Origin of the sequence: Halovibrio salipaludis (assembly GCF_002286965.1) — a bacterium.
Classification (GTDB): domain Bacteria; phylum Pseudomonadota; class Gammaproteobacteria; order Pseudomonadales; family Oleiphilaceae; genus Halospina; species Halospina salipaludis.
Genome location: NZ_NSKD01000009.1, coordinates 1 through 56,005 on the forward strand (window position 1 = coordinate 1; position 56,005 = coordinate 56,005).

At 59.3% G+C, this 56,005-nt stretch carries 54 protein-coding genes, 1 tRNA gene, 1 other RNA gene and 2 pseudogenes (1 of these 58 cut by a window edge); 30 read left to right on the forward strand and 28 right to left on the reverse strand.

Features of this window, described 5'->3' with window-relative positions:
• The coding region (gene tnpA / locus CK501_RS17280) for an IS66 family insertion sequence element accessory protein TnpA (RefSeq protein WP_408607578.1) at window positions 1-161 on the reverse strand (161 nt) is incomplete at its 3' end.
• A 179-nt stretch (window positions 162-340) separates the two neighbouring features.
• On the opposite strand from tnpA, the gene CK501_RS14540 reads away from it, so the two are divergent.
• A complete protein-coding gene (locus tag CK501_RS14540) occupies window positions 341-631 on the forward strand; it encodes a hypothetical protein (RefSeq protein WP_095618474.1) in 291 nt (96 codons plus the stop codon).
• A gap of 239 nt (window positions 632-870) precedes the next feature.
• On the opposite strand, the gene CK501_RS14545 is transcribed toward CK501_RS14540, so the two are convergent.
• The 7 genes from CK501_RS14545 to CK501_RS14575 form a co-directional block, all read right to left on the reverse strand.
• On the reverse strand, window positions 871-1,230 hold the full coding sequence (locus CK501_RS14545; RefSeq protein ID WP_095618475.1) for a hypothetical protein: 360 nt from the start codon (window positions 1,228-1,230) through the stop codon (window positions 871-873).
• 442 nt (window positions 1,231-1,672) lie between these two features.
• Window positions 1,673-2,503, reverse strand: coding sequence for a hypothetical protein (locus tag CK501_RS14550; protein WP_095618476.1), 831 nt, complete (start codon window positions 2,501-2,503; stop codon window positions 1,673-1,675).
• A 238-nt stretch (window positions 2,504-2,741) separates the two neighbouring features.
• Complete coding sequence (locus tag CK501_RS14555) at window positions 2,742-5,927, reverse strand: type I restriction endonuclease subunit R (RefSeq protein WP_095618477.1); 3,186 nt, start codon at window positions 5,925-5,927, stop codon at window positions 2,742-2,744.
• A 33-nt stretch (window positions 5,928-5,960) separates the two neighbouring features.
• A complete protein-coding gene (locus tag CK501_RS14560; protein WP_095618478.1) occupies window positions 5,961-6,851 on the reverse strand; it encodes an Abi family protein in 891 nt (296 codons plus the stop codon).
• A gap of 199 nt (window positions 6,852-7,050) precedes the next feature.
• The gene (locus tag CK501_RS14565) at window positions 7,051-7,791 is read right to left on the reverse strand and encodes a GIY-YIG nuclease family protein (RefSeq protein ID WP_233128920.1); all 741 of its coding nucleotides are present in this window, start codon (window positions 7,789-7,791) and stop codon (window positions 7,051-7,053) included.
• A 188-nt stretch (window positions 7,792-7,979) separates the two neighbouring features.
• The gene (locus tag CK501_RS14570; protein WP_095618480.1) at window positions 7,980-9,377 is read right to left on the reverse strand and encodes a restriction endonuclease subunit S; all 1,398 of its coding nucleotides are present in this window, start codon (window positions 9,375-9,377) and stop codon (window positions 7,980-7,982) included.
• The gene (locus tag CK501_RS14575) at window positions 9,374-11,350 is read right to left on the reverse strand and encodes a type I restriction-modification system subunit M (RefSeq protein ID WP_095618481.1); all 1,977 of its coding nucleotides are present in this window, start codon (window positions 11,348-11,350) and stop codon (window positions 9,374-9,376) included. Before CK501_RS14575 ends, CK501_RS14570 begins: the two co-directional genes overlap by 4 nt.
• Before the next feature lie 248 nt (window positions 11,351-11,598).
• On the opposite strand from CK501_RS14575, the gene CK501_RS14580 reads away from it, so the two are divergent.
• Both CK501_RS14580 and CK501_RS14585 read left to right on the forward strand, forming a co-directional pair.
• On the forward strand, window positions 11,599-12,351 hold the full coding sequence (locus CK501_RS14580) for a hypothetical protein (RefSeq protein ID WP_095618482.1): 753 nt from the start codon (window positions 11,599-11,601) through the stop codon (window positions 12,349-12,351).
• A gap of 112 nt (window positions 12,352-12,463) precedes the next feature.
• The gene (locus tag CK501_RS14585; RefSeq protein ID WP_095618483.1) at window positions 12,464-13,003 is read left to right on the forward strand and encodes a heavy metal-binding domain-containing protein; all 540 of its coding nucleotides are present in this window, start codon (window positions 12,464-12,466) and stop codon (window positions 13,001-13,003) included.
• A gap of 4 nt (window positions 13,004-13,007) precedes the next feature.
• On the opposite strand, the pseudogene CK501_RS14590 reads toward CK501_RS14585, so the two are convergent.
• Window positions 13,008-13,148 (reverse strand): annotated as a pseudogene (locus tag CK501_RS14590) (transposase); the annotation flags it as partial.
• 46 nt (window positions 13,149-13,194) lie between these two features.
• Window positions 13,195-14,103, reverse strand: a complete 909-nt coding sequence (locus tag CK501_RS14595) for a LysR family transcriptional regulator (protein WP_095618484.1) — start codon at window positions 14,101-14,103, stop codon at window positions 13,195-13,197.
• Window positions 14,104-14,290: 187 nt separating this feature from the next.
• Here CK501_RS14595 and CK501_RS14600 point away from each other — a divergent pair, with 187 nt between their 5' ends.
• On the forward strand, window positions 14,291-14,602 hold the full coding sequence (locus tag CK501_RS14600; protein WP_095618485.1) for a hypothetical protein: 312 nt from the start codon (window positions 14,291-14,293) through the stop codon (window positions 14,600-14,602).
• Window positions 14,603-14,834: 232 nt separating this feature from the next.
• Here the strand turns inward: CK501_RS14600 and darG are convergent, their stop codons facing one another.
• From darG to CK501_RS14615, 3 genes are all read right to left on the reverse strand, one after another.
• Window positions 14,835-15,899, reverse strand: coding sequence for a type II toxin-antitoxin system antitoxin DNA ADP-ribosyl glycohydrolase DarG (gene darG / locus CK501_RS14605; RefSeq protein WP_095618486.1), 1,065 nt, complete (start codon window positions 15,897-15,899; stop codon window positions 14,835-14,837).
• Entirely contained in the window at window positions 15,899-16,546 is a 648-nt protein-coding gene (gene darT / locus CK501_RS14610; RefSeq protein WP_095618487.1) for a type II toxin-antitoxin system toxin DNA ADP-ribosyl transferase DarT, read from the reverse strand. The genes darG and darT overlap by 1 nt, the downstream gene beginning before the upstream one ends.
• A 124-nt stretch (window positions 16,547-16,670) precedes the next feature.
• Window positions 16,671-17,951 carry a ComEA family DNA-binding protein gene (locus CK501_RS14615; RefSeq protein ID WP_095618488.1) on the reverse strand — a complete coding sequence of 427 codons (1,281 nt, stop codon included), beginning with the start codon at window positions 17,949-17,951 and terminating at the stop codon, window positions 16,671-16,673.
• A gap of 360 nt (window positions 17,952-18,311) precedes the next feature.
• On the opposite strand from CK501_RS14615, the gene CK501_RS16745 reads away from it, so the two are divergent.
• Both CK501_RS16745 and CK501_RS14620 read left to right on the forward strand, forming a co-directional pair.
• Window positions 18,312-18,608 carry a hypothetical protein gene (locus CK501_RS16745; RefSeq protein WP_143421449.1) on the forward strand — a complete coding sequence of 99 codons (297 nt, stop codon included), beginning with the start codon at window positions 18,312-18,314 and terminating at the stop codon, window positions 18,606-18,608.
• Window positions 18,553-19,257 carry a DMT family transporter gene (locus tag CK501_RS14620; RefSeq protein WP_095618489.1) on the forward strand — a complete coding sequence of 235 codons (705 nt, stop codon included), beginning with the start codon at window positions 18,553-18,555 and terminating at the stop codon, window positions 19,255-19,257. Before CK501_RS16745 ends, CK501_RS14620 begins: the two co-directional genes overlap by 56 nt.
• A gap of 39 nt (window positions 19,258-19,296) precedes the next feature.
• Here the strand turns inward: CK501_RS14620 and CK501_RS14625 are convergent, their stop codons facing one another.
• From CK501_RS14625 to CK501_RS14635, 3 genes are read right to left on the reverse strand one after another with little or no spacing between them, the layout of a single operon-like run.
• Window positions 19,297-20,640 carry a sensor histidine kinase gene (locus CK501_RS14625; protein ID WP_233128921.1) on the reverse strand — a complete coding sequence of 448 codons (1,344 nt, stop codon included), beginning with the start codon at window positions 20,638-20,640 and terminating at the stop codon, window positions 19,297-19,299.
• Window positions 20,637-21,308, reverse strand: a complete 672-nt coding sequence (locus CK501_RS14630; protein WP_095618490.1) for a response regulator — start codon at window positions 21,306-21,308, stop codon at window positions 20,637-20,639. The genes CK501_RS14625 and CK501_RS14630 overlap by 4 nt, the downstream gene beginning before the upstream one ends.
• Window positions 21,305-21,667 carry a PepSY domain-containing protein gene (locus CK501_RS14635; RefSeq protein ID WP_095618491.1) on the reverse strand — a complete coding sequence of 121 codons (363 nt, stop codon included), beginning with the start codon at window positions 21,665-21,667 and terminating at the stop codon, window positions 21,305-21,307. The genes CK501_RS14630 and CK501_RS14635 overlap by 4 nt, the downstream gene beginning before the upstream one ends.
• Before the next feature lie 134 nt (window positions 21,668-21,801).
• Here CK501_RS14635 and CK501_RS14640 point away from each other — a divergent pair, with 134 nt between their 5' ends.
• From CK501_RS14640 to CK501_RS14650, 3 genes are all read left to right on the forward strand, one after another.
• Window positions 21,802-22,272, forward strand: a complete 471-nt coding sequence (locus tag CK501_RS14640; RefSeq protein WP_143421450.1) for a hypothetical protein — start codon at window positions 21,802-21,804, stop codon at window positions 22,270-22,272.
• A 110-nt stretch (window positions 22,273-22,382) separates the two neighbouring features.
• A complete protein-coding gene (locus CK501_RS14645; RefSeq protein ID WP_158223131.1) occupies window positions 22,383-22,910 on the forward strand; it encodes a cytochrome b in 528 nt (175 codons plus the stop codon).
• 117 nt (window positions 22,911-23,027) lie between these two features.
• Entirely contained in the window at window positions 23,028-23,504 is a 477-nt protein-coding gene (locus CK501_RS14650; RefSeq protein WP_095618494.1) for a nucleoside deaminase, read from the forward strand.
• A gap of 14 nt (window positions 23,505-23,518) precedes the next feature.
• Here the strand turns inward: CK501_RS14650 and CK501_RS14655 are convergent, their stop codons facing one another.
• The 5 genes from CK501_RS14655 to CK501_RS14675 form a co-directional block, all read right to left on the reverse strand.
• Complete coding sequence (locus tag CK501_RS14655; protein ID WP_095618495.1) at window positions 23,519-24,724, reverse strand: CynX/NimT family MFS transporter; 1,206 nt, start codon at window positions 24,722-24,724, stop codon at window positions 23,519-23,521.
• 204 nt (window positions 24,725-24,928) lie between these two features.
• A complete protein-coding gene (locus CK501_RS14660) occupies window positions 24,929-25,534 on the reverse strand; it encodes an inovirus Gp2 family protein (protein ID WP_158223132.1) in 606 nt (201 codons plus the stop codon).
• Window positions 25,535-25,915: 381 nt separating this feature from the next.
• Window positions 25,916-26,680: a protein rep gene (locus CK501_RS14665; protein WP_095618497.1), complete on the reverse strand. Its 765-nt coding sequence runs from the start codon at window positions 26,678-26,680 to the stop codon at window positions 25,916-25,918.
• Between the two features lie 165 nt (window positions 26,681-26,845).
• Window positions 26,846-27,067, reverse strand: a complete 222-nt coding sequence (locus tag CK501_RS14670) for a helix-turn-helix transcriptional regulator (protein ID WP_095618498.1) — start codon at window positions 27,065-27,067, stop codon at window positions 26,846-26,848.
• Between the two features lie 24 nt (window positions 27,068-27,091).
• Window positions 27,092-28,357 carry a helix-turn-helix domain-containing protein gene (locus tag CK501_RS14675; protein ID WP_095618499.1) on the reverse strand — a complete coding sequence of 422 codons (1,266 nt, stop codon included), beginning with the start codon at window positions 28,355-28,357 and terminating at the stop codon, window positions 27,092-27,094.
• Window positions 28,358-28,613: 256 nt separating this feature from the next.
• On the opposite strand from CK501_RS14675, the gene CK501_RS14680 reads away from it, so the two are divergent.
• The gene (locus tag CK501_RS14680; protein ID WP_095618500.1) at window positions 28,614-29,243 is read left to right on the forward strand and encodes a hypothetical protein; all 630 of its coding nucleotides are present in this window, start codon (window positions 28,614-28,616) and stop codon (window positions 29,241-29,243) included.
• A 64-nt stretch (window positions 29,244-29,307) separates the two neighbouring features.
• On the opposite strand, the gene CK501_RS14685 is transcribed toward CK501_RS14680, so the two are convergent.
• From CK501_RS14685 to smpB, 4 genes and pseudogenes are all read right to left on the reverse strand, one after another.
• Complete coding sequence (locus CK501_RS14685) at window positions 29,308-30,510, reverse strand: tyrosine-type recombinase/integrase (RefSeq protein ID WP_095618501.1); 1,203 nt, start codon at window positions 30,508-30,510, stop codon at window positions 29,308-29,310.
• A 176-nt stretch (window positions 30,511-30,686) separates the two neighbouring features.
• Window positions 30,687-31,049, reverse strand: a transfer-messenger RNA (tmRNA) gene (gene ssrA / locus CK501_RS14690).
• A gap of 117 nt (window positions 31,050-31,166) precedes the next feature.
• Window positions 31,167-32,486: pseudogene (locus tag CK501_RS14695) on the reverse strand (wax ester/triacylglycerol synthase family O-acyltransferase); the annotation flags it as partial.
• 85 nt (window positions 32,487-32,571) lie between these two features.
• A complete protein-coding gene (gene smpB / locus CK501_RS14700; protein ID WP_095618502.1) occupies window positions 32,572-33,054 on the reverse strand; it encodes an SsrA-binding protein SmpB in 483 nt (160 codons plus the stop codon).
• 151 nt (window positions 33,055-33,205) lie between these two features.
• Between smpB and CK501_RS14705 the strand changes: the two genes are divergently transcribed.
• From CK501_RS14705 to CK501_RS14715, 3 genes are read left to right on the forward strand one after another with little or no spacing between them, the layout of a single operon-like run.
• A complete protein-coding gene (locus CK501_RS14705) occupies window positions 33,206-34,657 on the forward strand; it encodes a sodium-dependent transporter (protein WP_095618503.1) in 1,452 nt (483 codons plus the stop codon).
• The gene (locus tag CK501_RS14710; RefSeq protein WP_095618504.1) at window positions 34,654-35,100 is read left to right on the forward strand and encodes a type II toxin-antitoxin system RatA family toxin; all 447 of its coding nucleotides are present in this window, start codon (window positions 34,654-34,656) and stop codon (window positions 35,098-35,100) included. The genes CK501_RS14705 and CK501_RS14710 overlap by 4 nt, the downstream gene beginning before the upstream one ends.
• The gene (locus CK501_RS14715; RefSeq protein WP_198949550.1) at window positions 35,097-35,378 is read left to right on the forward strand and encodes an RnfH family protein; all 282 of its coding nucleotides are present in this window, start codon (window positions 35,097-35,099) and stop codon (window positions 35,376-35,378) included. Before CK501_RS14710 ends, CK501_RS14715 begins: the two co-directional genes overlap by 4 nt.
• A 7-nt stretch (window positions 35,379-35,385) precedes the next feature.
• On the opposite strand, the gene CK501_RS14720 is transcribed toward CK501_RS14715, so the two are convergent.
• A complete protein-coding gene (locus tag CK501_RS14720; RefSeq protein ID WP_095618505.1) occupies window positions 35,386-35,730 on the reverse strand; it encodes an outer membrane protein assembly factor BamE in 345 nt (114 codons plus the stop codon).
• Window positions 35,731-35,840: 110 nt separating this feature from the next.
• Here CK501_RS14720 and fur point away from each other — a divergent pair, with 110 nt between their 5' ends.
• Complete coding sequence (gene fur / locus CK501_RS14725; RefSeq protein WP_095618506.1) at window positions 35,841-36,266, forward strand: ferric iron uptake transcriptional regulator; 426 nt, start codon at window positions 35,841-35,843, stop codon at window positions 36,264-36,266.
• 80 nt (window positions 36,267-36,346) lie between these two features.
• Here fur and recN read toward each other — a convergent pair whose 3' ends face one another.
• Complete coding sequence (gene recN, locus CK501_RS14730; protein ID WP_095618507.1) at window positions 36,347-38,029, reverse strand: DNA repair protein RecN; 1,683 nt, start codon at window positions 38,027-38,029, stop codon at window positions 36,347-36,349.
• A gap of 199 nt (window positions 38,030-38,228) precedes the next feature.
• Between recN and grpE the strand changes: the two genes are divergently transcribed.
• The 7 genes from grpE (at window position 38,229) to greA (ending at window position 48,082) form a co-directional block, all read left to right on the forward strand.
• Window positions 38,229-38,852, forward strand: coding sequence for a nucleotide exchange factor GrpE (grpE, locus tag CK501_RS14735; RefSeq protein WP_095618508.1), 624 nt, complete (start codon window positions 38,229-38,231; stop codon window positions 38,850-38,852).
• 86 nt (window positions 38,853-38,938) lie between these two features.
• Window positions 38,939-40,861: a molecular chaperone DnaK gene (dnaK, locus tag CK501_RS14740; protein ID WP_095618509.1), complete on the forward strand. Its 1,923-nt coding sequence runs from the start codon at window positions 38,939-38,941 to the stop codon at window positions 40,859-40,861.
• A 100-nt stretch (window positions 40,862-40,961) separates the two neighbouring features.
• On the forward strand, window positions 40,962-42,092 hold the full coding sequence (gene dnaJ / locus CK501_RS14745) for a molecular chaperone DnaJ (RefSeq protein WP_095618510.1): 1,131 nt from the start codon (window positions 40,962-40,964) through the stop codon (window positions 42,090-42,092).
• Between the two features lie 36 nt (window positions 42,093-42,128).
• Window positions 42,129-42,932 (forward strand): 4-hydroxy-tetrahydrodipicolinate reductase, encoded by an 804-nt coding sequence (dapB, locus tag CK501_RS14750; RefSeq protein ID WP_095618511.1) that lies wholly within the window; start codon window positions 42,129-42,131, stop codon window positions 42,930-42,932.
• Window positions 42,933-43,190: 258 nt separating this feature from the next.
• Window positions 43,191-44,336: a glutamine-hydrolyzing carbamoyl-phosphate synthase small subunit gene (gene carA / locus CK501_RS14755; protein ID WP_095618553.1), complete on the forward strand. Its 1,146-nt coding sequence runs from the start codon at window positions 43,191-43,193 to the stop codon at window positions 44,334-44,336.
• Between the two features lie 48 nt (window positions 44,337-44,384).
• Window positions 44,385-47,600 (forward strand): carbamoyl-phosphate synthase large subunit, encoded by a 3,216-nt coding sequence (gene carB, locus CK501_RS14760; RefSeq protein ID WP_095618512.1) that lies wholly within the window; start codon window positions 44,385-44,387, stop codon window positions 47,598-47,600.
• Window positions 47,600-48,082, forward strand: coding sequence for a transcription elongation factor GreA (gene greA / locus CK501_RS14765; protein WP_095618513.1), 483 nt, complete (start codon window positions 47,600-47,602; stop codon window positions 48,080-48,082). The genes carB and greA overlap by 1 nt, the downstream gene beginning before the upstream one ends.
• Here greA and yhbY read toward each other — a convergent pair.
• Window positions 48,079-48,384 (reverse strand): ribosome assembly RNA-binding protein YhbY, encoded by a 306-nt coding sequence (gene yhbY, locus CK501_RS14770; protein ID WP_095618514.1) that lies wholly within the window; start codon window positions 48,382-48,384, stop codon window positions 48,079-48,081. The genes greA and yhbY overlap by 4 nt on opposite strands.
• Window positions 48,385-48,468: 84 nt before the next feature.
• On the opposite strand from yhbY, the gene rlmE reads away from it, so the two are divergent.
• The 9 genes from rlmE to nusA all read left to right on the forward strand — a co-directional run.
• Window positions 48,469-49,092: a 23S rRNA (uridine(2552)-2'-O)-methyltransferase RlmE gene (gene rlmE, locus CK501_RS14775; protein ID WP_095618515.1), complete on the forward strand. Its 624-nt coding sequence runs from the start codon at window positions 48,469-48,471 to the stop codon at window positions 49,090-49,092.
• Window positions 49,093-49,202: 110 nt separating this feature from the next.
• Window positions 49,203-51,143 (forward strand): ATP-dependent zinc metalloprotease FtsH, encoded by a 1,941-nt coding sequence (gene ftsH, locus CK501_RS14780; protein ID WP_198949551.1) that lies wholly within the window; start codon window positions 49,203-49,205, stop codon window positions 51,141-51,143.
• A 71-nt stretch (window positions 51,144-51,214) separates the two neighbouring features.
• Complete coding sequence (folP, locus tag CK501_RS14785; protein ID WP_095618517.1) at window positions 51,215-52,045, forward strand: dihydropteroate synthase; 831 nt, start codon at window positions 51,215-51,217, stop codon at window positions 52,043-52,045.
• A gap of 22 nt (window positions 52,046-52,067) precedes the next feature.
• On the forward strand, window positions 52,068-53,411 hold the full coding sequence (glmM, locus tag CK501_RS14790; protein ID WP_095618518.1) for a phosphoglucosamine mutase: 1,344 nt from the start codon (window positions 52,068-52,070) through the stop codon (window positions 53,409-53,411).
• A 63-nt stretch (window positions 53,412-53,474) separates the two neighbouring features.
• Complete coding sequence (tpiA, locus tag CK501_RS14795; protein WP_095618519.1) at window positions 53,475-54,233, forward strand: triose-phosphate isomerase; 759 nt, start codon at window positions 53,475-53,477, stop codon at window positions 54,231-54,233.
• 11 nt (window positions 54,234-54,244) lie between these two features.
• Window positions 54,245-54,679: a preprotein translocase subunit SecG gene (secG, locus tag CK501_RS14800; RefSeq protein WP_095618520.1), complete on the forward strand. Its 435-nt coding sequence runs from the start codon at window positions 54,245-54,247 to the stop codon at window positions 54,677-54,679.
• A gap of 61 nt (window positions 54,680-54,740) precedes the next feature.
• A tRNA-Leu gene (locus tag CK501_RS14805) sits at window positions 54,741-54,825 on the forward strand.
• 349 nt (window positions 54,826-55,174) lie between these two features.
• Complete coding sequence (gene rimP / locus CK501_RS14810) at window positions 55,175-55,633, forward strand: ribosome maturation factor RimP (protein ID WP_095618521.1); 459 nt, start codon at window positions 55,175-55,177, stop codon at window positions 55,631-55,633.
• 39 nt (window positions 55,634-55,672) lie between these two features.
• Window positions 55,673-56,005 carry the 5' portion of a transcription termination factor NusA gene (gene nusA, locus CK501_RS14815; protein ID WP_095618522.1) on the forward strand. It continues 1,164 nt past the right edge of the window, so 333 of the gene's 1,497 nt are visible here — the first part of the coding sequence; its start codon is at window positions 55,673-55,675; the stop codon falls past the right edge of the window.

The following is a 56,005-nucleotide window of genomic DNA, read 5'->3' on the forward strand; positions in this document are numbered from 1 at the left end:
GCGGACTCGCCAGCCTGCGCATCAGACAGGCGCTTGCGCCAGTTGCAGAAGCTGGCATAGCCGATGCTCTGCTGCTTGCAGAACTGCATGGCTGACAAGCCGCTGTCTCGCTGTTGATCGACCAGGGCCTGCCATTGTTCGGGAGTGCGGCGTTTGCTCATGGGAGTAGTAACCTCGTATTGGAGAATTTGAGGCTACTGTAGGGCGCTATTCGCTGGAGTGGCAGGGTGTCTTAGAATGAACGCTTACGCTGGAACTGCGCCTGCGAGGGAAGAGCACTACGCAGAGCCACCGGGCGCCGATTTACTATGTGGATCTGACGGTGCGGGAAGGCCAATCCGTGCAGGAGGCGATCCAAGAGGCCAAGGAAGGCGAGCAGGCCATGCAGCAAGCCGGTTACGACCAGGCGGCGCTGGATGAAGCCGGAAGGCGAGGCTTTGAGAATGCCGAGTTCGAGCACTCAGAGGACGAAACGCCTGCGGTGATGGAGGAGTTCTACCCCGAAGCCACTGAAGACGTGGATCTGCAGCGATCACAGAAAGACTCAGATACCCAAGCTCACGGCATAAAGGAACGCCTGGCGACCTCATCACAGGTGTACCAAGTGCCGAGCCAATGCAAGAAAGCTTGACGTCCAGGCCCCTCCCATCGGGAGGGGCTATATTTTTTGCCAAGGGTGCTTAGCAAGGGATGGGGTGACATCAAAGCTCCCCCAGATTCCGCATAAACGCGCTTTGATATCCGGCGACTCTGAATTTGTTCTACAGCCTCAACTGGGGAGCTCAGCGGCAGGCTGAAGCGTAGCTTTTGCCTGTTGCTCGACGGCCTTGTTGGGGGGCGCCGTATTCGTCTTGCATCGCCCACCCGCGCCTAAGGTGAAAAGACGAACCAACCAGCAACCAGACCACTTAGTACACCGACTATCATGCCCGATACGACTTGGGCCCATGCTTGTTGCAATAAGCCCCACCACCATTCGGATCTGGCTGCCGCCTTCGCCTCGCGCCTGCGAATTTCTTCCATGCGTGTTCGGTAAACTTGGCGCATGACCGCTCTTGCCGATTCTGTGTATCGAGCGCTAGGCTTATCAAGGAACAGTTCTAGTTCGTCGAGCGGAGCAGCCTCAGCGACCTCGCGGAAGTACCTCTCTTCTTCTTCCTGAGTATCGGCCTCGTTATTGCAGGCAAGCAATAAGCGCTCTTGCCAACCTTTCTCTTCAGCGCCTTTCATAGATGATCTTGTCACTCCTAACGCGGCCAGCACGCGAGGCTTCGTAGTGGAGGCAAAGCCGCGACGAAAAGCCCTCGCCGTTAAAATCTATTGCGACCTAACTGGTACTAATGTCATATGCCGCAACAAGTTTGTCTATCTGGACTGAAGCCGTACGACGGTCTGCGGCCACAGCGCACACAATATTAGAATGATTTAGCCTAGGAACTTCATCTCCTGTAAGAAGCTCCACGTCCAAGATATTTGCGAGGACGCTTGCGCTTGATGTTGCTCGTCCCAAAAGTCACGGGAACTTCTTTCCTCGATCGGTAATCGGGTGCTCATTACTCCCTCTCTGGGCTAACGGCAGGTATAACCGGGTTCTTAAAGCGCAATTCTTTCGTCACCGTGCTTTAAGACCCCGATTATGCCCTTGTTAAAGCATTCTATTTTATCGGCAAAATCAGCTACCTTTTTGGCCCGCTCTTAGCCTGGATAACTTCTCTTTAATTGAATCGACAACGATTCGCTTTTCCGCTGGAACTTTTTCGAGTTGCACCGACAGGTTGCTCACGTCAGTGCTCTCAGGCGGCTGGTTGCGCTTTTGCTCAGCTAACGTATCGATGTCCTTTTCAAGAACGTCCAGGGCTTGGTCCAGATACCAATCGTGGTTCGCCTTGAACGAAATCTCGAGCATCCTGGTTGCGGAGGTTAGCGCATTTGCCATTACATCCTTTTCGACCCATCGTTCGTGGTCAGTCCATTCCAACGTGAACTCAACATCCACCAACCGCAGGTTCGAATTTTGCTCAACCCTCGAGATCTTTGCTTCAAGTTTCTTTATGGAGTCAGCTATTGTCTCGTCTACTTTTTGTTTCACTGCACCATTAAGTCTCTGCTCAACTTCAGATACCTCTTTATTTAGCCTGTTGGCCTCGCCCTCAAAATGAGTCTTAACTCGCTGATCTACTTGTTCCTTGTGGCGTTCCATCTCCTCGTTCATCGCGGCTTTGTCGCGCTCATATATCTTTTTGTTCGAGAACCAGTTATACCCCAGCAATAGCACCGCGACGATAGCCAGGATACTCAACGCCCATTGGACAGTAGACAGCACGCGTCCCTGATGCTCACGCACAACGTCAATTCTCTCTTGCAGCAGCATATTTTGTTGTTTTAGCTGCTCAATCCGACTCTTCTGCTCTACCTTCTCGTCAACCGCCTCGGCCCAAACGCTAGAGGCAAAAAGAAGCACTCCAAGACAAACAACGAACACCAAAAGCTGCCTATATCGCAAGTTGTGACTCCTTCTTTAACGTTTGCAGAACGCGCGCCCGTTGGATGGCTCCCCCAATATTCTCCGTTCCAAAACTGCCTTCGGTCTTGGTACCTGATTTCACAGATCCCACCAAAAACAACTGGAACTATAGAGTTGAGCGCCTGCGGTGGGCCGTGTGTAATCGTTTGAGTTCCTGCTTTGCGCATTCAATGCCATTGTATAAATCGTCGGGCTTGCAGGTGAGCGGCAACAGCGCTTACCTACTCTGCCCCTCAACTGCGCTCGGCTTCTGGTGCTTATCCAACAACAACCGCAACACCAGATGCGCCAGCTTCACCTCATTCTCCGGCGTTTCCATCGCCCTTTCCGCCATGCTCTGATGCTCGTTCATGTCATCCAGCACCAGGTCCTGGAGCTTCTGCGGGAAGGAGCCGTGCATGATCTGGTTTGGGTCGTTGTTCAGCACCTGGTTCATCACCGACTCTTCGCGCTCCAGGCGACCTGCAAGTCCCCGGGCGTAATGGAGCTGGTCCTTCTCGCTGATGTCGCTGCCGAAGATCTCGTTCAGTGACTCGATGATCTCCGAGAGGCGCTTGGTCTCAGGATCGTGGGCCTTGCCGGAGCCCACGGAGCTGACCGGCGTCAGGTTGTACTCGCCCTGTTCGTCTCCGAGCTCCAGCCGATTCTCAGCCTGTTTGGTCAGCCGGTAATGGGTAAGCTCCAGCTCGGAAACGTCGATATCTTCTTCCAAACGCTCGATGCGCAGCATCGGGTGGAGGGCCTTGGCGAAGACACAGAGCTGCTCCAAGTCCCGGTCATCGTAGAACACGATCTGGGAGAGGAACTCGTAGGCGCGCACGAAGCTCTGCAGGTCCTTACGGAATGTATCGAGGGCGTCGCGTTGCTCCCCGGCCTGTTTGAGGTCGTGCTCGGCGCGTTTCTGGGCTCTCTCGTCGCCTTTTCGCTCGGCTTCCCGGGCCTGCCTACGGGCTTCCTGCATCTGTTTCTGGGCGTCGTCGTAGCGGGCCTTGAAGCGATCCTTAGCAGGCTGGCAGGCATTGGTCAGTCGGGCTGACTTCGCCTTGGGATCGAAGAATGCCTTGGCGAATGCCTCCACTTCGCTCCAGGTGTAGATGTCGGACTCGTTGAGCTTGTCGAAGAGGTCGTAGACCACCTGGGCGTCGGAGACGTTGGCCAGCTCGGTCTGCTGGTAATAGGGCTCGAAGGCCTCCTGGATGTCCGAGGCGTCGTTGATGAAATCCAGGATGAAGGTCTCCTTGCCCGGGAAGACGCGGTTCAGGCGGGACAGGGTCTGCACGCACTCCACGCCCTGCAGCTTCTTGTCCACGTACATCGCGCAGAGCTTGGGCTGGTCGAAGCCGGTCTGGAACTTGTTGGCCACCAGCATCACATTGTAATCGTCCGTGTCGAACGCCTCGGCGTGGTCGCGGCCGTGCAGGTCCGGGTTGAGCAGCTTGCTGGTCTCGGTCACCGGCTCGGGAATCACGTCATCGGCAGGCACCTCGCCGGAGAACGCCACCAGTGGAAAGACATCCCGGTAGCCGTGTTCCTGAACGTACTTGCGCATGGCCAGCATGTAGCGCACCGCTTCCTGGCGGCTGGCCGTCACCACCATGGCCTTGGCCTGGCCGTCGAGCAGGTGGCGCACATTGGCGCGGAAGTGCTCGACGATGACTTCCACCTTCTGGTTGATGTTGTACGGGTGCAGCCGCACCCAGCGCGCCAGTGTGGCCGAGGCCTTGCGGGACTCCACTTCTTCTTCGTCCCCGTGGGGGTGCGCCAGCTTCCAGGCGACGTTGTAGGTCACGTAGTTCTTCAGCACATCCAGGATGAAGCCTTCCTCGATGGCCTGGCGCATGGAGTACAGATGGAACGGCTCCGGGAGGTTGTCCTCGCTGGCCGGTTCGTTGCGATTGGAGCGGCGCCCGAACAGCTCCAGCGTCTTGGCCTTGGGCGTGGCGGTGAAGGCGTAATAGCTCAGCTGCGTGGGCGGCTTGCGTGAGGACACGGCCGCATCCAGCAGTTCCTCGGCGCTGACCTCGCCTTCGTCGTCGTCATCGCCACCACCCAACAGGGCCTTCAGTTTGGTGGCGGAGGTGCCGGTCTGGGAGGAGTGGGCCTCATCGGCGATCACTGCATAGCGGCCCTGGGCAAGCGCTTTATCCTTCTCCAGCGCATCGTAGAGCGCCGGGAAGGTCTGGATGGTAACCACGACGATGCGCGTGCCCTTGCGCAGCGCATCGGCCAGCTGCTCGGACTTGCTCTGGGTGGTTTTCTCATCCCGGGTGATGGCCCGGACCATGCCCTCGGTGCGCTCGAACTGGCGGATGGTGTTCTGGAGCTGGCTGTCGAGCACCGTGCGGTCGGTGATGACGATGACCGAGTTGAACAGCTTGGCATCATGCTCGTCATAGAGCCCGGCCAGCTGGTGCGCCGTCCAGGCAATGGAGTTGGACTTGCCGGAGCCGGCGCTGTGCTGGATCAGGTAGCGCTCGCCGGCGCCTTCCTGGCGGGTCGTCTCGATGAGCCGGTTGACCACTTCCCACTGGTGATAGCGCGGGAAGATGAGCGCCTCTTTTGTCTGAATGTTGCCGTGGAAGTCTTCGGCTTCCTTTTGCTCCAGGTGCAGGAAGCGCTGCAGGATGCGCAGCCAGGCATCCGGGGCGAAGACGTCGTTCCAGAGGTAACCGGTCGCATATTCGTTGGGATCGGCCGGCGTCGGGTTGCCCGCCGCGCCTTCCGGAGTGCCCTTATCGAACGGCAGAAAGCCCGTGTCCTTGCCGGCCAGGCGGGTCGTCATGGCCACGCGGTCCTGGCTGACGGCGAAGTGCACCAGCGCGCCGGTCTTGAATGCCAGCAGTGGTTCCACCTGCTTGTTGGTGGGCGCCTTCAGGGGTCGGTCCTGCTGGTACTGGCGCTTGGCCCGCTCCACGGACTGTTTGAACTCGCTCTTGAGCTCCAGCGTGGCCGTGGGGATGCCGTTAACGAACAGCACCAGATCCAGCCGGGGGTTGTAGTTCTCCCCGGCATGGGGCGAGTAGGACACTTCCGGCACCACCCGCAGCCGGTTGGCGTGGTAGCGCTGCTCGGACTCCGGGTTCATGCCGTGATCGGGCTTGAACGCGCAGGCCTCGATGTAGTGGCCAGGCAGGCGCACCGGATTGCGCAGGACGAAGAGCGTGCCTTTCTTGCGCCGCTCCCGGTCCACCGCCACGCACAACTGGCGCTCCGGATCCCCGGGATAGGCCTTGGCGAACTTCTGCCAGCGATCCGGGTAAGCCTCCTTGAAGAAATCCACCAGATCCTCGGTGTAGAGCGCCAGCTCCCGGTCATAGCCGTCCGCAGTACCGCTCAGCCACCCCTGGGCGGTCATCTCGTTGATGATGTCCTTCTGGAACTGGTGTTCCCTTTCGTCCGCCATTACGTCCTCATTGCGGTTTTGCGTGAATCAAGCTTAGCAGTTCCAAAGTGGGCGGTTTCGCCAATCCGGAGGAAAGCCCATGGCTTCAGGATCGATAGCGTGTGACTCCAGGAGCCCGAAGAAACGGGAGTGCCAGTGGTGCCCCGGATTAATCGTATTCATCAGAAACAACAGCATAGTCAGTGTGTTGTATAGACGACGATCGCCATCATGGCGAACGGACTCAAGTAACGCTTCCGGCCCTTTTGTGGGCGTGGTGGGAATCACTGTGAACTCCCGGTTCCACAAACGCGCATGATGGGCACAGGTATTTCGTACTGTGGTCAGGTGGTGCATCAATGAAACGAGAATCCGCTCGTCGATACCGTACCGTCTGGCGACCGCATTTCGGTCAGCCCGGTGTCGCGTGTTGGTGAACCACTGGGATATCTGCCCAAAAGTCATCACTTCGACCAGCGCCCATATCGGTGGCAAAGGCTCCTCGTACTCCTGCTGCAGATGCCGGATAAAGGTTTCCTGGCTGTGGCGGACCGCCTTCTCCAGCTGCTGACGGTGCCTGGCGTAATGCCAACGTGCCTTGAACAGCTCCGGATTCAGGTGGCAGTGAGGGCCATAGGTATGCGCCATATAATAGGCCCAGCCCGCGCGTACCGAGACCTCAATGCGCTCCAGTGCATCCAGCACAAGAAGGCGCAACTCCCGGTCGAAAATATAGAGATTGAGCACTTGCTCGAATGTCGTACCGGATTGGAATTCGTGGCTTTCGTGGTCCGACTCAAACGGCAACCAATAGGCGCCAAGCCGGTAATAGTTCAGATGCGAGAGATAGTGAAGCGCACGACTGCGGTCATCAATGACCAGGCCACGTTGCTGAAGCAGATCAAGCTGGGCGTCGTGGGAGAGCGGGGGCTTGGAGAAGCGCATGAGTCACGCTGCCCCGAAACAAGTAACCTCCCGGGGTGCGCATCGTCGAGAGGCGTGGGAGGTATTGTTACCACTAATTATAGTGGCTGCACCGGCGTTGTCCAGTCCTGGTTTGAACTGACCGGAGTGCGATCCCTGAATGAAAGTGTCCGTAATGCTCTCGCCAAACAGCTGGTACTGGCGCTCTTCTGCCATCGTGTCATTCACCTCCGTGTTTTATATCGTCGCTTTGCTGGCTGATGATCTCGTCCTGCCAGTCACTGTAGCTTTTCTTTGTCCCTTCTACGTACCAGCTTGTGCGGCCATTCGCGTTGCGTCCGGAAACAACGGCTGCTGCGGCGCTCGGGCTGGAAAAGCCGTGATCCTTCGTGAAACGCCGCTTTCCATTACCATCCGCCACCAGCACCTCATCCTGGACCAGTTGCTGGAACAGGTCGCTGTAGCCCTTATGCTCCGAAACCCAACTCTCTCGAGCCAGTGACCCTTCCAGTACGACAAACTCCCCGTCGATCTCCCGTGCCTGTGCTTTGATGCTGTATTTCGGAATTCGCATCTCAAAGACCGGTGAGTCCGGGGATGCCGGAGTTTGTTTCGCTGCGCCGGATTCGGTTGGCGCCTTGAGGAAATCAAAGCCAAGGACAGGCAGCACAGTACGGATCTGCTCAGCGAAGAAGGCCATGTCCGACTGATCCGCCTCCGGCAGAACGCCATACTCATGAGCCGTGTTGTTAACCAGCCCGCAGCGCCCCGCCAGCTTGGCCTGGGCCATGAGCTGACTTTCCAGGTACTTCACGTGGGCCTTGGTCAGGTTCTGGTCCTTGCTGGTTACTAGACAAACCTTCTCCCAGAAATCCTTACCCCCTTTGGTGCCCTCGCGGTTGTGCTGCTTCAGCCGTGCGGCTACATCGTCGCTCTCCCCAATGTAGACCAGAGGCCGCATGCTGTTCTCCGGATCCGGCCCCACAAGGAAATAGATGCCGGTTCGAGCACACTCTGGGCGCTCTAGAATTTCAGGTAGCTTGCTGCGCGGGCCAGTCAGCACGTGGCCAGTCCAGTTCATAATCTCAGCGGTAAGGAGGCCGTTGGGAGCGCCATCGACCAGGAACAGGCGGATGCTCCTACCCTGAGTCATACTGGTACTCCTTGCTTAACTGAAGAATCAGGGAAAGTCTCGGAACTTGGTGGCTGCCAGTCACGGACGTCGATCTTCCCTGTGACGGCAGCGGAAATTAAGGCTGAGCGGCGTTCTTGCAAAAGCCCAATTGCTGACTCGGCCTGCGAGAGCAGCTTCTGATGTCCCTGTTCTTCATGAGTGAGGAAGTCCATTGTTTCAGCCTGCTCCAACAGTGGGGGAACAGGAATATAGATATCCTTCACGTATCCGCAGTTCAGGTGGGGATGTAATGCTCCTGTTTTAATGGACATTAATGAGTTATAGCCATAATCAGAAAGCAAGACCCAAGCCAACCAAGAACCGGAAAGGCTCTGTTTGATCGTCGATGTAACAATCAGAGCATGACAGTTTGCTTCGGGGAAATCGTCTGGAACGACTGCAATTTGGCCGATATCTCCTGTTTGAACGATAAGCACATCGTCTGGCTTCAAAATGGATTTAGCGTGCTCATCACTCCACCATTTGGGGACGTAGTATTCTGGTGAGAAAATAATTTGGTTGTTCTTAATGTGGAGCGACTGCAGATAAGGAATACCTTCTTCTACGAAAAGATCTCGTGTCGGCCCCACATACCCATTCGTGATCTTGTCAGTTACCGTAGAAAGCTTCCTGACCTCCCAGTGCTCGGGCACCTCCCCAAGCCACTCCACCCCGGAATCCTTCATCGCCACATCCGGATCCAGCCCCTTGGTCACGGCATGGGAAATCACCGCCTGGCGCTTTTCCTTGAGCAGCTCGATCAGGCGTTGTTGTTCGGCGATCAGGGCGTCGATGCGGGCGGTTTGGTGGTCGAGGAAGCGGGCGATTTGGGTTTGTTCCGATTTCGGAGGAAAACAGAAACGTTCCTGAAGGTACGCCTCTACATCAAGATTCTGAATGCCTGTGGTTTGTTTTATCGACGGGTAGTTCACTCGCTGTTGGTATAAGCTATTGAAAGCGTAGCAGAGAAAGTTTGCATCAAATCCCGGGAGCGGACTCATTCTTCCAACGAAGTTTGAAGTCACTGCGTCAAAACCGAGATCGAATAAAACGACGCAGCCTACTAGTGTCTTGTCGCCACCTCCTGATTTCTCAATCAACAAATCTCCTGAACGGACGAGACGATTTTTCTTATCCCGCTCCGGAACACTTCTTAGGGTCAGTTTCTCCGTTCCAACTCTGAGGGTTTCTCTATCAAAGTCTGCAACCCTTAGAACAACGACATCACTGTTCCCGTCAGGTTCGTCGCCCCACACGCCGTTTATGCAGCCGTCAACGGCGCGCTTGAGCGAGAAAATCTCCCAGTGCGATGGCACGTTTCCTAACCACCTCACCTCAGATTTTTGATACTCCGGATAACTCGGATAGCTCATACCGCCATCTCCTCAATCATCCGCTTGATCGTGTCCGTGCATTCCTTGAGGTCCGCGTCGATTTCCTCCAGTGGCCTGGGTGGCTCGAACACGTAGAAGTGGCGGTTGAAGGGGATTTCGTAGCCGACGATGCCGACTTCGCCGTCCTTCTCATCCGTCTTGGACTCATCGATCCAGGCGTCCGGCACATGGGGCAGGACCTCGCGCTCGAAGTAGTCGTAGACGGACTCGCCGAGCGGGACGTTCTCGTTGTCCCGCAGGTCCGGGTCGGCTTCGAGGTTGCCTTTCTTATCCCGGCAGTAGTCGGCCTCCGGGTCGTGCTCACCCAGCGCCTTCCAGATGTTCTTGAGTTGGGCGGCGCTGGGATAGAAAGTGGCCTTGGTGCATTCGCCCTTGAGGGCTTCCAGGAAGTCTTCGCGGTTGCGGTAGAGGGGGTCGCCCAGGCTTTCGCAGGCGCTGATCAGGTTGGCCTGGTCGTCCTCGGCGAGCTTCTCGAAGAACTTCTCGCCCTTCATCCGCTCGATGCGCTCCGGTGAGGCCTGGAAGTTGAGTTGCAGCGGGCGCTCCACGGTGATGCGGCGGTAGCCAAAGGCCTCGGTCGGGAAGATCTTGCTCTCGTCCGTCTCCTCGAACCGACCGTACAGACGCACGATCTCGTCCTGCTCGGACTCGGGGATGTAGTTGCGCTTGCTGCCCAGCGATTTGCGCATCTTGGCGTAACGGTCCGCCGCGTTGATGAGCTGGACCTTGTTGCGCCGCTGTTCGGGCTTGTCGTTGGACAGCACCCAGACGTAGGTGTTGATGCCGGTATTGAAGAACGAGTCCGACGGCAGCGCGACAATGGCCTCCACCAGGTCGTGCTCCAGCATGTAACGGCGGATCTCGGATTCACCGCTGCCGGCGCCACCGGTGAACAGCGGCGAGCCGTTCAGGATGATGCCGATGCGCGAGCCGCCCTTCTCGGCCGGGCGCATCTTGGCGACCAGGTGCATGAGAAACAGCAGCGAGCCGTCCGAGACCCTTGGTAAGCCGGGGCCGAAACGCCCGTCATAGCCTCGCTCCTTGTGTTCCTTCTGGACTTTGTCCTGCACCTTCTTCCAGTCCACGCCGAAGGGTGGATTGCTGAGCATGACGTCGAACGTATTGCCGCGCAGCTGATCGTCCGAGAGGGTGTTGCCCAGCTTGATGTTCTCGACCTTCTCGCCCTTGATGAGCATGTCGCCCACGCAGATGGCGTAGGACTCGGGATTGAGCTCCTGGCCGCTGACGGAGACATCCACCTGCTCGCTGATGGACTTCACGTAGGATTCCGCCTCGGACAGGAACCCGCCAGTTCCGCAGGTCGGGTCGTAGATAGTCAGGATCTTGCCCGGCTGGAGGTGGTCTTCCTCACCGGTCATCACCAGGGAGGTGGCCAGGTGCACGATGTCACGCGGGGTGAAGTGTTCCCCGGCCGTTTCATTGGAACTTTCCGCGAACTTGCGGATCAGCTCCTCGAACACACTGCCCATGCCGAAGTTGGAGATGCGCTTCGGGCTCAAATCCACCGCCGCGAATTCCTGGACGACCTGATACAGCAGGTTGCTGCTTTCCAGCTGTTGGACGAAGTCCTCGAAGTTGAAATGCTCGAAGATCGCCCGTGCCTGGGCGCTGAATGAGTGCACGTAGCTCATCAGGTCTTCGCCGGTCTGCGTGTCTGACAGCGACGCGAGACTCAGTGGAGAGCTGTTGTAGAACGGCTGGTCAGCGGCGCGGTAAAGCAGGCGGTCCCGGGCGGTTTCGGGTTTATCCGCATGCTGTTTGGTGGCATCCAGCACCGCGTTCTTTGTCGGCTCCAGCACGCATTCCATCCGGCGCAACAGGGTGAACGGCAGGATGACGCGGCCGTACTGGGACTGCTTGAGATCGCCGCGTAGTAGATCGGCGATGGACCAGATGAAGGACGCAATTTCGGAATGGTTTTCCGTGTTCATTCGGGCTCCGTGCAAAGGGGCGTTGGATCGGTGCGATTGACGCGATTCTGGGCGGCGCCTGCGACAGGTGGTGTCAGAGGCATAGAGGCCGTTTGGGGATAAGGGTGCAGTGAAAGCGTAGGGGCGTCAATTTTGAGAAAGTTGGTTGAGCCCCTTAATGTAGTTGAGATAGTGCTTGCTCAAGATCAATAGGATCTGGTCAACAAGCGCGGCCATTTGGGAACGCCAAACCATTTACAGGGGTAACAGTGCTTTCCTCGCTCATTTTCGACAACGGCCCCTATTTGGCGGCCCGTATTCGCCAGTCTGTGCTTCCATCGTTACGTACGTTCTCAGAGATCGTTACCCGGGACGTGCTTTCAGGCTTTGAGGGGTTGGAGTGCCGAGCAGATGCTGTGTCGGAAGCGGAGTACGCCAGGCTCGGATCTTGCTCAGGTTCGGCTGATGACGAAAACCTTGGGCAAGCTGCTGAGGCTGCGTACGAGGCAGGCATCGACTTCTATCTCATGATGTCTGAGTTTCGACAGGGAACGGTCAACCTGTTGGCCGTTGGCTTGTTCCACTTGTTTGAGCAGCAACTTCAGCACATCTCTAAGGACGGCCTATTTCGTGGGTTGCCTCCCCTTGCTGATTCGAAACTAGCGAAGGCGGAGGAGTGGTTCCGCACGAACCTAGGAATCGAACTTAACTCGTTCGCAGGATGGGATCTGATAGAAGGAGAGTTGCGCCTAGTCGTAAACACTGTCAAGCATGGCGATGGATCTTCCGCTTCGAGGCTCCGCAAGATCAACCCGAAACTGTTTGAAGATCCGAGTGCCAGCAACTTTGATGATTTTGAGTGGTTGAAACGGCCGGAGTTTTCACACATCGAGATGCCTTTAACCGGGAATAGCATCTATGTTTCTGAGGAGCAGCTTCAGACCTACGCGCTGGCCACCCAGCAGGTTTTTGAAGAATTCGCGCAGTACTTGGCCTCTACAAGCAGGGCAAACTATCGGTAGATGCTGTGGATTGCCAAATTGGTTTTCCCAGCGAGCTCTGTTTGCAGCACAAACCAGACCTGCTTAACTTCCTTTACTAATAAACTGCGAAGCGGAGACACCGGAGCAGCTAATGGCAGATTACCGAGTCCACTTACAGGAAGATGGCGAAGATTACTCCGTCGATATTGATGCCAATGGCGTCGAGGCAGCGAAGAAGCGCGCGCGGGTAGGTCGCCCTTACGCTGATGTTACGCAGGTTGAGGATTTATCATCCGGAGCTGTGGAAAAATACGAACTCACACCTCAATCCATTGGGCCTGTCGAAGCACGCCTTACAGACGCTGAGTCAAAGGTCACCCTGACCACTGAAAGTGTTACGGATCTTCCAATAACCGAACGAATCGACGTGATCGCAGCGGAATGTGCCTTCGCAGTTGATATCGCGACTGGCTGGAAAACGGTTGGCGTCGGTTTCTTTGGAGGTCGTAGCGAGGCTATGAAAAAACCGCTAAAAGAGGCGAAGGCTTATGCACTAAAGGAACTACGACAAGAGGCGGTGTCTGTTGGCGCCGATGCGGTTGTCGGTATTGATTTGGATTACAGCAAACTACCTGAAGGGCCATTATTTCTCTTGGTCGCTTCAGGCACAGCTGTCAAATTGGACCGCTGAGCCAGCCCCGCAAATTTTTGCGCCACGCGTAGAACGTGGCGTCCAAAATGCGCATCTTGCGACAGACCTCCGGGATCGGAGTGCCGAGTTCGGCCTGCTTCAGGGCGCAGGCAATCTGCTGATCGGTAAAACGGTAACGCTTCATGGCATGATCTCCTCGTCACGATTTTATCGTGCCGGATTTTCCAGCTTTAAGCGGTACTAAATTGTGGGGTAGGGTCAGCCTCCAGTACATGCTCAGCCAATGCTGCGCTGGCATTACTGCGGCCTGGATGATTCACCAGCGCCACCTGGTAACCACCAAGTGGCGGCAGTGCATCGTTGGTAAGGCGTTTTAGCGGTGGCCGAATCAGGCTTTTCGGGAAGGCTGTAATCGCAAGATCCGCCAAAATGGCGGCTTCCTGCCCGGAACAATAGTCGCAGGAGTAGGCGATTCGGTAATCAACGCTAGCATCATCCAGGGCGTTCAGCGTGATCCTGCGCCATTCACACCCATGTTGGGCCAGGGTTACCGGCAGGGGCCTTTGTTCCACAGCAATCCCATCCTCATGACCGACCCATACCAGTGTTTCACTATGAATCACTTCCCTGTGCAAATCCTGTCGTGACTCACTTCCCATCACCAGGGCCAGATCCAGTTCGCCGTCATCCAGCTTTGCGAACAGATCAATGCTGTGTCCCACCACGACATCCACCTGAACGGCCGGATGCGATCGGGCGAATCGGGATAACACATTGGGCAGGATACGCCCCACCACGTCATCAGTTATCCCAAATCCCACGCGCCCTTCCAGCGTAGGGGCCAGAAACTGGGTAACGGCTTCGGCATTCAGCTTGAGCAGCCGCCGCCCGTAGCCCAGGAGCACTTCTCCCTCGGCGGTAAGGCGCACATGGCGAGCCTCGCGTACAAACAGGGTCTGGCCTAGCGTCTCTTCCAGACGTTTGATCTGCATGCTCAGTGCGGAAGGCGTTCGAAAGAGCTGTTGGGCCGCCCGGGTAAAACTACCGCTCTCCGCAATCGTCACAAAGGTGCGCAGCACCTCGCTATCCAGCAGCGGTAACGCGGCACGGCTGGATGCATTGGTAGGCGGTTGGCTCATAACGCCCCACTTTTCAGAAAAACTTAACGCGGAGTTTAAAACTTTTTGTTTGAGTTACCCAAGGTGAATGGCCAAGCTATGAAAACAGAGGTCGCGACTCTCGTAATTATCCAAGACTAACCGCATCTGCTTGGCAGGTGCCTGGTCCCTGCTGGCTGACCAGCAGTAATGAGAGTGGAGGAACGCGATGAATGAGATGACCCTGCCCCAGCATTTCCGCCAAGCCTGGACAAAAGCGAGCGGACTGGCGCCACCGCCCAAGCCGCGCCAGAACGGGTTCTACATGCCAGCAATGCCATCGATGGAGCTGATCAGAGCACTGGATATGGGGTGGTGGCGGTGTCGTCGTCGTTTGCTTTTCCGCCGCCACATGCTTCCATTGCTGGGCTATGGTGAGCAGATGGTACGGGAGACGGGCTATAGCCGCGACGATATTCTCTGGGCCAACCGGCTCCCATTGAAGGTCGATGCCATTCATGCATTGGAAACTCTGGCCTGACCAGGGGTACATCAGCAGATCGTCGGGCGCAGGAGTTGATGGAGTGACCGCTTGTTTTCCAACCAATACCTTGCGCCCATCCCGGCATTAATCCGACACATGGATTGGCAAGCCCCCAAAAAAGTAGACGCATGGTGGCATCGTTCTCACCCGGGCTGGTGCGTCAGTCCATTGTTTTTTGAATGCGTTTTATTCTTTGGTTGAGGTGAAATAACGAGTGTCTGGTGCAGAGTCAGAATTGCTGCAGGCGGGTAATCGCGTGCTGAAGCATTGCATCGCTGAATAGGCTGGCTTTTCGGGTTGCTGCCTGTTCGCCCGCAGGCCATTTTTTCAAACCTGCTTTAATGCTCTTCAGGTTCGGCTCGCAGCCCTCACGCGCGATGAGCCAATCCACCGTGGCGAGCACTTCCATACCTAGGGGAGACTGGAATCCGTCGATCAGGCTGGAGACTTTATCCAGAGCTGGCGTATAGGCCTGTGCCTCTCCAGACTTGAGGTAGACGGCTACTTTCTCTTTACGCGATTGATCGAACCAGATGACATCTTCTGGCTTGGCATCCCCCAATCGTTTTTCGCACTGCAGGTAGCTTCCATCAAGTGAATCCAGCAGATGGCGTAGCCGGTCCGCATACGGCCCGTACCGATTGGCTTCAAAGCGAAGGTCCATGGGATCTTTCAGCCCTGTCTTGTTGATCGCCCGCTCCATGAACCAGGCCAGTTTCTGGATTTCGAGCAAAGAGCATTCAATACCAAGCACCCAGTAACGGCGAACAAGTTCTGCGATCAGCGCTCGTGGTGGGGTGAGCTTCTCAACCCCGGTTCGACGGGTGACGTTTTGGTACTGTGCTGTCGGCTCATAAACGACAATGCGTACCTCAGTGAGATCGCCTAGAGTCTCTTCAATCATCGGCTTCACCGTGGACCAGTCGAGTCCACCATTGCCGCTCCCCAGAGGTGGGATGGCAATAGACTTGATGTCGTGTTCCAGGATGACCCGTTTCAGATCATGGAGGCCGTCAGCTATCCACTCCGGTTTCGAGGGGGACCGCCAATGCTGCTTCGTGGGAAAGTTGATAACCCACCGAGGTCCTACGAGGTCTGAGCGCTCCGTAACGAACATCTTACCCGGCTGTACCGTTTGGGACTTGCAGGCTTGGGCATAGGCTTTGAAGTTTTCCGGGAAGGCTTCCTTGAACATCAAAGCGATCCCTTTGCCCATGACGCCCACCGTGTTGACGGTGTTCACCAAGGCATCCACATCGGCTTCCAGTAAATTGCCTTCTGTGTACTCGATCATCAGAAAAACCAACTCGGTTTGCTGTATACGCTCAGGTCAAGCTGTCGCTCGTCGGCCAGTGCCTGGATCTCAGCTTTTACGGTTTCATTGTAGGTCACTATGCCCTTGAGAGCATCCACCGGTAGGTGTTGATGGATGAGAGCTTCTGCCTGGTAAAGCTCCGACTTCTCGGGATCTTCAGGATCTTTCTGGAAGTCCCGAGCCTGGAGAAGGTCCCATCGGACCATGGTGGCAAGGTCTGCGATGTCATCACTGAACTCTGCGTTGATCAGGTAGGCATGACGATCACTGAACAGGTACTGGACGCCCGCTTCCTCGACTTTTGGGAGTGAGCTAACCAGTATCACAATGTCGGACTTAGGCCGTTTCTGGACATTTCGCCCCGTCACAATATTGAGCAGCATTGGCGAGTACGGGGTGAAATAAAATGGGATATAGTCGGCAAGCACCCCGCCTGGCGCCATTGGGACCTGGTGCGTGGCGCGTCCCTGAATGAGGTCTTCGCTGCCAATGGTGATGAAATCGTCATCCTGGATTTTACTGGACGGGCAATGCAGCCCATGGTCCAGCAACCACGGTAAGTTTCGGCGATGGGTAATCCGGAAAATCAGAGCCTTTTCGGGTTTCAGGTCCTTTTCAAAGCCCATTGGTCCCTCGGGGGTGTTGTTGTCTCGGTATTCAGTTTACCCGTTGCGATTCCAGCGGGCACTCCATCCGTAGCAGCACAGTGTAGGACTGCACGCCCACATCGGGTATCTCTCTGAGACAGTTTCAGTCCAGCGTCACCCCATAATCGCGGATATCGTCTAGACGTGTCGCTCCAATTCCGTTGATAGCGGTCAGTTGGTTCAGATCTGTGATCGGCCTCATGGTGATGAGCTCGCGTGCACGCTCTGGCCCCAGGTGCGGGACGTTCTGCAGTTCCTGCTCGGTAGCGGTATTCAAGGCGACGTAGGCGCCATGAGCTGCTGGCGCCGGTCCTCTATTGCCCCCCGCTGATTCGGGCTGGCTTTGTGTAGCATTCGTTGCAGAGGCCACCTCTTCCGGCTCCTGAAATCGGATCCCTGCGAAATCCGCGTAGATCTCGATCAACGCTTCCTGACGTTGCGTGCGGTCGCCATCTTCCAGTGCGAGCTCATCCGCCTGCAGAATCGTTTCAGAGACGGTGTGCTCGGGGGCTTTCTCCGTCATTCGCTGGGCCAGGGCGGCCATCACCATAGGAGGCGCCTCCGCCCGCTGTTCAGCGTCATTGTCCTGCAGCCTTTGGACGCGAGCAGCCACTGCAACAAGGTCTTCTGTTGCGCTGGCCAGCACGGGCCAGGTCTCAGAATTCGAGGCCACGCGTTCCTGCATTGCCTGCGCTACCTCATCTGGATCACGCTCGCGCCCCCACGCCACCAGAACCAGAGCGGTTCCAGCGATCAGTGCCTCCTGGGTCCAGGCAGAGATGGGCGGTTCCAGCCCCTCCATGCCTTGTGAAACCCGACGAGCTAGACGCCAATTGCGAAAGCGCCGTTTCGTAACCGCCACCGCGTAGGGTGTCGCCAATGCGAGCCTATAGACGATCCCGCCCAACAATACGCCAAGGCGAAACAACACCACCAGCGCCTGAATCAGCACCTGCACGGCCATCGCAAGGCCCACGAATAGCATATAGATCATCTGCAGGAAGGCCGCGTTCTGTCCACGCACCTGGACACCGGCTACCTTAGCCGATGAGCGGTTGGGCTTGATCCAGTTGAAAGAACCCAGTGCGTTGCGAGTAGAGACCGTTGCGCCGGTCTTGGAGACGTTGAGTTTCGTGGGCCCCTCGCGGTAGCGGCCCCGCAACACAAAGCGCCCGTTCTGCAGGGCGACCTGGGTATTGATCATGGGTGTTCCGGAAACACGGAATCCGGTGCTCGTGTTGGCAGTGACGTTCACGCCAGCCGCCTCTGCCTGGGCCCGGAGCGCAACACCACCGGTGCGGCTCGCACGCAGGTGGCGCCCACGGTGCTCGACCCGGCGCTGGCGCCCGTAGTCATCTTTTTTGCCCAGATTGAAAAGTCCCATCGACCCGGCTCCTGCCTTCAACCGCTTGTAATCACCGTAGCGCGCTGGCGCCGCACGGAGGAATTCTATGTCCGTTTACTCTTAGACCTTCTTCCGCTTGAGGCTAAGTGGTGTTACCACGAAACGCCCGGTCTCGAAAAACCACCCTCGCTTTGAGTCTGGTGACGCGTTTTGCTATTTTCCTCGCGTTTTATAATGCTCGAATCAGATCCTGGTTGTATCGGGCAAGACCATGTCTGTTTCGGTAAGATAGTGACCTTTACCTGAGTTGCTGACCGCGATCGTCCAGCCGGGATTGATGCGTCACCGTCATCAACAAAAACGTAAGGCCTTCCTCTTGATGAATGCGCGAGGTTCTTCATGACCCAACCAGACGTGGCACAGTGGCGGGGCTTGGTGTGGATGACCATCGCGGTTTTGACCATCCCTGCCTCAGACGCTATTGCCAAGCTTGTTGGTCAAAGCCTTTCCATCGGCCAAATCACCACTACTCGGTTTGTGATTCAATGCCTTCTGCTGCTTCCGTTGTGGCTATGGTGGCGTCATCAAGGCATCTGGCTGCAAGGGCTCAAGGCCAGAGACTGGTGGCTGGGGAGCCTGGTTGCCGCCTCCATTTTGTTTCTCTTCTGGGGCACTGAGCTACCTGCCGCTTGCTAACAATATTGCCATTTTCTTTGTCGAACCGTTGATTCTGGTCCTGTTCTCGAAATGGTTCTTAAAAGAGACAGTGTCCAGACGACGCTGGATTGCGGTCACTGTTGGATTAGTTGGCGCGATGATCGTGATTCGCCCCAATATCGAGGCGTACGGCTGGGCCACTATTCTGCCTTTGTTGGCTGCCACGGCGTACGCCGCTTACCTGACATCAACCCGGGCACTGCGCGAGCGTGCTGACCCAACGCATGGGGCAGAGGCTGCTACCAGCCTACAAAAATCGGTTCGACTCCAGCTGATGATCAGTGTTGCTGCATCTGTGCTTATGGTCATTCTGCTGGGAGCGGGGCAGATGATGTCTCTGGCTCTAACCGAATTTCAATGGCCCACACTGGAGCAATGGCAACTGCTCGTTCTGCTGGGGGTGCTGGCCGCCTTCGCCCATGTGCTCATTGCCCTGGCGTTTTCACATGCAAGCGCCAGTGTCCTGGCTCCCGTCCAATACCTTGAAATAATGGGCGCTGTGTTTTTTGGGTGGTGGCTTTTCAGCGAATGGCCAGACGCCTTAACCTTTGTTGGTGCTGCCATCATTATCGGATCCGGCATCTACATTGCCCTTGAAAAGCCCGAACCTGACGTGATTCAAGACTGAAACAGCGAAAGCCATGCTGGGCTTTGGGTCTCGGGTGACCTAATCATGCGAATGCGGACGGTCAGGCAACCGCAATCTCGCTTCAATACCCCCATCCTCAGCCTGTTCCAGATGCAGATCGCCACCATATAAAGCCGCAAGATCACGGGCGATGGCAAGACCCAGCCCTGAACCGGCACTGGATTCGTCGAGTTTGACACCCCGCTCCATTACCGCCGCCCGTGCATCCGCGCTCATTCCTGGACCGTCATCCATCACCCTGAAGAGGATACCGTCAGTGCTTTGTTCCACGACGAGCTTGAAACGCTGGGTGGCCCACTTGGCGGCGTTATCCACCAGGTTTCCGACCATTTCCTGCAGATCCTGGGGATCGGTTCTGACGCTGATGGTCTCCGGAATGATGAAGTCGCATTCAAGCTGGCGGCGTTGGGCAAGACGTTCAAAACCCTGAATGAGGGGCTGAAGGGTTTCAGCAAGATTGCGGGGTGTTCCCAATGCTGAGGGCCCCGCAGCAGCGGCGCGGGAAAGGTGATGGCGGATGGCCGCATCCATGCGCTGGATTTCGCTCTGGAGCGTGACCCGCTGATCATCGCGGAGCCGACCCGCCAGTGTGCCTATAACGGCAATGGGGGTTTTAAGGGCATGCGCCAGGTTGTCCGCCGTCTGGCGACTGCGCTTGATCAGGGATTGATCGCGCTCCAGCACCCGATTCATCGCATTGGCCAGGCCGGTCAGCTCCGCCGGAAGATCAGTGTTCAGTCTGTCACGGTCACCGTTTTCGACATGGGCCAGATCAGACTGGATGCTGCGTAATGGGGCCAGCCCCCAGTGCAGCTGCATGGCCAGGCCCGCCAGGAGGATGAGCGCGAGCACCGCGAGAGAGATCCAAAGGAGCTGGTTGAACTGATCCATCTCTGCCTGGATTGAGTGCAGTGGTGCCGCCACCAGGACATGAATGGGTTGATCCATGCCGGGCAGTGTCACTTGGCGTTGGACGACCCGCAGCCGGTCACCATTGGGACCAATGGCGTCATGGCGCACCAGGCTATCGCTGTCGGCGAGGGAGAGCCGCTCATCCCAGAGTGACCGGGATGCAAGCGTCTGCTCGGGCCCTTCGATCTGCCAGTACCAGCCTGAAAATATGCGGCTGAATCGCGGCTCGCCCGGCACGTCGGGAGGTGGCAGCGAGCCTTTGACACGATCGTATTCAAGGCTGGCAAGAACCACGTTGAGCAGCGACTCCAGCCGCTCGTCGAACGCCGTGTGTATGGACTGCTGGAAGTTGTAGGACAGCAGCAACCCGGAGACGGGCAGCACGAGCAGGATCATCAGGCAGGCGCCGGCGAGCATCCGGATATGGATAGTGGCGCGGCGTTGGGTCACTGCGTATCCCCGGGATCCGTCAGGCGGTAACCACGCCCGCGCAGCGTCTCGATGATGGTTGCCCCGAGCTTTCGCCTGAGGCGGCTGATCTGGACATCGATGACGTTGGAGTCGGGTTCATGGTCGCTTTCATAGGTGTACTCCGCGAGCTCCTGGCGACTCACGATACGCGGGAAGGCGTGCATCAGTCTTTCCATCAGCCGGTACTCCTGCGCGGTCAATGATACTGGCATGCCGCAGTGAGTGAGCTGACCAAGCTGGGTGTCCAGGGTCAGGTTGCCTACCTGGATCTGTGGATGCGCATGATTGTGGCTGCGTCGCACGAGCGCACGTAGCCTGAAAAGCACCTCGGCGGTCTCGAACGGTTTGGTGACATAGTCGTCGGCACCGGCTGAAAAGCCGGCGGCCTTGTCAGACCAGCGCTCCCGGGCTGTGAGTATCAGCACAGGGACATCCATCCCCCGGTGGCGCCAGCTCTCAAGCCAGGTCACCGCATTACCGTCGGGAAGACCAAGGTCGAGGATGATCACATCGTAGGACTGGGTCATGACCTGAAAGTCGGCATCCGAACCGGTTTCAGTGCACTCCACAATGATCCCCGTCTCTTCCAGGGCGCTGGAGAGCTCCCGGGACAGGGCCTGGTCGTCTTCCACCAGAAGCAGCTTCATGGATCGCGCCTCATCTGATTGATCCCTGTACCTTCTATGCCGATTATTTCTCCGGTGGCTGCATCCAGCAGGAATTCCACCACCTGACCATCCGGCCCGAGAAGCTCGATTTCATAGACCCGGGCGCCTGCCTCATCCTCCAGCTCAACTTCAATAACCTCGCCTTTGTACTCGCGGCGTAGCGTTTCAATGATCTCGCTCAGCGGTAACAGTTCGCCCGCCTCAACCTGTTCATGCAATTCACGCCATTCATCATCATCCGCCAGTGACACGAGCGGAAGAGTGCATGCAAAGGTGAGCAGGCACAGGATTGCGGGTTTGAGCGCTTTGGGAGCGGAGAGAAACGTTGGATTCAGCATAACGCGATTATAGCGAAAGCCAGCATGAACAGAGTATGAATGAATCGCTCACCGTTGGGTCACGCAGCCACTGGTAGCTTGGATCATGAATCGACAGCGATTCGCCCACATAGAACGATTCTGGAGGAAGTTCCATGAAAACAGTAGCAGGTATCACGCTTTTGTCCGCGTTGGCGCTCGCGCCGATGGCTCAGGCCGCCGGTTCGATGGAGGACGTGAATCGGATTGTCACGGCTGCGTCCGATCATGGGGTCAGCCATTTCAATGAGCTGGAAACCGAGGATGGCCGCATGACCGAAGTGGAGGGCTGGCTGGATGATGAGTGGCACGTGGAAGTGGCCATTGATGGCTCTGGCGACATCGGTCGAGAGGAGCGTCAGAAACGAATCGACGGCGCCTGGGGTATGACGACGGATCAGGTGCGTCAGTATGCGGAGGCAGCTTTTGGCGAAGGACTGACCCGTATTGAAGAGATCAGTGTGGATACCAGCGGTCAAGTTGAAGTGGAGGGCTATGGTAAGCGCAGTAATGGTGAAGAGGGCGAGGCGTTGAGTGTTCACTTCCGCCTTGGCGATACGACACCGTCCGATGTTCGTCGCGATTGATTCGGACAGCTATGGGCTCAGATCTTCTGAGCCCATAGCGCGAGCCCAGGGCCCCTGATGAATGCTGCCCCCCTGGATATAAACTGTTAGACCAGTAATAAGGAATGACAATGCCAAACCAACATCGCTACTCCGCACTATCAACGATCAATCACTGGGTCACAGCGCTTCTGGTCGTCGTCATGCTGGCGCTAGGCTATGCAGCAGCGGCGGCGCCCTCAGAAGCAGTCGAAGGCTATGTGATGGGGATTCACGTGTCGCTGGGCTTCTTTGTGTTTCTGTTCGTGGCCTGGCGAGTGATCGTCAGGTGGTATGAGGGATTCCCTGAGAGTACTGGCCAGACTGCCCTGGAGCGCTGGAGTGCGTATCTCATGCACAGGGCAATACTGGTTCTGCTCGCATTGCTGGTGATTACGGGCCCAATGTATCTGTTTACGGAAGATGAATGCATGAATGTGTTCAACTGGTTTTCTGTTTGCGTGCCACTTGAGAGCCTGTCCGTCATTCACGAGCCCATGGAATGGCTTCATGTTTACATTGGCCTATACCTGCTCCCGGCTCTGCTTGTACTGCATCTTGTTGGTGCAATCCATCACTATGCCGTTGGCGGGAAACAGGAAGACCCTTCGAATCTGTGAGTGACTGCAGTCGGGCAGTATTGGACGGAGTTGACCTGCTCTGCATCGGCTTTTGGGTTACAGTGTCCAAGGTGGTTTCGCAGCAATGAATGAATCGAATCGCAATGAGGTGTATCGATGGTGACCGAGACTGATAGAGCGCACCTGCGTCGGTGCATAACGCTCGCCCGGGAGGCTTTGGAGGCAGGCGACGCACCGTTTGGCTCGGTGCTGGTGGATGGTAATGGCGCCGTAAGAGCGGAAGACCGCAACCGCGTTGTGAGCCATGACAGCACCTACCATCCAGAGTTCGCTCTGGCCCGCTGGGCCGCCCTCAACATGACAGAGCAGGAGCGCGCAGACGCCACCGTGTATACCTCGGGTGAACATTGTCCCATGTGCTCGGCTGCTCATGCCTGGGCCGGCTTGGGGCGTATTGTTTATGCCAGTTCTGGCCAGCAGCTGAGCGACTGGCTGGTTGAGCTCGGTGCAGCCGCACCGCCTGTGCGTCTACTGGCGGTTCAGGAGATTGCTCCGCACGTGACCGTTCAAGGTCCGGTCCCTGAGTTCGCTGAGCAGGTGCGTGAACTCCATATCCAAAATCAGGCTGGATAGGCCTGGCCTGCCCATCACGCGCTGGCGTTTGCTGCGGCGTGAGAGCCAACCAGACGATCACGCCCAGCCGCGATGCCAGCCGCGAGTGCACCAAGTCCCGTCAGGGCAAGGAACACTCCGGCGATCCGCCAGTCATCAAACCATTCATTCAGCACGCCAAGGACCAGTGGGCCAAATGCTGCCATGGTGTAGCCGACCCCCTGTGCCATCCCCGACAGTCGGGCTGACGTTTCCGGATCACCCGCGCGAATGGCCAGCAGCGTCAGTGCCATACTGAAGGTAGCCCCCTGACCCAGTCCCAGGATGACGACCCAGAGCCAGATCTGGGGTAGCGGGCCGACAATGCATCCAAGGATGCCACTGATCGTGAAAACGATGGCGAGTGCGATGATAAGGCGTTGATCACGCATTTTGCTGCTTGCCCAGGGTGCCAGAATAGCGGTACTGATCTGGAGCATGATCGACAGTGATAAAGCAAAGCCAGCGTTAACGGGCGTCAGCCCCCGGCTCTGCAGGATTGTGGGTAGCCAGCCAAAAACAGCGAACGCCAGGACTGCCTGCAGTCCCATGTAGAGCGTGACCTGCCAGGCCAGCGGGTCCCGGAACAGTGAGTGGCCTGGCGTGGGCCGCGCCTTTCGAATGGGTTCAGGATTTAACTGGCTTGCCCAGACCATTGAGGCGATCCCCGCAGGGACTGCCCACACCATCAACGACGACCGCCAGTCTCCATCAAACGCCATTCGAAGGGGCTCTGTCACGCCGGCTGCGGATGAGGCGCCGAAGAACACCACGGCGGTGTAGAGCCCGGTCAGAAGGCTGGCGTGCTGAGGAAAGTCGCGTTTGACGATGCCTGGCAAAAGGACGCCCATTATTCCAATGCAGCTCCCCACAATGCTGGTCCCAATCAACAAGGCGGCAAAATCCAGATACGGACGTGCAAGCAGTGCAAATGCCAGCAGGACAACAGCCGCCAGCACGGCTCGCTCGATGCCCAAGCGACGGGATAATGCCGGAGCCAGTGGTGCCGCGATGCCCAGAAACAGCACGGGCAGGGTAGTGAGTATCCCCTGGTCGAGCGCTGACAGGCCCAGACCGCGCCCGATCTGGTTCAGAACCGATGCGACACTGGTGAGCCCGGGTCTGAGATTAAGCGCCACCAGCATAATGCCCAGAAACGTTAGAACGTTGGAGCGCGTCGTTGATTGAGATGAGTCGTGCATGCGGATTACAACGCAGGGGGAAATGATTAGCCTGCTATGCTATCGGTCAGTGACTCCGGAGCAACTTCGTGTTTCCCGTGACAGAGTTGGAATCATAGGCTAGGAGTGGCCACTATTCCGGGGGAAGTCCAAGCCGTTTTAAAACCGTCCGTGGAAACGGGGTAGAACCCATCCGAAGCTTCTGTTTCAAGGTCGAGGAGGCAGTCAAACAAGGGTAACGCTACTTCCTCCAAAGGCGTGCGCACTTCCGTGGTACTGCTTGGTCTTCATCTTGGTGAAGTAGCTGAGCCGGTAGAACAGGTTGGTGAAGTCCCGGCCATCTGAGTGGCGGTGGAGATGATAGACCGGATTCTTGGGAGCCTCTGCTAATCCCTGTCCTTGCTCAGGCGTTATTCCAAGTGCTGAATTCCACGCGGAGGTGATCCGCTTATGCATGTTCTCCTGATCAGACCAGAGGCGACCAATGCCGAAGTAGGCGTCCTTGTTAACCAACAGGACGCAATGCCAGTGAGGTCGGTTTCCTGGCTGGTCGTATTCTCTCGCCCAGATATAGCCGACAGTGGTGTCGTGGGCCATGCCTAACTGCTTCCGAGCCCTTGCCCGGTCATGCTCTATGCGGTCCTTGAGTCGCTCCCAGAACGCTGTCATGAGTCGGTTGTCGTCACCTTCTGCCTGCATCCCTTGAGGCAGTCTCAGGTCGAAACGCATGGCTGCGACTCGCGGATGGCGTAGGAGTGAGGTCTGGATGACCTTCTCGATCCGATCCAGGTAGTTTTCGATCAGCGGTCCTTTTTGCTGCTGGACAGGCATCCCATGGAACTCCGGACCTTCGTGGAGTACCAAGTTGCGATTCTCTGGATGACGCCTTGGTGGCCATGCATTGTTCATTGCTTGAATCCTTTTGCTGTCTTTGTCTTGATCATGAGTGGTCTTAATGACCTGAATGGGCAATTGGTTACCTGGGTCAGTTACTAATGACGAAGACGATTGATAGAACTAATAAAACTAAAACCGAAACAGGAACCTGCCGGAGTTCGGGGGCACGTTACCTGGGAAGGCCAGGAATTCCCGGGCAGCCGTGAGAAGCAGTTATCCCTATAAAATATGATGATGAGCTGGGATAAACGGTAGGATCACGACCAACCCTGCGCGCGGGGCTGCCCGGTTAATCCCGGCAGTGTTCTGGTGCGTTCATCGCCCTGAGAGGTGGGACAGTTGCCGGAGCACTCCAAAGCGTTCGATCCACCTGAACGAGTCCATCTGGGGCATGGCGGTCAGGAACCATCCAGGGGACGTAGGGGGTGTGCGTGGCCTCAATGCGCGAATCGTCGCTTGCTGAACCTGAGCGCGGACATCCTGCTCGATCGGTTCTACGTTTTCCGGATGCACCTCGGCGATGAAGTCCTCCCTAAAGCAATCCCGCCACAGGTTGTTCCAGAGATCCTCCCGGAAGCCGGCTGGATCCTTAGAAACATCTGGCTGAAGTAGCAGAACGCACTCGAATCGAGGGTGAGCGACCTTGGTGTCGCTGAAGCCCTGGTCCACCCGTAAGACACGTAGAGCACCCTGGACACGACGTTTCCAGAACCGCCTACGGGTCATGCGCCGGAAAGCGACCTTCATGGCCTCCAGACATTCGCTGAGCTCGGTCACCTGGCAGTCACGCACAGAGAAAGTAACGACAACCCACTGGCTGTCGCCTTGCCAAGGCTCCTCCCGGAACATGCAGTCCATCTGGTGCCCGTGGTCATAGGCCTTCTGGTGCTGACAGATGGGGCAGTGGGGGTGATGGCAACCTTGCTGGCTGGTGTCTCTGGTCCGAAGCGCACAGTTGTGGATCTGCGCAGCGTCCTTTCGGGTCCAGGGATCCTGAAAGAGGTGTTCAGCGAGTTGCAGCGCGGCGGCTTTAACGTTCTGGGGCGTGGATACATCCCTCGTTTCTTGAATGACAGTCATCGTGATAACTCCCACGGCAATAGTTGGGCGCAGGTGTGACGGACATGCGGATGCAGCTGCCTGTGGTAGGGCCACGGCAGGGTGTGCGGGAATGTCCGCGATCGTGTGTCGTCACACGGCGTTAATCGGGTCTCCGGAACGGAGACGAGCTAGAAAGGCTGTGAATTAGCCGGTTGAGTGGAGTGGGGTTGCTGGGGTGCTGATGGTGGCGTCTCGCTCTTCGATGCGGGCGAGGACCCAGTCTTCAACTTCCTGTTCCACCCAGCCAACCGAACGCCCGCCCAGTGGCACGGGCTGGGGAAAGGTGCCTGCCTCGACGTACTTATAGACGGTGGAGCGCGCCAGGCCGGTAAGCGCCATGACTTCGCGCAATCTGATGATCCGCATGAGGGTCTCCTATGGTTAGTCCGCTCATGGGATCGGGGGGAGCTGTTGTCGATGATGGTAACGGTTGGTGTGTGTAACCCTCTCAAGTCTGAGTGTTGGTCGCTTTAAGTGGCCGGATGGCAGTATTCGATAATGGGAATCAGGTGAGTCACGCTTTGTTCGTTCAAGTTCGCTGCGCTTTTTCAGGCATGTGTCCGCCAAATGATGTGCGAGCTCTTCGAGATCAGCACAGAGGCGGTAGAACATCCGGGTGTGCGTCGAGTCTACTTTGGCTGCCGAGTAGGCTGGTCCAAGGAGTGTCTCGATAAACTCATTGGCTGCAACATCTTGCTGCTCGCGCCAGAGGCCTTTCGGCATGATGGATAGGGGATTTCCAATAAGCTTTGCGGCGTGACGTTCTATGGCCGCCTGGAGGTAGCGTTTTGACGGCTCATGATTTAATGCATCGCCTGCGTTTTCTTCCCAAGACTCCGGGCTGATCGCAGAAACTTTACGCGGTATAGGGTCTTCCTTGGCTGCTTTTTCTGCGGAGCTCAATCTGTCGTCAGGACCGGGCGCGCCACGCCTTTTAAGGATCTGATCAATCTCGGGTTGTTCAATTGCTCTACCTTTTATCGGAAGTGGGTGACTTTCCATTCCTGCGCCGGTAAGCACAGGGTGTTCCAGATTCAGGTAGTGAATGGAATTTGCTTGCCCAAGGAAACTGCCTGCTAACAGGCCAGGGATGTTTTCTGCTATGACCCCCGCTGTCTTCAGTTGTCGGAGACGCCTCGATATCTGGGCCTTAGGTATGCCTGTCAGCTTGCTCAAGTCGGAATGACTACTCTGAGCGACCACCCCGGTGTCGTCCGACTCGGCAAGCAAGGCGAGAGTAAGCATTAAAAGTGAGTTCTTTAACGGGAAGCTGTTGGGCTCCATCAGCCTGGATTCGATCAAATTGAAGCAAATCGCATTCAGGCAGCTTTTGCGTGTTCGTAAAAGCGTTTCCCCATCATCCCAACTACGGGGAACCACAGCTCTGAATTTTCTCGGCCTACCAACTCTCCCCTGATCAAAAACGGCCTCGACGATCCCTGACTCTTCAAGCTTCCTGAAGCAGCTGAAGGCTAATTCTTTACTGAACCCCAGCCTCTTCGCGAGCTGAGGTGCGGAATCTGTGAGTACATTCCAGCGGGAGATCTCCAGTCTCGGCTCCAACATGCCCACAACCAATATGAGTAGCAGTTTTTCGTCAGCTTTAAGAAATGGAATTCTCGAATGAATTACTGAGATTCTTGGGTTTATGATCATTGCTCTACTCTTAAAATCCAGAATAAACGAAAAACATATTTTGCACTACTGCTAAAAAACGGACTAAACGATAGTATAAACGTGGTAAGTTCATTTTTACTTGGTGTTTTACACGAAATTAAAGTGTTATCGCGTTGTCATGATTTTGTTTTTAATGTGTATGAGCTACGTTTAAATGACGTGATAATTTCGTTATTGGCTCGCTATTAAGGTGTGGTATGCATCTAGTAGTGTGCGTCGTATTTGTGGAGGGAAGATGAATCCGCAGGGCTATGGTTACCCTTATGGGAATGGCGTTCCGGTAAACCGGTTGATTGGAGATTCAAATCCTGCTGACCGCTTTAAGGTGAACGAGTGGCTTGAGGGAGCTGACAAGGCGCAGTGTCAGTGGGCAATTAACTATCTTTGGGGAAAGGTGAGCGACAGGACGCCCGATGCGCATTTCCTGGATTGGTCAGAGCAGCAGTATCCGGCTCTCGTGGAGTGGCTTCTCTGTGGTGAGGGAAACCAATTTGACGGCATTTGGTTTCCGTTCACAGTGAATTTAATACGGCGTGATGGTGCGACGCTGTTTGCTAAAGCCAGGAATGCTTGGAATCAGAAGGTCAACCGTGAACGTAAGGCTGCGGAGGCCGCTTCCACGGTGGTCCTAGATCCCAAGACGAAACAGAAGCTACACAAGCTGGCATCAGAGCATGGGGTTAGTGAGGAGGAGTACCTCTCGATATTGGTGGATCTGGTTTCAGAGCGGCGTAATGCGAACAAAAACATCGCGCAGCAGCGGAAGAAGATTAAGCGCGCAGTTATTGGTTCGGATATTGGATTCTCGGATGTGGTCGAGGAGGATAAAAAAGAGGGGATACAGGGTTATACGGGTGCCCTCTAGTAGGTCGCACATCGAGGTTAACCCTGTGTTTCTTGGGTGGCAGTAGTGAGTCTGTGCCGACAGGTCAGAGGGTGAGTTCGCGTAATTCGTCCAGATAATCCGCCCACCTCTGCATCATCTCGCGTCTCTCGTCGAGAAACTCGGTCCGGTTATACGCTCGCCCATGCATGTCGGCTACCCGGTGACCGAGTTGCATCTCTATCAAGTGCACGGGGTAGTTGAGTTCTTCCTGTAGTAGGGTTCGGGCCATAGCCCGGAAGCCGTGTGCTGTAAAACGGCCGGCGTAGCCCATTCGGTCCAGCGCCTTCTTGATGGCGACGTTACTCATAGGGCGTTTGGCATCTCTGGCGTTAGGGAATACATAGGCGCTGCGGTGTTGTGTGATCGGCTGAATGCCCTCCAATATCGCCAGAGCCTGTCTGGAGAGTGGGACGATCAGAGGGAGTCCGTTCTTCGTTTTGGGGATCTCCCATTGCCTGCGCTCAAAGTTGATGTGATCCCATTGCATTTTGCGGGTGTCGCCCGGGCGGGTGAAGACTAGCGGCGATAGCTTTAGAGCACTGCTGGCGGCAACTTGACCTTGGTATGCCCTGATGTCTTGGAGGAGCTCTGCCACCTCGGTGGGTGTGGTGAGTGACGGTTGATGCTTTACCTTGGAGGCAGGGAGGTAGCCAGTCAGGTCGCGCGTTACATCGAACTGGGCTTTGTGGGTCGCGACCGCATAACGGAAGACCAGGCTGATAACGTTTTTGACGCGGTGGGCGGTCTCCAGGTGGCCGCGCTTTGCGATCTTATCCAGTACTTCACGGACGTGGGGTGGCTGGATGTCGTTAATCGGGCGTTTGGCAAGGTCGGGGAACGTGTAAAGCTCCAGCCGACGCCAGTTGCGCACGGCGTGGGACTCTGAAACTTCCAGGGCGTGTTTCTGGTCGTACCATTCCTTCGCGACAGTGCTGAAGGTGTTCTCGCTGTCCTCCTTTCGCTGGTCAGTTTGGAGTTGACGATCAGCGGCGGGGTCCGTCCCTTGGGCAAGCAGTCTTTTCGCGGTGTCACGAGCTTGCCGGGCGTCGGCGAGACTGGTGTGTGGGTAACTGCCCAATGACAGGGTGCGCTCGTTACCCGCAAAACGGTACCGCAACCACCAGTACTTGGCGTCGCCTTTGACGACGAGGGTCAATCCGCCGCCATCAGCGAGTTTCCGTATCTTCCCGTCACACTTGGCGTTTTTAACCTGGCTGGCGGTGAGCTTGTTGAGCTGGCGAGACATGGGCGATCCATTTGTGGGTAACAGCGAGGTGCGAATGCCGCGTTACCCACAATGTTACCCACACCTGAGCGTGGACCTCAATGGATCCCGATGAATGCTCTAGACATAAAAAAGCCCCGTTTCCGGGGCTTTGGGGCGTTTCAGTAGACTTCGGTGGATCTCCTGAAACTGTTGGTTGGTGGAGACGGCGGGAGTTGAACCCGCGTCCGCCGGTACTCCGCCCTTGGCTCTACATGCTTAGGTTCCTTCTATTCTTTTAACCCCAAGCGACCCGAAGGTCAGGGTGCAAGGGGCGAGCTTACTAGAGTTTAACCGTTACGCTGCAAGCGTCACGCAACGGCGATCCTATCTGATATGACTGCCTGTGATACGCGGGGGACAGGCACCCCGGTCAGGCAGGCACTAGCGGTTTTTACGCCGCGAGTGCGTAGTTGTCGTCGTTTGCGACTATTTTAAAGCAGCTTTGATTTTTCGAGACTCGCTGCCGTCTCGGCATGCACCTCGGGTTTTGTCACCGGCGTCGAATCCGGATCGTCCCCGTACCTTTCAGTATAGGGGCGGCCCAGTTTGGACTCAAGGGGAATCCTGTTTTCCAGCGCCAGATCGCGGAGCTGGTGGAAGGAATCCGCGAAGGCCGTCGCAAGGCGTTCCGGCGAATCCATCAGCTGGCGGTCGCTGATCACGCCGAACTGCACCTGCCCGGCGTAGCTGAAGATGCTCAGGCCGATGCCCACATCGCCGGTCTGGGGAACCCAGAACATGGGGGTACGCAGGCGGCAGCCGCACAGGTGCAGTGGCTGGTCCGGGCCGGGCACGTTGGTCAGCACGGCGGAGGCGCGGCGGCTGAGAAGTTCCAGGGCCCGGCGCTCCATCAGGTCCGGGCCACGCCCGAGTATGTCCAGAAGCCCGTAGGAGACCTGGGCTTGGTAGGAGCGTTTGATGTCGTCCATGTGGCGCTGGACCGTCTCGAAGCGTTCCCATGGGCACAGGGTCTGTACCGGCAGTGGCACAAGCACCAGACCGAACTGGTTGCCGAGGCGGGTAATGGGCTGGTCCAGTGGCCGCAGGTTGAACGGCACGGCTACGTGGATGCCGGCCTCGGGCAGAGGTGTCGCGCTCTGCTGGATGTGCGCCTGGACTGCGCCGGTGGCGGCGGCAAGCAGCACATCGTTGACCGTTCCGTTGAGGGCTCTGGCCGTGGCCTTCACCTCTCCCAGATCCAGCGGCTCGGACCAGGCGACCTGCTTGCGGCCGCACTGGGGGCCTTTGAGTCCTGTGGGAGGATCCGGTGGGCTGAAGGCCACCTTGAACAGGTCCCGCCCCACGAACAGGCATTCCCGCCCCAGGCGCACCAGGTAGGCCGGGTCCTCGCGCATGGTGCGCCAGGTCTGTCGGGCCTGCCAGCGGGCAAGGCGCAGATTGCGACGTGCCCGGAACAGTGTCTGGCGCCACTCCGGTGAATCTTTCCGTGCCCGTTTGCGGCGCTTGGCGCTCTTCCGGCTGCTGTCGGTGTCGTCCTGCTCATCGGTCAGCGAGAGCAGGACCCGCACCAGCGAAATGCCGTCCGCGATGCAGTGGTGGATGCGTACGATCAGCGCGCAGCCACCCTGGTAGTTATCAACGTAATGGATCTGCCAGAGCGGGTGGTTGAAGTCCAGTGGCGTGCTGTTGAGATCGCTGGCCAGCTGCTGCAGCGCAGCCTGGTCAGCGTTGCCGGGAAGGGCGGTGATGTGGAAGTGGTTGTCGAGATCGAACCACGGATCCTCTTCCCAGTAACAGCGGTCATTCTGGCAGACCACCCGCTGGCGGAAGCGCTCAAAGCGCAGGAATCGTTCTTCAAGCAGGTTGCGGAACGCCCTGATATCAATGGGCTCGTCGAAGACGAGCACGGCACCGATCATCATCGGACTTTCAGGCGACTCCATCCGCAACCAGGCGGTATCGACCGAGGACATGGCTGTGCGTTGGGCAGACATGATCCCTCCCTGGTTGCAGTCATGTTGGGGTGATGGTCAACCAGTATACTGCGGTGCGGAAGCAGTTCAAATGATCATTTACTGATCAGCGCAGCGTATCCCGGAGAATGCGCTGTTTCTGGCGGTTCCAGTCACGCTCCTTCTCGGTGTGGCGCTTGTCGTACTGTTTCTTGCCCTTTGCCAGTGCGATCTCGCACTTGACCAGGTTCTTTTTCCAGTACAGCGCCAGTGGTACGCAGGTGTGGCCTGTCTGTTGGGTTTTGCCGATCAGTGTGGCCAGCTCGCGCCGGTGGAGAAGCAGTTTGCGCGTGCGCGTCGGATCCGGGTTGATGTGGGTGGATACGGACGGCAGAGGCGGAAAGTGAGCGCCCAGCAGCCATGCCTCCTCGTCCTTGATCAGGACATAGGCATCGGTGATCTGGGCCTTGCCCGCACGTAGTGCCTTGACCTCCCAGCCGTGGAGCTGGAGGCCCGCCTCGAACTTCTGTTCGATGTGGAATTCGTGCCGCGCCTTCTTGTTGAGCGCGATGGTGCTGCCGCCCTTGGCGGGCTTTTTCTTCTGAGCCATGGGAATCATCCGGCCTGGCGGAGTGGGTGTTTCTGCAAACGGCGTATTGTAGCCCATAGGGCCTGCCTCTGGGCAAAGTCTGCGGAGTCGCGGCTGAATAAGGCGGCTACACTGGGCTATAATCCGCCCTCATCCGATCGGGAGCCTGTTCATGCATTCCAACCCGGGAGCGCCGGTCACTGCCTGGGGCAGCCGCTGGACCTTTGCGCTGGCGCTGGCCGCGGTCGTGCTCGGTGCCGGCAATCTCTGGCTGGTGCCGCCGGCTGTGGTGGCGCACGGCGGTGGCGCCTTCCTGCTGGTCTACGGTCTGGCGCTGATGTTTGCCGGGGTCCCCGTGGTGATGACAGAGCTGGCAATGGCCCGGCGTTACCGGCAGGGTCCGGATCATTCCCTGCAGGCGGCAGCCGAAGGGGCCGGGCTGCACTCGCGGAGTCTGCCATGGGCCGGTCGCGGTATGCTGTTGGCCGCGTTGCTGCTTTTTGGTCTCTACTCGGTGCTTGGGGGTGTGTCCCTGGCCTGGCTTTTCCGGGCTGCGCTGGGGGAGCTGCGGGGCGCCAGTGAGGCCTCCGCCGCGGCCCTGTTCACGGATTTTGCCGGCGATAGGCAGCAGGTGGCCCTGTGGCAGGTGGTTTTTGTTGGGCTGGTGCTGGCGGTGGCCCTGCGTAATCTGGGCCGGGGGGTTCAGCGCTCGCTGCGCACGGTCGTTCCGCTGCTGGGTGTGCTGCTGGTCATCATGATGGTGGTGGCCCTGTCCTCCGGCAAGGGCCAGGAGGCGGCCTGGTCGCTGTTCTGGCCTCGCTGGGAGGATCTGGGGTGGTATGGCGCGGCGCTTGCCATCCAACTCGCAGTCTATTCGCTGGCCGTCGGGGTCGGTGTGCTCATGACCCTGGGCAGCTATATGCCGGGGAATGCCTCCATGCCCCTGTCTGCGGTCGGGGTGGCGGTGGTGGACCTGGTGGTGACCCTGGTGCTCGGGCTGGCGGTTACGGCTCTGGTGCTGGCGGAGCAGGTGCCGCTGACATCTGGTTTTGAGCTGGTGTTCGTGTCGCTGCCGCAGGTGTTTGAGGCTATGGCCGGGGGGCAGCTTGCAGGCAGCCTGTTCTATCTGGTCATGGTGCTGCTGGTCTGGACCTCGGCTCTGTTCACGCTGGAGGTGGTGGTGGCCCGTGTCACGGAAACCCTGGGTGGTAACCGGGTGGTGGCCGGAATCAGCGCGATGCTGCCGGCGGGCGCCGCGGCGGCCCTGGCTCTGTTCGGGTTCACCTGGGCAGGGGGTGTGGATGTCTGGGCGTTGATGGAGCTTGTCGTCATGCTGGTGCTGGTCCCCGTCTCGGTGCTGGCATTGGTCAGACTCGCAGGCTGGCAGTTGCCTCCACGCCAGCTTCTGGCCTTTCTGGGCGTAAGGGGCCGGGGATACCGGCTGTGGCGCTGGCTGATGGCATGGCTGGTGCCGCTGGCCGTGGTGGTCGCTGTGGTTGTTACGGTGGTTGAGTACAGAGAGGGTTTCTGCAGGCTGGCCGGCACTGCCGTGTGTGGCGGTGGTGGCCTGGAGCGGCCGGTGATGCCCATAGAAGAGGAACCTCACGGGGTAAACATTCAATGACCCGACAGATCGAGCGCAGTGCCCTGGTGCATCATTCCGCGGAAGAGATGTTCCATCTGGTGAGTGACGTGGAGCGTTACCCGGAGTTTCTTCCATGGTGTGGCGGCGCGGTACTGCATGAACAGGGCGGGGATCAGCTGGTGGCATCGCTGGATGTGGAGCGTGGCGGCCTGAAACAGCGCTTCACCACACGCAATCACCTGATGCCCGTGGAATCGATCCGTATGGAGCTGGTGGATGGCCCCTTCGAGCATCTGCAGGGGCTCTGGCAGTTCCGTGCGCTGCGTGCGGATGCCTGCAGGGTGACGCTCAGCCTTGAGTTTGCGGTCCAGAACGGGCTGGCACAGATGGCATTCAGCGGTGTTTTTGCCCAGGCCGCCAACACCATGGTCGATGCGTTCTGTAGAAGGGCGCGGGCACTTCACGAGGTCGAGGGGCAATGATCCGTGTGGAAGTGGCCTATGCGCGCCCGGACACCCAGCGTCTGATTGCGCTCAGCCTTCCTGAGGGGAGTACGGCGCTTGATGCCATTCGTGAGTCCGGAATCGAGGAGCTTTTCCCCAGTATCGATCTGGAACACCAGAGCGTGGGCGTGTTCAGCCAGGTGATTGCGGAGCCCGGGCTGTATCGCCTGCGTGAGGGGGACCGGGTGGAGATCTACCGCCCCCTTGAGATTGATCCCAAGGAGGCACGGGCAAAGAGGGCCGGAACGCGGCGCTGAAGCGGGCTCAGTTGGCCGGCGTCTCCTCCAGTAGTGAGGCTTCGTGGCGGAGGTACTGCCCGTCCTCGTAGATAATGGTGACGCGCTGTTTGCGGATCTCGCCACCGTCCTCCTGGAAGGTATACAGGTAGTGTTCGCGGCTCGGGTTGAAACTGTTGACGGTTATGGGCGTGCCCAGAAGCTCGTGCACATCGGCCCGTGTCATGGTCGGATTGAGCTCGCCGAGATCTTCCTGATCGATAATGTTACCCTGTTGAACATCGATCCGGTAAACACCCGGAAAACTGCATGCCGCGAGGCTGAGCGTCAGGGTGACCGCAGCCAGGCAGGCGGGAATGGAAGCCTTTTGCATCGTGGAAGGAAATCCTCTATCTTGAGTGCCGCTCCGAGGCGCGCTGCCCGCCTGAAGACGAGCGTACATGGTAACGAAAGCCCACTCCATCACCAACGGTTAGGTTCAGCATGGCACCAGAAAACGTCGAGCTGCGCAAGGCAGGCCTCAAGGTTACGCTGCCGCGTGTGAAGATTCTCAGCATCCTGGAAACCGCGGAAGCTGCGGAGGATGCGGAAGGCGATCACCACCTCAGTGCCGAGGATGTGTACAAGAAACTCCTGGAATCCGGTGATGATGTGGGTTTGGCCACTGTTTACCGGGTGCTGACCCAGTTCGAAGCGGCGGGCCTGGTGCTGCGCCACAATTTCGAAGGCGGTCATGCGGTATTCGAGCTGGCCGGGGAAGAGCACCATGATCACATGGTGTGCACCCAGACGGGCCGGGTGATCGAGTTCTATGACGAGGTCATTGAGGATCGCCAGCGCCGTATCGCCGAGGAGCATGGCTTCGATCTGGTGGATCACAGTATGATCCTGTACGTGAAGCCGAAATAAGAGCCGTCTCCTGTCTGCAGGAGCCTGCTTGCGGACGATCCGGCGGATCGCCGGCAAGACGCTCCTGCAGGCGCGCTACATCAGTGATGGGTCGCCTGCCCCTTCTGGACCATCTCGCTGGCATGGGCGATGGTCTGCTCCGTAAGATCCACGCCACCGAGCATTCTGGCTACCTCCCGGATCCGTTCCTCGGAATCCAGGCTTTCCACTGTTGAATAGGTCTGTTCGTCCTCGGTGAACTTGCTTACGGTCATGTGCTGGTGCGCCTGGCTGGCGACCTGGGGCAGGTGGGTCACGCACAGGATCTGGCCGCTTTCGCCAAGCTGGCGCAGCAGCCGCCCGACCACTTCCGCGACGCCACCGCCGATGCCCACGTCCACTTCGTCGAAGACGAGCGTTGGAATCGTTGAGGTCTGGGCTACCACTACCTGGATGGCGAGGCTGATGCGGGAGAGTTCGCCGCCGGATGCCACTTTCCCGAGCGGGCGGGCACTCTGGCCCGCATTGGTGCTGACCAGGAACTCCATTTCCTCGTGCCCGGAGGCGGCGGGCTGGCCGTCTCCGGATGGGGCCGAGAAATGGGTCTGGAACTGGATGTCCGGCATACTCAGCCGGCGCAGTTCCTCGCCGACGCCCGCGTCGAGGCGTTCGGCGGCCTGCCTTCGGGCGCTGCTGAGTTCGTCCGCAAGACGGCTCCATTCAGCGCGGGCCGCTTCCATCCGTTCCTGCAGCTGCTCCAGGCTTTCGGAGCCATTCTCAAGCTCATCCAGCTCAGCGCGCAGTGACGCCTGGTGCTCGCGGATTTCCTGGGGTTGGATCTGGTGCTTGCGCGCGATCTGGTAGATCCAGCTCAGGCGATCCTCCACCTCCTTCAGGCGCTGGGGATCGCAGTCATAATCGTCGATGAAGCGCCGAAGGTTGTCCCCGGCCTCCTCGGCCTGGATGCGGGCCTCTTCGAGCATCTGGCAGGTTTCCGCGAGTTGGGGAACCTCGATTGGCAGCCGCTCCAGCCTCTGGCGTGCGTGCTCCAGCATGCTGACCGCCGCTGGCTCACCCTCGCTGCAGCACTGGGCAGCCTCGTGGCACTGCTCAAGAATGCTTTCGCCATTGGCCAGCTGCTTCTGTTCCGCTTCGAGCTGTTCCAGTTCCTCGGCGCCCAGGGCGAGCCGGTCGAGTTCCTCCACCTGGTAGCGCAGCAGTTCCGTGCGGGCGTTGCGCTCATCCCGCTGGTTGCTGGCCTGCTCCAGCTTGCGGCTGAGTTCGCGCCATTCCCGGAAGGCGGCGCGCACCTGTTCGGCGAGTTCGCCGTTGCCGCCGAATTCGTCCACCAGCCGATGATGCGTCTCGCGCTTGAGCAGGGATTGATGCTGGTGCTGGCTGTGGATGTCCATGAGCATGCCGCCCAGGGTCTTCAGGTCCGTGAGAGTGCAGGGCTGGCCGTTGATGTAGCCGCGGGAGCGCCCATCACGCCGGATCACGCGCCGGAGCACGCAGTCATTCTCCTGGTCCAGCTCCCTTTCCTCCAGCCAGTGCCGGGCCTCAGGAGTGCGGGAAAGGTCGAACACCGCGCTCAGGTCGGCCCGGTCCGCGCCCTCGCGCACGGCGCCCGCATCCGCCCGGGCTCCGGTGACCAGGCTCAGGGCATCCATGACGATGGACTTGCCGGCACCGGTCTCGCCGGTGAGCGTGGTCATCCCTTCCCGGATGGTCAGTTCCACTTTCTCCGCAACGGCGTAGTTGGCAACGGTCAGGTGCGTGAGCATGAGCGACTCCTGGTGTGTATCCATATACAGTATGTGGATATTTGTACAGTGAGTTGCTCAGGGTTTCAAGGGGCTGTGAGGGCGCAGTGGGTGAATAAAATGCGCAGGGGTGGTTGAAACCCGCTGCAGCAGCCCCATATCGCCCGGCAGACGTCCCCAAGCGGGCCAGAGAATTTGATACCGAGCAATGAGGTCGATCATGAGTGATGACGAAACCCGTAAGGATGAATCCGTGAACGAGGCCGAGCAGGGTGCCGGCGCGGAAGAGGCGGAGCCGGCAACCGGAGCGGGCGAAGAGGCTGCGTCCGCCGGCAGCGGGGATGGCGAGGTGGCTCAGCTGCGTGAACAGCTCGAGGAGCAGAAGGAAGAAGTGCTGCGCGCGAAGGCGGAGATGCAGAACATCCGCCGGCGTGCCGAGATTGATGTGGAAAAGGCGCACAAGTTCGGCACCGAGAAGTTTGTGAAGGAGCTTCTGCCGGTGGTCGACAGCCTGGAGAAGGCGGTTGAGAGCGCCCAGAACCAGGAGGTTCAGAACGAGGAGGTCGTCAGCCGCATCAAGGAAGGCGTGGACATGACGCTCGATATGTTCATCGGCGCGCTGTCCAAGTTCAACGTCGAGCAGATCAACCCGGTGGGTGAGCCCTTCGATCCGCAGAAGCACGAGGCCATGTCCATGGTCCCGAGCAATGAGGCGGAGCCGAATACCGTGATCGCGGTGATGCAGAAGGGCTACCTCCTGCACGAGCGTGTTGTGCGCCCGGCAATGGTCATGGTGGCCAAGGCTGACGATTCCGGAGGTGGAAACGTCGACGAGCAGGCTTGAAATTGAACCGTTAAGCCCAATAAAGGCAGTAACGGCAACCGGACACCGGATTTGAATTCAACGATCAGAAAACTGGAGTGATTTCCATGGGTAAGATTATCGGCATTGACCTGGGCACCACGAACTCCTGCGTGGCCATCCCGGATGGTGACGGGGTCAAGGTGATTGAGAACGCAGAGGGTGATCGCACGACGCCCTCCATCGTGGCTTACACCGACGAAGGTGAAACCCTTGTGGGTGCCGCGGCCAAGCGCCAGGCGGTGACCAATCCGAAAAACACGCTGTATGCCATCAAGCGTCTTATAGGCCGTGCCTATGAGGACGACGTCGTGCAGAAGGACATCAAGATGGTGCCCTACGACATCGTCAAGAACGACAACGGCGATGCCTGGGTGGAAGTGAATGGCGAGAAGATGGCGCCCCCGCAGGTGTCCGCCGAAGTGCTCAAGAAGATGAAGCGCACCGCTGAGGACTATCTCGGTGAAACGGTCACTGAAGCGGTGGTTACCGTTCCGGCCTACTTCAACGACAACCAGCGTCAGGCTACCAAGGACGCAGGTCGTATCGCCGGGCTGGACGTGAAGCGGATCATCAACGAGCCGACCGCGGCCGCTCTGGCCTATGGCCTGGACAAGAAGGGCAAGGACCGCACTGTGGCGGTTTATGACCTGGGCGGTGGTACCTTCGACATTTCCATCATCGAGATTGCGGATGTCGACGGCGAGAAGCAGTTCGAAGTGCTGGCCACCAGCGGTGACACCTTCCTGGGTGGTGAAGACTTCGACCTGGCGCTCATCGAATACCTGGCTGACCAGTTCAAGAAAGAGCAGGGCATTGACCTGCGCGGTGACTCCCTGGCCATGCAGCGCCTGAAGGAAGCTGCCGAGAAGGCCAAGGTCGAGCTCTCCAGCGCGCAGCAGACTGACGTGAACCTGCCGTACATCACGGCGGACCAGAACGGGCCCAAGCACCTGAACGTGAAGGTGACCCGTGCCAAGCTGGAGTCGCTGGTCGAGGATCTGGTCAAGCGCAGCATCGATCCGTGCAAGACCTGCATCAACGATGCCGGCGTCAAGGTTGGCGACATCGACGAGGTGATCCTGGTCGGTGGTCAGACCCGCATGCCCAAGGTGCAGGAAGCTGTGAAAGAGTTCTTCGGCAAAGAGCCGCGTAAGGACGTGAACCCGGACGAAGCCGTGGCCATGGGTGCGGCCCTGCAGGGCTCCGTGCTTTCCGGCGACGTGAAGGACGTGCTTCTGCTGGACGTGACACCGCTGACCCTGGGTATCGAGACCATGGGCGGCGTTGCCACACCGGTGATCGAGAAGAACACTACGATCCCGACCAAAAAGTCGCAGACCTTCTCGACCGCCGAGGACAACCAGACCGCGGTAACCATTCACGTGGTTCAGGGCGAGCGCAAGCAGGCGGCCCAGAACAAGTCCCTCGGCCGCTTCGACCTGGCGGACATCCCGCCGGCACCGCGTGGTACACCGCAGATCGAAGTAACGTTCGACATCGATGCCAACGGTATCCTGAACGTGTCCGCGAAGGACAAGGCGACCGGCAAGGAGCAGTCCATTGAGATCAAGGCGTCTTCCGGTCTGACCGAAGATGAAGTCGATCAGATGGTCAAGGATGCTGAGCAGAACGCTCAGGAAGACGAGAAGTTCGAGGAACTGGTCCAGGCACGCAACCAGGGCGACAGCATGATCCATGCGGTTCGCAAGAGCCTGGAAGAAGCCGGCGACCAGGCGACCGAGGAGGAGAAGACCGCCATCGAGAACGCCATCTCCGAACTGGAAGAGGCGATGAAGGGCGACGACAAGGAGCAGATCGAGGCCAAGACCCAGGCCCTGACCGAAGCCTCCTCCAGCCTGGCGCAGAAGATGTACTCCCAGCAGGGTGAAGAAGGCGCTGCTGAGGCTGAAGGCAGCCAGGACCAGGGCGGTGGTGATGATGCAGTTGACGCCGAGTTCGAGGAAGTCGACGACAATGACAAGCGGTAAAACCGCTGGCATCATCCACATCCTTTGACCGGCGGACGCGGGAGCTTTCTCCCGCGTTCGTCGTTGTTGTGAACATTCGAATTACGGTTGACAGACTGTCATGGCCAAACGCGACTATTACGAGATCCTTGGCGTCTCACAGGGCGCTGATGACAAGGAGATCAAGAAGGCATACCGGAAGCTGGCAATGAAGTATCATCCGGATCGCAATCCGGATGACGAAGACGCCGAAGCGCGCTTCAAAGAGGCCAGCGAGGCCTATGAAGTCCTGAGTGACCCCGAGAAGAAGGCCGCCTATGACCAGTTCGGTCATGCCGGCGTTGATGGCTCCGCCGGTGGCGGCGGTGGCTTCGGCGGTGGTGGCGCCAGCTTCTCCGACATCTTCGGGGATGTCTTCGGTGACATCTTCGGCGGCGGCCGGGGCCGCAGTGGCCGGGGCGCCGACCTGCGTTACACGCTGGAGCTGGATCTTGAGGATGCCGTGCGCGGCAAGAACGTGAAGATCGAGATCCCCAGCGCCAGCGAGTGCCAGAGCTGCGATGGCAGCGGCGCCGAGCCGGGAACCCGGCCCGAAACCTGCGGCACCTGCCGTGGCATGGGGCAGGTCCGCATGCAGCAGGGCTTTTTCTCCGTGCAGCAGACGTGCCCCAACTGTCGGGGCGCCGGCCAGATCGTGAAGAACCCCTGCAAGGCCTGCCGTGGCGAAGGGTTCGTCGAGGAAGAGAAGACCCTTTCGGTCAAGGTACCGCCGGGTGTGGACACCGGTGACCGGATCCGCCTCTCCGGCGAGGGTGAGCCTGGCATGCACGGCGCAGCGCCGGGGGACCTCTATGTGCAGATCGCGGTCAAGGAGCACCCCATCTTTGATCGGGACGGTCGTAACCTGCACTGCGACGTGCCCATCAGCATCACGGATGCAGCGCTCGGGGGCGAGCTCGAGGTGCCGACGCTGGACGGCCGGGTCAAGCTCAAGATCCCGGCGGAGACCCAGAGCGGCAAGCTCTTCCGTCTTCGCGGCAAGGGTGTGACGCCCGTGCGTGGCGGATCGCCGGGTGACCTGCTGTGCCGGGTGATGGTGGAAACACCTGTCAACCTCACCAAGAAGCAGAAAGAGCTTCTGCGTGAGTTCGATGAGACCCTGCAGGAGGACAGCGACGGCAAACAGCATGGCCCACGCAAGAGCTCCTGGTTTGAGGGCGTGAAGAATTTCTTTGAGGATATGAAGTTCTAGCTGACCCGGTACAGTGGATATGGATGGGGACACAGTATGACGCGTATTGCGGTGGCCGGTGCTGCCGGCCGTATGGGCAAAACGCTGGTTGAAGCGGTTACGCTGACCGATGGGGTTTCCCTGGGGGCGGCCACCGTTCATCCGGAGAGTTCGCTGATCGGTTCGGATGCCGGCGAGGTTGCCGGCGTTGGCCGCAATGGCGTGATGCTGGCCGGCAGCCTCTCGGAGGTGACGGACGATTTCGATCTGGTGATAGATTTCACCTTCCCGGATCTGACCCTGCAGCATCTGGATGTTTGCCGTGCGGCCGGAAAAGCGGCCGTGATCGGGACCACGGGGCTGAGCGAAGCCGAGAAGCAACAGCTTGAGGCGAAAAGCGAAGGCCTGAACGTGGTGTTTGCTCCCAACATGAGTGTGGGCGTGAATCTGCTGCTCCAGATCCTGCAGACGGCGGCCCGGGTGATGGGTGATGACGCCGATGTGGAGATCATTGAAGCCCACCACCGTCACAAGAAGGACGCCCCTTCGGGGACCGCATTGCGGCTGGGTGAGGTGGTTGCCGACACGCTTGGCCGTGACCTCCAGCAGTGCGCCGTCTATGGCCGGGAGGGTTTCACCGGGGAGCGCCCGCGTGAGGCCATTGGTTTTGAAACCATCCGGGCCGGGGACATCGTGGGTGAGCATACCGTCATGTTTGCCGGCCTCGGGGAGCGCATCGAGATCAGCCACAAAGCCAGCAGCCGCATGACCTTCGCCCAGGGCGCTGTCAGGGCGGCCCAGTGGCTGATGCAGCAGCCCGCGGGCCTGTATGACATGCAGGATGTGCTCGGGCTGAAGTGATCCGTGTCCCCGGGCTCCCGTCCGCCCCATAAGGGGTGTTCCGGATGACAGTGCAGTGGGTTTCTCTATATAATACGCCGGATTTGTTAAGCGCTTACTCCACCGGCTGTTGAGGAACCTCTGTGAGTCCGGAAGAGGTTCCCAGAATCCCTGCAAAAAGCGGGACGGCGTCCAAGACACCGTCCCGCTTTTTGCAAATGGGCGCCGGGGTTTCGTGACGCGCGTCCTACCCGCCAGAGACGCTAGAGGGGCATGGCTTTGACGAAACCAGCGATCCTTGCACTTGAGGACGGCAGCATCTTCAGAGGGGAATCCATCGGTGCCGACGGCGCCACCAGCGGTGAGGTCGTCTTCAATACGGCCATGACCGGCTACCAGGAGATTCTCACTGACCCGTCCTATACCCGCCAGATGGTCACACTGACCTATCCGCACATTGGAAATACCGGCACCAACCCGGAGGACGTGGAGTCCGACCGGGTCTGTGCTGCCGGCCTGATTATCCGCGACCTGCCGCTGCTGGCCAGCAACTGGCGCCGGACCGACTCCCTGACGGATTACCTGCAGAGGGAGAAGGTGGTGGCCATCGCCGGAGTGGATACCCGCCGCCTGACGCGTCTGCTGCGTAATAAGGGCGCCCAGGGGGGCGCCATCGTCGCTGGCGAGAATGCAACCGAGGAGGAAGCCCTGCGCCTGGCCCGCGATTTTCCGGGCATCAAGGGCATGGATCTGGCTTCCGAGGCCGGCTGCAAGGAGCCACGCAGCTGGACCCAGTCGGTCTGGACCCTGGATGAGGGCTACGGCGAGGCGCCAGAGAAGCGCTACCGGGTGGTCGCCTACGATTACGGCATCAAGTACAACATCCTGCGCCTGCTGGTCTCGCGCGGCTGCGAGGTAACACTGGTGCCGGCGCGTACGCCGCTGGACGAGGTGATGGCGTATAACCCGGATGGGGTCTTCTTCTCGAATGGCCCGGGTGACCCGGAGCCCTGCGATTACGCCATCGAGGCCCTGAAAGGCTGTATTGAACGGCGCATCCCAACCTTCGGCATCTGTCTCGGGCATCAGCTCCTGGGGCTGGCCGTTGGCGGGCGCAGTGAGAAGATGAAGTTCGGGCACCATGGCGCCAACCATCCGGTGGAGCGTGTGTCCGACGGCACCGTGGTCATCACCAGCCAGAACCACGGGTTTGCGGTGGATGAGAAATCACTGCCGGACAACGTCGAGGTAACGCACCGCTCGCTCTTTGACGGTACCCTGCAGGGCATGCGTCTGAAGGATGCGCCGGTGTTCAGCTTCCAGGGGCATCCGGAAGCCAGCCCCGGGCCGCGGGATGTGATCCCGCTGTTCGATGAGTTCACCCGCCTGATGGATGAACATCAGGCCAAGCAGGCCGCACAGTGAGGCCAACGGCTTCGAATCACGGCTCGAGACGAACAGGATAAGGGTTCAATGCCGAAACGAGACGATATCCAAAGCATTCTGATTCTTGGCGCCGGCCCCATTGTGATCGGTCAGGCGTGCGAGTTTGACTATTCCGGCGCCCAGGCCTGCAAGGCGCTGCATGAGGAAGGTTTCCGGGTCATTCTGGTCAATTCCAATCCGGCGACCATCATGACCGACCCGGTGATGGCCGATGCCACCTACATTGAGCCCATCACCTGGCGCACCGTCGAGAAGATCATCGAGCAGGAGCAGCCGGACGCACTGCTGCCCACCATGGGTGGCCAGACCGCGCTCAACTGCGCGCTGGATCTGGAGCGCCACGGCATCCTCGAGAAACACGGCGTGGAGATGATCGGTGCCAACGCGGACACCATCGACAAGGCCGAGGATCGCGACCGCTTCGACAAGGCGGTTCACAACATCGGCCTGGAAACACCGCGTGCGTCCATGGCCCACAGTATGGAAGAGGCCTACCAGGTGCTGGACCATATCGGTCTGCCCTGCATCATCCGGCCTTCCTTCACCATGGGCGGTTCCGGTGGCGGCATCGCCTACAACCGGGAAGAATTCCACGAGATCTGTGAGCGCGGTCTGGCGCTGTCTCCCACCAACGAGCTGTTGATCGACGAGTCACTCATCGGGTGGAAGGAATACGAGACCGAGGTTGTCCGGGACAAGAACGACAACTGCATCATCGTGTGCGGCATCGAGAACATGGATCCGATGGGCGTACACACCGGTGACTCCATCACCGTGGCGCCGGCCCAGACGCTCACGGACAAGGAATGGCAGATCATGCGCGACGCCTCGCTGGCGGTGCTGCGTGAGGTGGGTGTCGAGACCGGTGGCTCCAATGTGCAGTTCGGCATCAACCCGGCCAACGGGCGCATGGTGGTGATCGAGATGAACCCGCGCGTGTCGCGCTCCTCGGCCCTGGCGTCCAAGGCCACTGGCTTCCCGATCGCCAAGGTGGCCGCCAAGCTGGCCGTCGGGTTCACACTGGACGAGCTGAGTAACGACATCACCGGCGGTGTAACGCCGGCCTCCTTTGAGCCGTCCATTGACTACGTCGTTACCAAGATCCCTCGCTTCACTTTCGAGAAGTTCCCGCAGGCGGACCCGCGCCTGACGACCCAGATGAAGTCCGTGGGCGAGGTCATGGCCATCGGGCGCACCTTCCAGGAGTCCTATCAGAAGGCCCTGCGCGGTCTCGAGACCGGCGCCTCCGGCCTGGACCCCATCCTGGAGGACCGCGAGGACGCCCGGGATACCCTGATCCATGAGCTGAAAGTGCCCGGCGCCAGCCGCAGCTGGTACCTGGGCGAGGCTTTCCGCTGGGGGATGAGTGTGGATGAGGTGTTCGAATACACCTTCATCGACCGCTGGTACCTGATCCAGATCCAGGACCTGATCGAGGAGGAGAAGCAGCTCCAGTCCACCGGTATGGCGGACCTGGACTACGACACTGTCTTCCGGCTCAAGCGCAAGGGCTTCTCCGATACGCGCCTGGCCAACCTGCTGGGGGTTTCGGAGCAGAGCTTCCGCAAGCTGCGGCATGATCTGGGAGTCCGCCCGGTCTATAAGCGCGTGGATACGTGCGCCGCTGAATTCGAGTCCTCCACTGCCTACATGTACTCCAGCTACGAGGAGGAGTGTGAGGCGAATGTGAGCGACCGTAAGAAGATCGTCGTGATCGGCGGTGGGCCCAACCGCATCGGGCAGGGCATCGAGTTCGACTACTGCTGCGTGCACGCAGTGCTTGCGATGCGTGATGACGGCTACGAGACCGTCATGATCAACTGTAACCCGGAGACCGTCTCCACGGACTACGACACGTCGGACCGCCTGTACTTCGAGCCGATCACCCTTGAGGATGTGCTTGAGATCGTCCAGTCGGAGAATCCGGACGGTGTCATCATCCAGTTCGGTGGCCAGACGCCGCTCAAGCTGGCGCGTGGCCTGGAAGCGGCGGGCGTGCCCATCATCGGCACCAGCCCGGACGCCATCGACCGGGCCGAGGACCGCGAGCGCTTCCAGCAGATGATCAACCGCCTGGGGCTCAAGCAGCCGGCCAACGCCACGGTGCGGAGCCTCGAGGAAGGCATCCTGGTGGCCCGGGATATCGGCTACCCGCTGGTGGTCCGCCCCTCCTACGTGCTGGGCGGCCGGGCCATGGAGATCGTCTACACCGAGGAGGAGCTCAAGGAGTACATGCGCAGCGCCGTGCTGGTCTCCAATGACAGCCCGGTCCTGCTGGATCACTTCCTGAACTCCGCCATCGAGATCGACATCGACGCCGTGTGTGACGGCAGGACCGCCGTGATCGGCGGTATCATGCAGCACATCGAGCAGGCCGGCGTGCATTCCGGTGATTCGGCCTGCTCACTGCCGCCCTATACGCTGCCCGTGGATGTCCAGGACCAGATGCGCGACATGGTCAAGCGCATGGCGCTGGAGCTGAACGTGGTCGGTCTGATGAACGTGCAGCTGGCCTGGCAGGACGGCGAGATCTACGTCATCGAGGTGAACCCGCGGGCGTCGCGGACGGTGCCCTTCGTGTCCAAGGCCGTGGGCCGCTCGCTGGCGCGCATCGCCGCGCGCTGCATGGTCGGCATCAGCCTCGAGGAACAGGGGATCACCACCGAATCCGTGCCCCAGTACTACTCGGTGAAGGAATCGGTCTTCCCGTTCCCGAAGTTCCCGTCCGTGGATCCGATCCTGGGGCCGGAAATGAAGTCCACCGGCGAGGTCATGGGCATCGGCGACAGCTTCGACGAAGCCTTTGCCAAGGCCGCTCTGGGCGCGGGCGAGACGCTGCCCACCTCGGGCACCGCCTTCATCAGTGTGCGTGATGCCGACAAGCCGGACGTCGTGCGCCTGGCCCGGGATCTGGCCGATGTGGGCTTCCGCCTGATCGCCACCGGCGGTACCGCCAAGGTGCTCTCTGAAGCGGGGCTCGAGGTCGAGAAAGTGAACAAAGTACGCGAGGGCCGCCCGCACATTGTGGACGCCATCAAGAACGGCCAGGTTGATCTGATCGTGAATACCACCGAAGGGCGCAAGGCGATTGCGGATTCCGCCCAGATCCGCCAGTCCGCCCTTCAGCGCAAGGTCACCTACGCCACCACACTGACTGGCGGCGAGGCATTCTGCCGCGCCATCCGATTCGGCTCTGAGCGCCAGGTGCGTCGCCTCCAGGATCTGCACGCGGGGTATCAGTAATGAGCAACAACCGTGTTCCCATGACAAAACAGGGCGAGCAGGCCCTGCGTGACGAACTTTACCGGCTCAAGTCCGAGGACCGGCCCAGGGTCATCCAGGCGATCTCGGAAGCGCGCGAACATGGCGACCTGAAAGAGAACGCTGAATACCATGCGGCGCGGGAGCAGCAGAGCTTCGTTGAAGGCCGGATCCAGGAGCTCGAGGGCAAACTGGGGGCGGCCCAGGTGATCGATGTCACCACCATCGAGAAAACCGGCAAGGTGATATTCGGTACCACGGTGCGCCTGATCAACATGGATACCGAGGAAGAAGTGACCTACCAGATCGTGGGTGACGACGAGGCGGACATCAAGGAAGGCCGGATCTCGATCTCCTCACCGATCGCGAGAGCGCTGATCGGCAAGGAGGAAGGCGAGGAGGTCTCGGTCCAGGTGCCGTCCGGCACCGTGGAATACGAGATTGATGAGGTGATGCACATCTAGTGCTGGCGCAGGTTGGAGAGCTTCGGGTTGGGTTCGGCCGCGCGGCGCAGCAGCACGGCCACCTTGCCGATCACCTGCACCAGTTCCGCGCCTGTGCTCTCGCAGGCCGCGTCGATCAGTTCCCGCCGTTCCTCGCGGTCCGTGGAGGCGATCTTCACCTTGATCAGTTCGTGGTCGTCCAGGGCCCGCTCCAGTTCCTGCTGCAGCCCTTCGGAAATGCCGTTGTCGCCGACCTGCACGACCGGTTTGAGGTCATGGGCAAGAGCCCGGTACTGGCGGCGTTGTGCGGCGGATAGTGGCATGATGGCGTCTCTGTGATCGTATGGAATTGAGTAGAGACATGATACCAGCCGGCAGAGGCCGGTTGCATCGGTTCGGAGGCAGGATTGGGACGTTCCAAGAGCAGTGACCGCTGGCTGCGTGAGCACCACCAGGATCCTTACGTGAACAGGTCACGGGAAGAGGGGTACCGGTCGCGCGCCAGTTACAAGCTGATCGAGATCGACCGGAAGGACGGATTGTTCCGGCGCGGGCAGACCGTGGTGGATCTGGGTGCGGCCCCCGGAGGGTGGTCCCAGGTGGCTGCTGAGCGGGTCGGGGAACGTGGTACCGTGCTTGCCAGCGATATCCTGCCGATGGATCCGATTCCGGAAGTAACCTTTGTCCAGGGCGACTTCACCGAGCAGGCGGTTCTGGAGGAGTTGTTGGCGAAGCTCGATGGTCGTCCCGTGGACCTTGTCATTTCCGATATGGCGCCCAATATGAGTGGTGTGGCCGCTATTGATATCCCCAGTGCCATGCACCTGGTGGAGCTGGGGCTGGAGATGGCGCACGAGGTTCTGCGCCCTGGTGGTGCCTTTGTGACCAAGGTGTTCCAGGGGGAAGGATTTGATGACCTGCTTCGCACCATGAAACGGGATTTCCAGCGCGTGGCCAGTCGCAAGCCGGATGCCTCCAGGGGCCGGTCGCGTGAGCAGTATCAGGTGTGTACGGGGTTCCGGGGGCGTTAAGGGCTGCCGGGCATGAGAGCCCGGCTATGGCCGCTGACCGGCGCATTGGTGTAAAGTTTGAATCAGGACCGTTCGAGTTCGGAACGGGCAGACAGTATGGGTGAGTGATCTTGAACGACATGGCAAAAAATCTGGTTCTGTGGCTGGTCATCGCAGCCGTTCTGCTGATGGTATTCCAGAACTTCAGCCCGGAACCGCAGCAGCAACAGCTCAACTATTCCCAGTTCATCGAGATGGTGCGCAGTGGCCAGGTCGACGAAGTGACCATTGAGGGCCAGACCATTACGGGCGCACGGCAGAACGGGGAGAACTTCACCACCATCCGGCCGGCTGTTGAAGATCCGAACCTGATGGATGATCTCTACAATAACAATGTGGAGGTCACCGGTAAGGAATCCTCGGGCCAGAGTATCTGGACCCAGTTGCTGGTCGCGTCCTTTCCGATCCTGATCATCATTGCGATCTTCATCTTTTTCATGCGCCAGATGCAGGGTGGTGCCGGTGGCAGCAAGGGGCCCATGTCCTTCGGCAAGAGCAAGGCCCGGCTGATGAGTGAGGAACAGATCAAGACCACTTTCGATGATGTTGCCGGCGTTGATGAGGCGAAGGAGGACGTGAAGGAGCTGGTGGACTTCCTCAGGGATCCCAGCAAGTTCCAGCGCCTCGGCGGGCATATTCCCAAGGGCGTGCTCATGGTCGGCCCACCCGGTACCGGTAAGACGCTGCTGGCCAAGGCCATTGCCGGTGAGGCCAAGGTGCCGTTCTTCTCCATTTCCGGTTCGGACTTCGTGGAGATGTTCGTGGGCGTGGGTGCCTCCCGAGTGCGCGACATGTTCGAGCAGGCCAAGAAGCAGAGCCCGTGCATCATCTTCATTGACGAGCTTGATGCGGTGGGTCGCCATCGTGGCGCCGGCATGGGCGGCGGTCATGATGAGCGCGAGCAGACGCTGAACCAGATGCTGGTCGAAATGGACGGCTTTGAGGGCAACGAGGGCGTGATCGTGATCGCCGCCACCAACCGCCCGGACGTGCTGGACCCTGCGCTGCTGCGCCCGGGGCGTTTTGACCGCCAGGTGGTGGTCCCGCTGCCGGATATCCGGGGCCGGGAGCACGTGCTCAAGGTCCACCTCTCGAAGGTGCCGCTGGCGGATGGGGTCGAGCCCAGGGACATCGCGCGTGGTACGCCCGGGTTCTCCGGCGCGGACCTGGAAAACCTGGTCAACGAGGCGGCTCTGTTCGCGGCGCGCCGCAATAAGCGCCTGGTCTCCATGGATGAGCTGGAGCTTGCCAAGGACAAGATCATGATGGGCTCGGAGCGCAAGTCCATGGTCATGTCCGAGAAGGAAAAGCTGAACACCGCGAACCACGAGTCCGGCCACGCGATCGTCGGCCGCCTGATGCCCGAGCACGACCCGGTCTACAAAGTCAGTATCATTCCGCGTGGTCGCGCACTGGGCGTGACCATGTTCCTGCCGGAAGAGGACAAGTACAGTCACAGCCGGCGTTACATCATCAGCCAGATCTGCAGTCTCTTCGGTGGTCGTATCGCCGAGGAACTGACACTGGGCAAGGATGGCGTGACCACCGGGGCCCAGAACGACATCAAGCGTGCCACGGAGCTTTCCCGGAACATGGTCACCAAGTGGGGCCTGTCCGATAAGCTCGGCCCGCTGATGTACGACGAGGATCGTGATGAGCCCTTTGCGGGGTACGATTCCGGCTCCGGCGGCAAGGGTGTCTCTGGGCCCACGGCCCAGGCCATTGATGAAGAGGTGCGCCGGATCATCGATGAGTGCTATGAAACCGCCAAGCGGATCCTTGTGGACAACATGGAGAAGCTGCATCTGATGGCGGATGCGCTGATGAAGTATGAAACCATCGATGCCGGCCAGATTGATGACATCATGGCGGGCAAGGTGCCGCGGCCGCCGAGCAGTTGGGATGATGATGACGATCACGGCGGTGATACCGTTGTGGCGGATATCAATTCCGACTCCGGCTCCAGGGCGTCGGACGGTGAGGGGGCGGGTCATCCTGCCGGTGAACACTGAACGCCCGACCCTCTGTGGTCTGAGCGCTCCCGGGTCAGTCCCGGGAGCGTTTTTCGTTGTGGGGAGTATTCATGACCATCCTGTCTGAGAAGACACCGTCACCCGCCGTCATGGGGGTAATCAACGCCACTCCGGATTCGTTCTCGGATGGCGGTCGTTTCATTGACCCGGACAACGCGTTGTCCCAGGCACGGGCCATGGTTGAGGCAGGCGTGGACTGGGTGGACGTTGGTGGCGAATCCACTCGTCCCGGAGCAAAGCCAGTGCCCCTTCAGGAGGAGCTGGATCGCGTCTGCCCGGTCATCGAGGCGATCCATCGTGAGCTGGATGTCCCCATCTCCCTGGATACCAGCGCTCCCGAAGTGATGCGTGAAGGGGCGCGCCTGGGTATCAGCATGATCAACGATGTGCGCTCTCTGGAGCGGGAAGGCGCTGTGGCGGCGGCGCGTGACACCGGCCTGGCCGTCTGCATCATGCATCGCCAGGGTGAACCTGAAACCATGCAGGATAGGCCTGAGTACAGTAATGTTCTGGAGGAAGTCCTGGGGTATCTGGACCGTCGTGCCGCCGAGCTCCAGGCTGCTGGCATTCCCGGCGACAGGCTGCTCTACGATCCGGGCTTTGGCTTTGGCAAGACCCTGGAGCACAATCTGGTTCTTCTGGAGAACCTGGAGGCCATCGTCGCCCGCGGGTGGCCGGTGCTGGCGGGGATGTCACGCAAGAGCATGATCGGTGGTGTTACCGGTCGCCCGGTTGAGGAGCGCATGCCGGGCAGCGTGGCGGCCGCGACCATGGCGATGATGAAAGGTGCCGCGATCGTGCGTGTGCACGATGTGAAGGAAACGGTGGATGCGGCGCGCATGGTGCGTGCTGCGCGCGAACAGGGCAGCCTCCGGGAATAGAGCGGGATAAGGGAAGAGCACAATGGGCGAGCGCAGGTATTTCGGAACGGACGGTATTCGCGGGGAAGTGGGGACCCATCCGATTTCCCCGGACTTCATCCTCAAGCTGGGCTGGGCGGCTGGTCGCGCCTTTCGCAGAGAGGGGCAGGCCAACACCATGCTGATCGGCAAGGACACCCGCCTGTCCGGCTATATGTTCGAATCAGCGCTGGAAGCGGGCCTTTCCGCCGCCGGTATGGATGTGCGGCTGCTGGGCCCGATGCCCACCCCGGCCATTGCCTACCTGACACGCACCTTCCGGGCAGCGGCGGGCATCGTCATCAGTGCCTCCCATAACCCGCACCATGATAATGGCATCAAGTTCTTCTCCGCGGACGGCACCAAGCTTGATGATGCGCTTGAGGCGCGCATTGAGCAGTGGATTGACTCGGAGCTGGCAGTGGTTCCCGCTGGCGACCTGGGCAAGGCGGCCCGCATCGATGACGCGCCGGGCCGCTATATCGAGTTCTGCAAGAGCACCGTCCCGGGCCAGTTCAGCCTTGAAGGGCTGCATCTGGTGGTCGACTGCGCCCATGGCGCCACCTATCACGTGGCACCGGCGGTGTTCCGGGAGCTGGGTGCCCGGGTGACCGCCATGGGAGCGGAGCCGGATGGTCTCAACATCAATGACGGCTGCGGCTCCACGGCGCCGGAAGCCATGCGCCAGCGCGTGCTGGAGACCGGTGCGGATCTCGGTATCGCCTTCGATGGTGACGGTGACAGGGTGATCATGGTCGATCATGCCGGCCGTGAGGTGGACGGTGACGAACTGCTCTACATCATCGCCCGTGAACGCCATGATGCCGGCGGTCTAGATGGCGGTGTCGTGGGAACCCTGATGACGAACCTGGGCGTTGAGCTGGCTCTGGGGCGGCGTGGTATCCCGTTTGCGCGGGCGAAGGTTGGCGACCGTTATGTCATGGAAGAGCTGGTGAGTCGCCAGTGGCAGATCGGTGGTGAAGGGTCCGGGCACATTGTCTGCCGGGACCGCACCACCACCGGCGATGGCATTGTCTCAGCCCTTCAGGTGCTGGTGGCCATGCACCAGCGCGAATGCGGGCTGGCGGAGCTGCTGTCCGATGTCACCCGGCTGCCCCAGGAGACGGTCAATGTGCGCGTTGGCCAGCGTTTCAATCCGGACCACAGCGAGGGCATCCAGTCGGCGGTGCGCGCCGCCGAGTCCGAGCTGGGCGAACGCGGCCGGATCCTGCTGCGGGCCTCCGGTACCGAGCCGGTGATAAGGGTGATGGCCGAAGGTGAGGATGCGGATCATATCGGACGTGTGGCCCGCGAGCTGGCGGATGTGGTGCAGCGGGAGGCGCCCTGAGCTACCTTGCGCCGTGGTGGCATCTTGGGTATAGTGCCGCGTCCCTGAAAAACGGCTTCTTGTATGCGACGTCGGCTGATAGCAGCAAACTGGAAACTCAACGGGACAGGCGCTTTTGCGGCGGAATACGCGGCCGAGCTGGTGCCTGCTCTGGAAGGACTGGATCCGGCTGTTGAAGTGGCGGTGATGCCTCCGGCCATCCTGCTTCCGGCGTTGCGGGAATCGCTGAATGAAAGCAGCGGCCGCAGGGTCATGGTGGGTGTCCAGGATGTCTCCGCCTGGGAGGCGGGCGCCTACACCGGCGAGGTTGCCGCTTCGATGGTGGCGGATCAGCATGGCAGCTTTGCCATTATAGGACACTCGGAGCGCCGCCAGTACTGGTCTGAGTCCGATGGCCGCATCAACGCCAAGGTGCTCCAGGCATTGAGCGCGGGTCTCGACCCCATTCTCTGTGTGGGCGAGACGGAAGCCGAGCGTGAAGCCGGCGACACCGAGGCCGTGGTGGCCCGTCAGATCCGCGAGGCACTGGCGGACGTTCCGGAATCGGACTGGCGCCATGTCTGTGTTGCCTATGAGCCGGTCTGGGCTATCGGGACCGGGAAAAGCGCGACCGCGGAGCAGGCCCAGGCGGTACACGCGCACATCCGCGGGGTGCTGGGAGAGCTGGACCCTGCGGCCACCGAAACGCCGGTCATCTATGGTGGCAGCGTCAAGCCTGAGACGGCTGGCGAACTGTTTGCACAGCCCGACATTGATGGCGGTCTTATCGGAGGCGCATCCCTGAATGCGGCCGATTTTGCCGCCATCTGTCGGGCCGGTTGAGAGACGGAATTATGGATTGGGTTGAAACAGGCATTCTGCTGGTACACGTGGCCGTTGCCGTAGCCCTGGTGGTGCTGGTGCTGGTGCAGCAGGGCAAGGGCGCTGACGCCGGCGCGGCTTTCGGGGGTGGATCCTCCCAGACGGTGTTCGGCAGCTCCGGGGGCGTGGGTTTCATGGTCAAGCTCACGGCGGTGCTGGCGGCGCTGTTCTTCGTGACCAGCTTTGCGCTGGCGATGTACGCGAAGCAGCGGGCCGAGGTCGGTGTCCAGCAAGGCGTTCCGACGGTCGAAGAGTCCTCTTCAGCCTCCGGGCAGCAGAGTGGGCAGGAAAGCGACAATCAGGCTCCGGATATTGCCTCTGACAGCGGTGCCGGTGGCACTGAGTCAGGAAGCGGAAGCCCTGAGAATGGTGAGGGTGAGGGCGAAGAGGTCCCCTCCATCGAATAAACCCCTTGTGGGTATTGGAAATGCCGGGGCTGTCCGTTAGTATACGCTCCGGAAATGACATGCCGAAGTGGTGGAAATGGTAGACACGCTAGCTTGAGGGGTTAGTGGCGCAAGCCGTGCCGGTTCAAGTCCGGCCTTCGGCACCATACAGGGAACGGCTTGGAAGGGGTGGCACTGCTTTCCTCAACCAAGCCGTTTTTTTGGTCAGTCCTTGACCAGTCAGGGGGTGGTGCTTATACTCCAGCCCCTGTGCAGAGCGCGTTTTGCGCTGCTAAGGCATTGTTTCGGCAGGCGTCGAAACGATGCGCGGGGTGGCATCACCAGCCCGCGGCATCCTTCAGGGATGCCAGGCCGCCGCAGAGGCGGCTGGCTTTTCGTTCGGTGGCTCCGCAGACCGGAGGCCACGTTTTGAAAAGGGGCTGGTTAGAGCCCTTTTTTTGTTTCTGGACTCCGCCAAACGGGCGGGGCCAGTGGTTGCATGACAGCGGAGGCGCATTGTCCGCGAAGGTTCGCAAGCTTGAGGAAATGCTGGCCCCGGTGATCGAGGGCCTGGGATTCGTGTTCTGGGGCATTGAATACCTGGCCCAGGGCAAGCACAGCACGGTAAGGGTCTACATCGATCACACCGATGGGGTCACCGTGGATGACTGCGAGCAGGTCAGTCGCCAGGTCAGCGGCGTTCTGGATGTCGAGGATCCGATCGGAACCCACTATACCCTCGAGGTTTCCTCTCCGGGCATGGACCGGCCGCTGTTCCGGCTGGACCAGTACCATGACTTCATTGGTTCCAGGTTGAGCGTGCGTCTGAGCGCGCCCTTTGAGGGGCGGCGCAAGTACGAGGGCATCCTGCGGGCGGTCGAGGGCGAGGATATCTGTCTGGTGGTGGGCGAATACGAGCTCCAGCTCCCGTTCGAGTCCATCGAGAGCGCGCGCATCGTTCCGGTATTCGAGTGATTTGCAGTATCAGGCTTACAGGAAAGGCAGGGCTGTTCAATGAATAAAGAAATCCTGATGGTGGTCGAGGCCGTCTCGAACGAGAAGGACGTCGACAAGGACGTGATCTTCGAAGCGATCGAGATGGCGCTGGCAACAGCGGCCAAGAAGCGGTATGAGGACGAGGAAGCGGATCTGCGCGTCAGTGTTGACCGCAAGACCGGTGAGTATGAGACCTACCGCCGCTGGACCATCGTGGACAACGACGCGGTTCCGGCCCTGGGCACGGAACTGACGCTCCAGGAAGCGAACGAAATCGATGCGGCCCTGCAGCCCGGCGATGTCTACGAGGAGCAGGTTGAATCGGTCTCCTTCGGACGCATCGGAGCCCAG

What these genes read in the sequence shown, in the direction of transcription:
- CK501_RS14545 (WP_095618475.1), bottom strand. Translation starts at nt 1,230, where the DNA reads ATGAAAGGCGCTGAAGAGAAAGGTTGGCAAGAGCGCTTATTGCTTGCC.
- CK501_RS14555 (WP_095618477.1), bottom strand. Translation starts at nt 5,927, where the DNA reads ATGGCGGACGAAAGGGAACACCAGTTCCAGAAGGACATCATCAACGAG.
- CK501_RS14560 (WP_095618478.1), bottom strand. Translation starts at nt 6,851, where the DNA reads ATGCGCTTCTCCAAGCCCCCGCTCTCCCACGACGCCCAGCTTGATCTG.
- CK501_RS14565 (WP_233128920.1), bottom strand. Translation starts at nt 7,791, where the DNA reads ATGCGGCCTCTGGTCTACATTGGGGAGAGCGACGATGTAGCCGCACGG.
- CK501_RS14570 (WP_095618480.1), bottom strand. Translation starts at nt 9,377, where the DNA reads ATGAGCTATCCGAGTTATCCGGAGTATCAAAAATCTGAGGTGAGGTGG.
- CK501_RS14575 (WP_095618481.1), bottom strand. Translation starts at nt 11,350, where the DNA reads ATGAACACGGAAAACCATTCCGAAATTGCGTCCTTCATCTGGTCCATC.
- CK501_RS14585 (WP_095618483.1), top strand. Translation starts at nt 12,464, where the DNA reads ATGGCAGATTACCGAGTCCACTTACAGGAAGATGGCGAAGATTACTCC.
- CK501_RS14595 (WP_095618484.1), bottom strand. Translation starts at nt 14,103, where the DNA reads ATGAGCCAACCGCCTACCAATGCATCCAGCCGTGCCGCGTTACCGCTG.
- CK501_RS14600 (WP_095618485.1), top strand. Translation starts at nt 14,291, where the DNA reads ATGAATGAGATGACCCTGCCCCAGCATTTCCGCCAAGCCTGGACAAAA.
- darG (WP_095618486.1), bottom strand. Translation starts at nt 15,899, where the DNA reads ATGATCGAGTACACAGAAGGCAATTTACTGGAAGCCGATGTGGATGCC.
- darT (WP_095618487.1), bottom strand. Translation starts at nt 16,546, where the DNA reads ATGGGCTTTGAAAAGGACCTGAAACCCGAAAAGGCTCTGATTTTCCGG.
- CK501_RS14615 (WP_095618488.1), bottom strand. Translation starts at nt 17,951, where the DNA reads ATGGGACTTTTCAATCTGGGCAAAAAAGATGACTACGGGCGCCAGCGC.
- CK501_RS16745 (WP_143421449.1), top strand. Translation starts at nt 18,312, where the DNA reads ATGACCCAACCAGACGTGGCACAGTGGCGGGGCTTGGTGTGGATGACC.
- CK501_RS14630 (WP_095618490.1), bottom strand. Translation starts at nt 21,308, where the DNA reads ATGAAGCTGCTTCTGGTGGAAGACGACCAGGCCCTGTCCCGGGAGCTC.
- CK501_RS14635 (WP_095618491.1), bottom strand. Translation starts at nt 21,667, where the DNA reads ATGCTGAATCCAACGTTTCTCTCCGCTCCCAAAGCGCTCAAACCCGCA.
- CK501_RS14640 (WP_143421450.1), top strand. Translation starts at nt 21,802, where the DNA reads ATGAAAACAGTAGCAGGTATCACGCTTTTGTCCGCGTTGGCGCTCGCG.
- CK501_RS14645 (WP_158223131.1), top strand. Translation starts at nt 22,383, where the DNA reads ATGCCAAACCAACATCGCTACTCCGCACTATCAACGATCAATCACTGG.
- CK501_RS14650 (WP_095618494.1), top strand. Translation starts at nt 23,028, where the DNA reads ATGGTGACCGAGACTGATAGAGCGCACCTGCGTCGGTGCATAACGCTC.
- CK501_RS14655 (WP_095618495.1), bottom strand. Translation starts at nt 24,724, where the DNA reads ATGCACGACTCATCTCAATCAACGACGCGCTCCAACGTTCTAACGTTT.
- CK501_RS14660 (WP_158223132.1), bottom strand. Translation starts at nt 25,534, where the DNA reads ATGCCTGTCCAGCAGCAAAAAGGACCGCTGATCGAAAACTACCTGGAT.
- CK501_RS14665 (WP_095618497.1), bottom strand. Translation starts at nt 26,680, where the DNA reads ATGACTGTCATTCAAGAAACGAGGGATGTATCCACGCCCCAGAACGTT.
- CK501_RS14670 (WP_095618498.1), bottom strand. Translation starts at nt 27,067, where the DNA reads ATGCGGATCATCAGATTGCGCGAAGTCATGGCGCTTACCGGCCTGGCG.
- CK501_RS14675 (WP_095618499.1), bottom strand. Translation starts at nt 28,357, where the DNA reads ATGATCATAAACCCAAGAATCTCAGTAATTCATTCGAGAATTCCATTT.
- CK501_RS14680 (WP_095618500.1), top strand. Translation starts at nt 28,614, where the DNA reads ATGAATCCGCAGGGCTATGGTTACCCTTATGGGAATGGCGTTCCGGTA.
- CK501_RS14685 (WP_095618501.1), bottom strand. Translation starts at nt 30,510, where the DNA reads ATGTCTCGCCAGCTCAACAAGCTCACCGCCAGCCAGGTTAAAAACGCC.
- smpB (WP_095618502.1), bottom strand. Translation starts at nt 33,054, where the DNA reads ATGGCTCAGAAGAAAAAGCCCGCCAAGGGCGGCAGCACCATCGCGCTC.
- CK501_RS14705 (WP_095618503.1), top strand. Translation starts at nt 33,206, where the DNA reads ATGCATTCCAACCCGGGAGCGCCGGTCACTGCCTGGGGCAGCCGCTGG.
- CK501_RS14710 (WP_095618504.1), top strand. Translation starts at nt 34,654, where the DNA reads ATGACCCGACAGATCGAGCGCAGTGCCCTGGTGCATCATTCCGCGGAA.
- CK501_RS14715 (WP_198949550.1), top strand. Translation starts at nt 35,097, where the DNA reads ATGATCCGTGTGGAAGTGGCCTATGCGCGCCCGGACACCCAGCGTCTG.
- CK501_RS14720 (WP_095618505.1), bottom strand. Translation starts at nt 35,730, where the DNA reads ATGCAAAAGGCTTCCATTCCCGCCTGCCTGGCTGCGGTCACCCTGACG.
- fur (WP_095618506.1), top strand. Translation starts at nt 35,841, where the DNA reads ATGGCACCAGAAAACGTCGAGCTGCGCAAGGCAGGCCTCAAGGTTACG.
- recN (WP_095618507.1), bottom strand. Translation starts at nt 38,029, where the DNA reads ATGCTCACGCACCTGACCGTTGCCAACTACGCCGTTGCGGAGAAAGTG.
- grpE (WP_095618508.1), top strand. Translation starts at nt 38,229, where the DNA reads ATGAGTGATGACGAAACCCGTAAGGATGAATCCGTGAACGAGGCCGAG.
- dnaK (WP_095618509.1), top strand. Translation starts at nt 38,939, where the DNA reads ATGGGTAAGATTATCGGCATTGACCTGGGCACCACGAACTCCTGCGTG.
- dnaJ (WP_095618510.1), top strand. Translation starts at nt 40,962, where the DNA reads ATGGCCAAACGCGACTATTACGAGATCCTTGGCGTCTCACAGGGCGCT.
- dapB (WP_095618511.1), top strand. Translation starts at nt 42,129, where the DNA reads ATGACGCGTATTGCGGTGGCCGGTGCTGCCGGCCGTATGGGCAAAACG.
- carB (WP_095618512.1), top strand. Translation starts at nt 44,385, where the DNA reads ATGCCGAAACGAGACGATATCCAAAGCATTCTGATTCTTGGCGCCGGC.
- greA (WP_095618513.1), top strand. Translation starts at nt 47,600, where the DNA reads ATGAGCAACAACCGTGTTCCCATGACAAAACAGGGCGAGCAGGCCCTG.
- yhbY (WP_095618514.1), bottom strand. Translation starts at nt 48,384, where the DNA reads ATGCCACTATCCGCCGCACAACGCCGCCAGTACCGGGCTCTTGCCCAT.
- folP (WP_095618517.1), top strand. Translation starts at nt 51,215, where the DNA reads ATGACCATCCTGTCTGAGAAGACACCGTCACCCGCCGTCATGGGGGTA.
- glmM (WP_095618518.1), top strand. Translation starts at nt 52,068, where the DNA reads ATGGGCGAGCGCAGGTATTTCGGAACGGACGGTATTCGCGGGGAAGTG.
- tpiA (WP_095618519.1), top strand. Translation starts at nt 53,475, where the DNA reads ATGCGACGTCGGCTGATAGCAGCAAACTGGAAACTCAACGGGACAGGC.
- secG (WP_095618520.1), top strand. Translation starts at nt 54,245, where the DNA reads ATGGATTGGGTTGAAACAGGCATTCTGCTGGTACACGTGGCCGTTGCC.